We start from the raw sequence: 43,797 nt of genomic DNA on the forward strand, positions 1-43,797 counted from the left end.
AATTCGATAAATGTCTTTATGAGTAGGGTTTTCCATGCTCACTTCTTTTTGTGCAGCTAGAAAGATTTTTTGATCGTTCATCATTGCTTTTTCTAATGCACTAATAGATTTTTCTCGACCTACATCTAAATGCATGACCATAGAAGGAAAAACAATTATTCCACGTAACGCTAGGAGGGGAAACTGATTCGCGTCTTTGTTCATCGTAAGTACCTCCGTCTAAAAAATTACATATAGCTATGAATTTTAGTTAAACTGCACTGTCTATGTTTACAATTAGCATTCATTATTATAGCCAGATGCAACGATACTAACCGGTAATTAAATGCCTTATATAAACCGGTTTCAAATAAATTGCAATGAGTTTATGCATTTAATTATGCCAAATAGTTTCTTCGTTTAAAAAAGACTGACTCAAAGGATTACTCCTTCCTTACTTATAATAAGGAGCAAGTAAACCAGGTCAGTCTTCACATTCCGTTAAAACAACTAATTATGCACTTTCTTTTGGAACCTTTTTTATTCCATTAGTTACCGTTCCGTCTACGAAAACTAATTTAGGGCTACCATTCTCTTTTGTAACTGTTTCTTCTGTAATTATACACTTTTCAATATCTTCACGTGAAGGTATTTCGAACATAATCTCAAGCATAATGCTCTCAATTATAGAGCGTAGACCTCGAGCCCCTGTCTTTCTCTTAATGGCATCTTTTGCAATTGCAACTAATGCGTCCTCTTCAAATTCCAATTGAACATCATCAATTTGAAATAACTTTTCGTATTGTTTGACTAATGCGTTCTTTGGCTTCGTTAATATTTCTATTAGCGCTTTTTCATCTAGCGGCTCTAAGCTGCCGATAACAGGCAATCTTCCAATAAATTCAGGGATTAAGCCATAGCTTAGTAAATCTTCAGGTAACACTTTTGATAATAACTGACCAAGACCTAAATCTTCTTGTTGGTTATTATCTCCAAATCCAATTACCTTTTTGCCTAGTCGACGTTTAATTATTTGATCAATACCGTCAAATGCACCGCCGACAATAAATAAAACATTCGTTGTATCAATTTGGATAAATTCTTGATGCGGATGCTTTCTACCACCTTGAGGCGGTACACTTGCAACCGTTCCTTCTAAGATTTTCAAAAGTGCTTGCTGGACACCTTCACCAGACACATCCCGTGTGATGGATGGGTTTTCTGATTTACGAGCTACTTTATCAATTTCATCAATGTAAATAATTCCTTTTTCTGCCTTTTCAATATCGTAATCTGCAGCTTGAATGAGCTTTAATAAAATATTTTCAACATCTTCCCCAACATAACCCGCCTCTGTAAGGGATGTAGCATCTGCAATAGCAAATGGGACATTTATAATTCGTGCCAATGTTTGTGCGAGTAACGTCTTTCCACTTCCTGTCGGTCCGAGCATTGCAATGTTACTTTTCGCCAACTCGACATCGTCCACGTTTTTAGGAGAATTAATCCGTTTATAATGATTATAAACTGCTACGGATAGATTCTTTTTCGCCTTTTCTTGACCGATTACATACTGATCTAAAATATCACAAATTTCTTTCGGCTTGGGTATTTCTTTAAATTCCGTCTCTTCTTCTGTTCCAAGTTCTTCTTCTACAATTTCAGTACATAAATCAATACACTCGTCACATATATAAACGCCAGGACCTGCAACTAACTTCCTTACTTGTTCTTGGCCCTTTCCGCAAAACGAACATTTCAGTTGTCCTTTTTCTTCATTAAATTTAAACATTATTTTTTTCACCCCTAAACGAATAGCTCTTTATTCATTCGATTCACATATTTGTTTCATAGTCATCATATCAAACCAACATTAGAAAACAAAACAAAACACTCTTAGTTAAATAATAGTACGCTTATCTGAAGTAATTTTCAAATAAAACCTTCTCAATTGTAAGAAATGAATAAATATATTTACTTTTTCTACGTTAATATGCCTACTTTTCAGGTTCATACTTGAATCGTTTTCGTAAATAATTTGTGAATCTGGAATATTTTTTGATATTTGTTCTCCGATCACAAACGGCTCTGTTTTAAAAAAATTATATTCGGATTGGCGTTTTAAAATAATGCTCTAACGTTCCCTCTGTCTATTATACTTATTCCAATACTATTTATGTGTCCATTAAGCGGAAACAAGGTGCAATAATTTGCACCTTGTCTCAACGTTAGCTATATTTCATCAATGAAATGGGCTTTTTTAAATTGCTTTGCTTTCTTCTAAAAGAAAGTCAATTGCCTTCTTCATTTTCAAGTCTTCTTTAATGGCAGACGTATTTCCACCGAGCATCTCTTTGATGCGATCGATTTCCATGCTGTACATCTCCGCCATGTTTGCTAGCTCTTTATCAACATCTTCTTCAGTAGCTTCAAGCTCTTCCTTCTCTACAATCGCTTCAAGAGTTAAATTTGTTTTGACGCGTTTTTTCGCGTCGTCTCTCATTTGTTCTTTAAACGCACTTTCATCTTGACCTGAGAATTGAGCGTACATTTCCATCGTCATTCCTTGCATTTGTAGACGTTGTTCAAATTCTTTTACCATTTGATCTAATTCTGTTTCAACCATGGCGTCTGGAATATCTACTTCTGCATTTTCTGTAGCTTGCTCAATTAAAGATTCACGCTTGTTGTTTTCCGCTTGTTGTGCTTTTTGTTTTTCCAATTCTTCTTTTTTCTTTTTCTTTAATTCATCAAGCGATTCAACTTCTTCATCAACATCTTTAGCAAACTCATCATCAAGCTCAGGCAATTCCTTTACTTTAATTTCATGAATTTTTACTTTAAAAATCGCTTTCTTACCTGCTAAATCTTCTGCATGATAGTCTTCAGGAAACTCTACTTCTACTTCTGTATCCGTACCAGCTTCTTTACCTACCAGCTGTTCTTCGAAGCCTGGGATAAACTGACCTGATCCAATTTCTAATGAATGATTTTCACCTTTCCCACCTTCAAAAGCTTCCCCATCTAGAAATCCTTCAAAGTCAATAACGACCGTATCGCCTTCTGCTACTTTACCATCTTCTTTTAAAACAAGCTCTGCTTGCTTTTCACGTAAAGCTTCAAGTTCCTTCTCTACGTCTTCTTCTGTTACTTCAACAGATTCTTCTGTTACTTCTAATCCTTTATATTCTCCTAAAGTAACCTCTGGTTTAACGATCACTTTTGCAGTAAAAGTTAGCTGCTTGCCTTTTTCAATTTCTTCTATATCTATCTCAGGCTGGTCAACAGGATGAATGCCTGTTTCTTCTACAGCTTTCATATATGCGTTTGGCAGTACAATGTCTACAGCATCCTGGTATAATGATTCAACACCGAATCTGTTTTCAAACAACTTACGAGGAATTTTACCTTTACGGAATCCTGGTATTTGCACTGTTTTTACAACCTTTTTAAACGCTTGATCCAACGCTGATTCAAACTCATCTGCTGGAACATTTACGGTAAGTATTCCTTCATTACCTTCTAACTTTTCCCAATTTGCTGACATAACTTTCCCTCCAAAATCTATTTACTTCCAAATTCATTCTTAATTAACAATATTTTTCTTATTATAATCAAATTTACAACCATTTAATTATAACATAATTACTACTCGTTTCAAGCAGATTCTACTCTTCGATAACGGATAAATAAAGTGCATTGTATAATTTTATCTCTTCTACATATGTACTTGTTTCCTCTGTAAGCATCTTACTATTTTTTGTCGGTATATTCAAATATGTTTCAGCTAAATACATCAGTGCTGTTGCCATTTGCTCTATTTTCGGCTTTTCATAGCAAAAAGGGTGCTTTACGAAGAAGTAACGATACAAAAGCTGTTCAATCATCGTATACATAGTAGGATTTTTTTCCTCTAGACTATTTACGCACTCCAATGTTTCTATATGTATCGGATGTTCCTTTATAGGTATTAACGTATTCGGCTGTACGATCATCGTACGATCAAATTTATGTATTTCTATTTTTTCATTATACTTCACTTCTTTTAGCCAATGCAAAATTGCCGTTTTTATTACGGGATGAACCGCTGTATCGACCAACATGTGTACTATGTCTGCAGAAGGTGGATAATGAAGCTTTCTCAGCTGCCGAATGAATTGTACTTGTTTTTTTTCGTCCTGCTCACGAATTGCTTGCTTTAGCTCCTGAGCATAAACGTTCGATTTATTAACAATACTATCGTTATTCATATGCTCGCTCAACTCATAAAATTGATTAAATTGTTCGAGTACCTTATTAGGTACATTCGTATGAAGCCGTTCTAGTTCTATTTGCTCCAACACCGCTTCATACTGGTCTGTTTGAAATAATAAAGTTAAATAGATTTGAACATATTCGTAATAGTGTTCATCGGCAGCCTGCATCCGCTCTTCGCATAGTTGCTGTGCCTCATCCATTTCTCCTAATTCCATTAAGCAAATTAGCTTTCCTAACATAATTTCATGATGCTTTACTTGGAATTGAAGCAATTGATTGAACATCTCCAATGCTTCTTTGTAGTTCTTTCGTTCCATTGCTTGCATTCCGGATTGCTCTAAATTCGTTTTCCATTTTGGGAAAATAATCACTTTTTCTTTATTCGGCTGCACGACTTCACCTCTTGCTCCAATCATTTTTACACTTAGAAGTAGTTTCCCTTAAAATAAGAAAAAGAAACCTACATTGCTATATAGGTTTCTTTAAACGTACGTCCCAGGAAGGATTCGAACCCTCGGCCCACAGCTTAGAAGGCTGTTGCTCTATCCTACTGAGCTACTGGGACATTTGGAGCGGGTGATGGGGATCGAACCCACGATACCAGCTTGGAAGGCTGGAGTTTTACCACTAAACTACACCCGCTTATACCATTTAGTTTTACTTACAAATCAATCGCACTAAAATGGCGACAAAGATTATTATATGCACTAAACATGCGAATGTCAACAGTTAATCAATAATTTTTATTAAATTTTTTAAAGATTTCATAGTGTAGTTACATACGTTTTTGCTTCTATCTTTTTTCCGCCTAACGTATAAAAAGAAACATGTATCTCTTGATATGTATTCCACTCCATCAGAGCGTACGTTTTTTCTGTGCGACCACGCGGTTGTCGAATACTTCCCGGATTAATAAACAGCTGGTTGTCTTCTTGCACAGCTCCAGCAATATGCGAGTGACCAAAGCAGACAACTTGTGCATTACACTCCTTTGCCCGATACGATAAACGCATTAAATCCGATTTCACTCCATATAAATGGCCATGTGTCACAAAGAATTTTATTCCACCAATTTTAAGCTCTTGTTCGAGCTTAAAATCATCATCTATATCACAGTTTCCTTTCACGATAAAAACATCGCTAAGTTCTGGAGCATTCCACGGTAATTCAGAATCTCCACAATGAATTGTATATATCCAATTATGTCTTTCTCTAATCATTATTAATTCATCTGTCAACCCATGACTATCACTAACAATAAGTACTTTGTTATTCATGTAATCCACCTTCTAACGTTGATTGCTTATCCACTTTTCGAGCTTATTTAAAGCGTTCGTCCGATGACTAATCTTGTTTTTTTCTTCGCTTGTTAGCTCTGCCATCGTTCGCTCAAAGTCTTGAGGTATAAATATTGGATCATATCCAAACCCATTTGCTCCAGACTGCTTAAATGCAATCCGACCTTCGCATACACCTGTCCGAAAAAAAGTGTCTTTTCCAGGTACAGCAACAGCAATTACACAAATAAATCGAGCGGATCTTTCATTTTCGGGAATATGGATCATTTCATTCATTACTTTATCAATATTTGCTTGATCGGTTGAATTTTCACCCGCATATCGAGCAGAGAATACACCTGGACTTCCATTTAGAGCATCTATAATTAGCCCAGAATCATCTGCTAATACTGTCGTTTGCAGTAAGTTTGATATTGTTTCAGCTTTAATTTTTGCGTTTTCTTCAAACGTCTCCCCTGTTTCCTCTATATCAGGAATATTACCGTCTATATCTAACAAGGATTTTGACTTCCTACCATATTTTTGGAAAAGCTGTTGAAACTCGATCGCTTTCCCCTTGTTTTTTGTAGCAACTAATACGTGTTCCATACCCTTCACCTAATTAAAAATATTATTGTCCTACTTGTTTCGATAAATCACCTAATACTTCTTTTTGTACATTAAATATTTGTTCTATACCTGCAGTTGCATAATCAAGCATCGTTAATAATTGCGCGTGTGAGAAGGTGGATTCTTCACCTGTACCTTGAATCTCTACAAATTCTTGCGATCCTGTCATAACAATGTTCATATCGACTTCAGCTTGAGCGTCTTCCACATAATTCAAATCCAGTACGACTGATTTATTCGATAAAACTCCTACAGAAACAGCTCCTAAAAACTGAGTAACAGGCATTTTTTCAATTGTACCTGCATCTATCATTTTCCCGAAGGCAAGTACCATTGCTACAAATGCTCCGGTAATCGAAGCTGTTCTTGTACCGCCATCCGCTTGAATAACGTCGCAATCGATCCAAACTGTACGTTCTCCTATTTTATTTAAATCAACGACAGAACGCAATGCTCTCCCGATAAGTCGTTGGATTTCCATCGTTCTTCCGCCAATTTTTCCACGGGATGCTTCTCTTATATTTCTTTGCTCTGTTGCTCTTGGAAGCATTGCATACTCAGCAGTGATCCACCCTTTATTTTGTCCGCGCATGAAAGGTGGTACTTTATTTTCAATACTAGCATTACAGATAACTTTTGTGTCACCCATTTCAATTAATACAGACCCTTCTGGATGCTTAATGTAATCGGCCGTTATTTTTATTGGTCTCAATTGTTTATTTTGTCGCTCATCAATTCTCATATGTAATTCCTCCTAATCCAACAAATAGTTTACCATACTTTACGAAAAAGAAACATTTTCAACGAATTATAGATTGAGTCAAGTATTTGTGGGTGTTAGTTTAAGAAGTTAAAAAAACTCTCTTTGTATTCGTTAATTTTAGTATTGATTCCTACCGACCGCAGTAGATATACACTACGCTTTCCGAGGAGGCTGAAGCCGTGCCCGCGGAAAGCATCCACCTGCAGTGAAAATCAACGGTGTTATTCATGTGTATACCGTTCGAAGTAAAATTAATCACATATTATCTAGTTAGATTCGTGCATGTGTTCCCCCACAAACCTTTTACTCATACCGAATTATAAATTTAGCTACGTATTGGTTCACTTAATTTCACCCAATTGAGTCGATCGTTTACCTTAAATAAAGACATAAAAAAGAGGCTTGGAATAAATCGCCTCTTTTATAATTTTTTTGTAGTGGGGAATGTTTTATTTGTCACAGGTTCATTATATACTTCTCCGTTTTCATTTACGAGCGCATCTATATTTTCTACTTTTATATCAATAGCTTCAACTTCTTGTTGCTCAGTCAAGGTGCGAACAAGCGTCTCCACGACTTCATCTGCAATCACTCTTTTTTCTTTATCTTTAAGAATTCCTTCGTTGAAAATGAGCTCTAATGTACCGTTTTTTAATGTCGGCTCATGAATCAGTGACGTCTTCGAATTGAATACGTGCAGGACATTCGTATCATACATCGATCCCTTCAGCAACCGGTTTACTATAGAATTAAGTTTTTCTTCGTTTTTACCTTCTACATATTGTGTAACAGGGACAAAATAGCGATTATTATTGTATTCAGCAGGATAATACATTGTTACTGCTTCGCTATTAAGTAAGTCTACTGTATCGGAATGAATGATGTTAATTCCGTTAGCTCGAGAGTACCCTTCTGAAATAGGTGTCCCGTTTACAGGCATTTCAGTTTGATCCTCACCATTTATCCGTAATTTTAATCGTTCTACATTATCAAACTGAGTTAATGTAAATGTCATTGCTTGTAAAACTTTTAATTCATCTTCTGCTTTATAGTTCGCAAATTCTTTTGATAGATCAACAATTAATGTGCCATCTTCTTTTAAATTTAAGCCAAGCACTTCTGTTCCTGCTGGAAGTACTGCCTCAAATCCATTTGGAAGTATAGATGATACAGGGCCATCCTTAACTAAGTATGAAAGCACTTGTGTAGCAACTTCTTTCGATTCAAGCTGAGGCAATTCAAGAGTTTGGGCGGCAACCATTCCATTTGCATCTAGTAAATAAAGCTGTCTTGGAGCCGTTTCTGTTACTTGTTCTTCATTCAGCTCTTGTCCTGCATCGATTGCATCGTCATTTATCGGCTCACTTTCCTTTTTATTTACTGTCCCTGTAGCCTTTGGCACATCTATTTCCTCCATCGATTGTTCCCCTTTAAAGCACCCGGATAATAGGATTATTAAGGCCGTAAATAAACATAATAGTACACGTATCCTTCTCTTCATGTCATACCCCTCCTATGATGGTTTGTACTATTATGTATACGAGCTTCTTTGAAATTTAGACCAACTATAATGGATGCGAAATGGAACTTTTTTCACAGTATATGCTGCAAACTATAAACTAATTTAAAACGATTTGCCTCATCAATGCAGGTTGCACTTCATTGATTTCACTATTAAAAATCTTACTATACACGTTTTTAAATTGAGAGAGATCCCCTGTTGTGAAGAATTGATGGGTTGGAAGTTTGCTTCCAGTATATCGCATGCGACTATAGTCTAGGATAGCACTCGCCTCTCTCGCCGTCTCTTCGCCTGATGATATGATGGAGACACGTTCGTCCATTACTTTTTTAATAACGTGCTGAATGATCGGGTAATGTGTGCACCCTAATATTAACGTATCAATTAAGTTATTTTTGCGCAGTTCCGCTAATGATTTAATAACAATATATTCTGCTTCTTGTCCATTCAAAATCCCTTGTTCTACCATTGGGACTAACAGTGGACAAGCAAGAGAATAAACTTGTAATTCAGGATTAATGTTTTTTAGTACATGTGGATACGCATTGCTCGTTATCGTTCCTTCTGTAGCAATAATTGCAACATGATTATTTTTCGTTACATTAATTGCGGCACGTGCTCCTGGTTGAATAACACCAAGCACTGGAATAGATACGGCCTTTTGAATTTGTTCTAATGTAAATGCAGTAGCTGTATTGCAAGCAATTATAAGCATTTTTATATTTTTGTTTAATAAAAAATGAACCATTTCCCACGTGAATTGTTGTACTTCTTGTTGGGAACGCGGACCATACGGACAACGTAGTGTATCCCCTAAATATACGATGTTTTCCTTTGGCAACTGTCGAATAAGCTCATAAGCTACCGTAAGACCTCCAACCCCTGAATCAATAACTCCTATTGGCTCTTTCAAACACTCACCTTATTTCTTTGTTGTAATTTTCCATTTCGTTGTATAGCTCGTAAAGCAATGCGTTAAGTTGTTGCGTTTTTTCATTGGGAAATGTATGAAGTATTTCTTTTAAGTATTGCTGTCTTTTTTCAATAACTTCACGAATAATTAGATCGCCTTTACTTAAAACCCGAATACGAACAACACGTCTATCAACGGTATCTCTCATCCGTTCAACTAATCCATTCTTTTCCATGCGATCCACTAAATCTGTTGTCGTACTAAATGCTAATCCGATTTTATGACACAATTCGCCGATCGTCATACCGTGGTTTTCAGTTAACACTTGTAGAGCGACAAACTGAGGTGACGTAATTGGATAGTTTTTCAATATTTTTCTTCCGCTCAATTTTATCGTCCGGGAAATGTTGCGTAATTTCTTCTCTAAGTCAATAATTATCTCGTTTTGCAGTTCATCTTTCACCCGAGCTTCTCCTTGTATAGTATATTTAGGCATTAATCGTAGCCTATTTATTCTGATTCATTTTTGAGTTATACCGACTTTATAACTCCGTTATCTTACGCTGCAGGTGGACGCTTTCCGCGGGCACGGCTTGAGCCCCTCGCTCGCAAAAGAGCGCTCACTCTGGTGTCTCAAGACTCATGCTGCTTTCGCTGGAGTCGCCGCCTGCAAGGAAAAACAACTCAGTTTGTGCTCTGATTTGTAAATGAATGACCTCATATTTCAATCACTTGGACGCTCTGTGATGTTCCTAGATAATTGTCTCAGGATCATTTGGGACAATTCTTATTCTCCTTGCGGTCATAACCGCAGTTTCCCAGTGTACGTTTTGACCTTCAAACACGTAGGCTGTACACCTTGATATTCGACCCTAGATGTTAGTGGCTCCATAGCGACTTCGATTCAAAGATTGTACGCATAAACGTGGCTGCTAATCAGCGTTCACATTTCTTCCAAGATATCTTACTATTTAATTATCTTTCTTTGGACATATCAAAGCAGGTCTTACAATATGATGTTTTAGCGAAGGTTAGCGTACGATAATCGAATGATAGTAAACAATACGTATTTTATTTTAACATATTACGACACGTTTTTTTATTTTATATCGTTTATGAATCAATGAATGTATGACGTTTTCTTTACATAATATAATTGATTTTTAATAATAGATTAGTTCATATAGTACGATATGGAAAAAGCTTAAATACGTGTAACATCGTTTACAAAATTTTTAATGGCGTTGAAGAAGGTGGCCGTTACGTTATAGGTGATATCATCAAGGCTTTTAATTTTCGGACGTATAATTAGTCAGAAATGGACTTTCAAATTCTTCATGAAATTTGACGCACTGTTTGTGATTTACTTTCATAAGCTATAATGACTAAATAATTACCCTTCAAACTGCATCTCTATGACAGCAAGGAGGGGTTAACATTTGAAGGACACCGACGAATATAAGCCTAAGAAACTTTTAACGAAACGTGAAAAAGAAGTATTCGAAATCCTCGTACAAGACAAAACAACAAAGGAAATTGCCCAAGAATTGTTCATATCTGAAAAAACTGTCCGTAACCATATTTCAAATGCTATGCAAAAATTGGGTGTCAAGGGGCGTTCTCAAGCTGTAGTTGAGCTAATTCGCATGGGCGAATTAAAGCTCTAAATAAAACCGACTTTCTTTTTGTGAAAGTCGGTTTTTATTCTCTAATATATATTTGTTATCAATTAACAAGTGCTTTAATTCTGTTAATGTGCATTATCACTGCCGAAGAAGTTTTTAAATGATTGGACTGTCGTAGCACGGTTCATCGCTGCAATTGACGTTGTTAATGGAATCCCTTTAGGACATACTTGCACACAGTTTTGTGCATTACCACATCCTGCAAGTCCACCTTCTTCCATTAATCCATCCAATCGTTCACTTTTATTCATTTCACCAGTTGGGTGTGCATTAAATAGACGAGCTTGTGATAGTGCTGCTGGTCCAATAAAGTTGGATTTATCATTTACATTCGGACAAGCTTCTAAACATACACCGCAAGTCATACACTTTGAAAGCTCATATGCCCACTGACGCTTTTTCTCTGGCATTCGTGGCCCAGGGCCAAGATCGTACGTACCATCAATCGGTATCCACGCTTTAATTTGTTTTAATGCATCAAACATGCGTTCACGATCTACGATTAAATCACGAATGACAGGAAATGTCGACATAGGTGCTAGTCGAATAGGCTGTTCAAGCTGATCAACTAATGCAGCACAAGACTGTCGAGCAGTTCCATTAATTACCATAGAGCATGCTCCACATACTTCCTCCAAACAGTTCATATCCCAATGAACAGGAGTTGTACTTTCCCCTTTAGCGTTTACAGGGTTTTTTTGAATTTCCATTAACCCTGAAATAACGTTCATGTTTTTTCGATATGGGACATGAAATGTTTCTTCATAAGGAGCAGAATCCGGGCCGTCTTGACGAGTTATAATAAAAGTAACCGTTTTTGCTTCAGCCATTATGATTTACTCCCTTCGCTTTTTTTCGAATAATCCCTAGCACGCGGCGGGATTAATGAAGTATCTACATCTTCATACGTAAGGACGGGTGCTTGCTTTTCGCTATCAAAAGTTGCAATTGTTGTTTTAAGAAATTCATCATCGTTTCTCTCTGGGAACTCTGGCTTGTAATGTGCACCACGGCTTTCGTTACGATTATATGCACCTAATGTAATAACTCGAGCCAGATGAATCATGTTTTTCAATTGTCTTGTAAACATAACTCCTTGGTTGCTCCAGCGCGATGTATCATTAATGCTAATATTTTCCCAACGTTCAAGCAACTCTTGAAGCTTTTCATCTGTTTTTAATAAACGCTCGTTTTCACGTACAACCGTAACGTTATCGGTCATCCACTCACCAAGCTCTTTATGAAGCTGATAGGCATTCTCGCCCCCGTCCATCTTTAACATTGCTTCAAATTTTTCTTCTTCTTCTTTTACTCGACTTTCAAATAAGTCAGCAGAAATATCTTCAACATGCTTTTCCAAGCCGTCAATATATTTAATGGCGTTTGGACCTGCTACCATACCTCCGTATATCGCGGATAGCAAAGAGTTAGCTCCTAAACGGTTTGCGCCGTGCTGAGAATAGTCACATTCTCCCGCAGCAAAAATCCCTGGAATATTTGTCATTTGTTCGTAATCTACCCACATGCCGCCCATTGAGTAGTGAACAGCAGGGAATATTTTCATTGGAACTTTCCGTGGGTCTTCTCCAACAAACTTTTCATAAATTTCAATAATCCCGCCAAGCTTAATGTCAAGTTCTTTTGGATCCTTATGAGAAAGATCTAAATAAACCATGTTTTCTCCATTAATACCTAGCTTTTGATTCACACAGACATCAAATATTTCACGTGTTGCTATATCACGTGGAACAAGGTTGCCATATGCTGGGTATTTTTCCTCTAAGAAATACCATGGCTCCCCATCTTTGTACGTCCAAACACGTCCACCTTCTCCACGTGCAGACTCACTCATAAGACGTAATTTATCATCGCCTGGGATTGCGGTTGGATGAATTTGAATGAACTCGCCATTTGCATACTTAACTCCTTGCTGATATAAAATGCTAGCTGCTGAGCCAGTATTAATAACGGAGTTTGTTGATTTACCAAAAATAATTCCTGGGCCACCAGTAGCCATTATAGTTGCATCTGAAGGAAATGATTTAATTTCATGTGACTTAATATTTTGCGCCACAATCCCTCTGCCTACTCCTTCATCGTCAATAACAGCTCCGAGAAACTCCCAGCTTTCATATTTCGTTACTAATCCTTCAACCTCGTACCTTCTTACTTGTTCATCAAGCGCATATAATAATTGCTGACCTGTAGTTGCACCTGCATATGCTGTACGATGATGCTGTGTTCCCCCAAAACGTCTGAAATCCAATAAACCTTCAGGGGTACGGTTAAACATTACACCCATACGATCTAACATATGAATAATACTTGGTGCCGCTTCACACATTGCCTTTACTGGGGGTTGGTTCGCAAGGAAGTCCCCACCGTATACGGTATCATCAAAGTGAATTGCTGGTGAATCCCCTTCACCTTTTGTATTTACTGCACCATTAATCCCACCTTGGGCACATACAGAGTGAGAGCGTTTTACAGGAACAATTGAGAATAAGTCTACACTGACTCCTGCTTCAGCAGCTTTTATCGTTGCCATTAAGCCAGCAAGTCCGCCACCTACTACAACGACTTTTCGTTTACTCATAGTGATACTCCCTCCTCTAAATAAAAAACTAACATCAAATACCTAAACCAAATTGAATAATTGTTCTTACACCGATATAACTAACAACTAAAAACACAATAACAGTCGCGTATGTAACAATTTGCTGCGATTTTGGAGATTGGGCAATACCCCATGTTACAGAAAAGCTCCATAAGCCGTTAGCTAAGTGAAATACAGTTGAAATAATGCCGACAATATAAAACCAAAACATTACAGGGTTCGACAGAATATTTTCCATCAAGCTATAATTTAACTCGGCATTTCCCATACCAATTTGTATACGGGTTTCCCAAACGTGCCATGCAATAAAAATAAGCGTAATAATTCCTGTAACTCGTTGCAATAAAAACATCCAGTTACGAAAATACCCATAACTTTTTGGATTATTCCGAGTTACAAACACAATATAAACTCCTAAAATTGCATGAAACAAAATTGGCAAGTAAATTACAAACGTTTCCAAAGCGAGTACAAATGGTAAATTTGCCATAAAATTAGCTGCTTTATTAAAGCTCTCTTCCCCATATACGGCAAAGTGGTTCACCACTAGATGCTGAACGACAAAAATTCCAATCGGTATAACACCTAACAGTGAATGTAATCTTCTGTAAAAAAACTCACGATGTTCCATGTGCGTAACTCCCTCCTTATTTATATAGTATGTTTTGTGTGCCAATGCACAGCCACTAAAAAGATAGTACGCTTTCCAGGAAAAAGAACTTCCTGTTTCATTTATAAAATGTACAAATTGTAACACATTTATTGTACTTCTATCTGTATAAAGCGTCAAGAAAAGGACTAGCTTTATTGTATGAAAAATAAATGATTTTTATTTATTAAGTATGCATAGATTGTATGTAGGGGTAAAAAGTTTGTAGGGAGAACATATGAACCATTTATTTGTCATTCACTTTATATAGTAAAAAAAGGCTTACTTACCCATACATGGATGACACTCGCTTTACATGGACAATGCCTCAACGAGAGGCTTGTATATGTCATCATCAAGATCCGAACCATAGTTAAAAAATAGTTTCACCTTTATAAAAATAGTATTTTTTAAGATTGTATATTCACGCACAAATACATTTACTCAATAAGCTTGTACAGTATGAGTAAAATGTTTGTGGGGGAACAGATGCACGAATCTAACTAGATAATATGTGATTAATTTTACTTCGAACGATATACACATGAATAACACCGTTGATTTTCACTGCAGGTGGATGCTTTCCGCGGGTACGGAAAGCGTAGTGTATATCTACTGCGGTCGGTAGGAATCAATACTAAAATTAACGAATACAAAGAGAGTTTTTTTAACTTCTTAAACTAACACCCACAAATACTTGACTCAATCGTTTGTACAATCCGTACATAATTAAATAAGGAACTGTGATATAATGGTGTAACATTACTATACAAATCCGTTAGAAAGGATGACATTCATGCCGATAAAAGAAAATCCTCTTTCTATCTCTTTACTTGACTCATTTCATACACAGGGTGCAGGGTATGATGTCTTGCGCTACGTAAGCTTACCTGATCTATTAGGAACGGAAGCACACACGCTTTTATATTTTATGGGGAGAAATTTAGCAAGGAAAATGAACGTGCAAACATTGGATGATATTTTTAATATATATAATAAATTAGGCTGGGGTCGGCTCGAGCTTATAAAAGAAAAGAAAAAACATTTAACATTTCAACTCATGTCTGATGCAATCGTTCAACGGATAAAAGCGCCGATCGATACAGAATTCCGTTTAGAAGCAGGGTTTTTAGCCGAAGCTATTGAAATTATTTCCGAAAGAGGCTGTGAGTGCCAAGAAGACATTAATCAAAATCTTTTTCTCGTTCAATTTCAAGTAATATATACGTAATGTTATAAAAAATTATACTTCAGAAGAATCAAAGGTCGCTTATGATTCTTCTGTTTTTTTCTTAGTTACATGTTCACGAATATTTTCTGCAATGTTCTTTGGTATACCTAGCTTTGTAAAGTCTTCAATTGAAGCATTTTTAATATTCTCTATCGTCTGAAAGTGGCTTAGTAATAAATTTCTTCTTTTTTCACCCACTCCCTCAATATGATCCAACTCGGATTGAATAAGTCCTTTACTTCTTAATTGTCGGTGAAACGAAATCGCAAATCGATGTACTTCATCTTGAATACGTTGAACGAGATAAAACACGTGTGATCTTCGTTCTAAAGTAACTGGAAAAGGCGGCTCTCCATATAACAACTCCCCTGTTTTATGCTTTTCATCCTTTACTAAGCCACAGAGCGGTATATCGAGTCCAAGTTCATTTTCCAACACATCTTTTGCTACACTCATCTGTCCTTTCCCGCCATCTACAATAATTAAGTTCGGCAAAGGTAGCTTTTCTTTTACTACACGTGTATATCTGCGGCGGATTACAGATCGCATCGTATCATAATCATTAGGCCCTTCAACATCTTTTATTTTATATTTACGATACTCATTTTTGTGTGCTCTTCCGTCAATAAATACAACCATCGCAGAGACAGGGTCTGTCCCTTGTATATTTGAGTTGTCAAATGCTTCAATACGAAGGGGTGTCTCGATATTTAGCAATTCTCCTAATTGTTCTACAGCTTGAATCGTCCGTTCTTCGTCACGTTCAATTAACGTAAATTTTTCTTGAAGAGCGATTCCTGCATTTTTCATTGCTAGCTCAACCAATTCCTTTTTTTGTCCACGAAATGGCGTATGAACTTCCGTTTGAAGTAACTCTTTTAATAAATCGGCATTGGAACCGATTGGCAATAAAATCTGCTTTGGCTTCAAATGATTTTGGTGCAAATAAAATTGACCGATATAGCTAATAAACGCTTCGCTAGCCTCCCCGTAAAAAGGGATTATGGCTCCATCACGTTCGATTAATTTACCTTGTCGGATAAAAAACACCTGTACACACATCCACCCTTTATTAAAGTTGAATCCAAAAATATCTATATCAACTTGTTCGTTTAGGGTAACTTTTTGTTTCTCCATCACCGCATCAATGTGTGTCAATTGATCCCTTAATTCTTTCGCACGTTCAAATTGAAGTTGATCACTTGCTTCCATCATTTTCGACTTTATTTCTGCTTTTATTTCCCTATATCCACCATGTAAAAATGAACTAATATCCTGTACTATCCTTGCATATTCTTCCTTTGATGCGGTATTCTCACTACAAGCTAGACACTGACCCATATGATAATACAAGCAATACCTTCCAGGTGGATTATTGCATTTTCTTAGCGGATATAATCGATCAAGTAATTTCTTTGTTTCCCTTGCGGCGATTACGTTCGGATAAGGACCAAAATATTTCCCGTTGTCTTTTTTTATTTTACGTGTAATTAAAAGGCGCGGATGTCTTTCCGAAGTAATCTTTAAGTATGGATACGATTTATCATCCTTCAGCATGACATTGTATTTTGGGTCGTACTTTTTTATTAAGTTCATCTCTAAAATAAGAGCATCGATCTCTGTATTTGTTACAATATATTCGAAGTCAGTTATCTCGAGTACAAGTCGCTGCGTTTTTTTATCGTGTGCGCCTGTGAAATAAGATCTTAATCGATTCCTTAAAGTTTTAGACTTTCCAACATAAATAATTGTACCTTGCGTATTTTTCATTAAATAACAACCTGGTTTCATCGGAACGATCGCTAACTTTTCTTTAATGAGTGCATTCATCCTATTATACTTCCTCTGAAAAAAGTTAAAGATAATCCCTTGCCACCAAAGTAACAAGGGATTTATCTCTACGATATTGTCTATTAGCTATATTAGCTATCTATTACGCATGTTTATTAATTAATTCAACAAGCGCTTCTTTCGGCTGAAAACCAACAACTTGATCCACTACGTTGCCGTCCTTCATTAGTAATAATGTAGGAATACTCATAACACCGTATTGACCAGCTGTTTCTTGGTTATCATCCACGTTTAATTTAACAATTTTCACTTGATCGCTCATGTCTCCATCGATCTCTTCTAAAACAGGAGCAATCATTTTACAAGGGCCACACCAAGGTGCCCAAAAGTCCGCTAAAACGAGACCTTCAGAAGTTTCCTTTGCAAAGTCTTGATCAGTTACATCTACTATTGCCATTATTAATTCCTCCAATCTATCATTCAATCTGTACTGATTATATCATCGTTAGTATTCCCTTGCTAATACTTTGCTTATACAAATCAACAATGTATTTTAGCGATTCTACTGTTTGATGTTCTGCAATTTTTCAATAAGTAATGGAATAACTTCAAATAAATCTCCAACGATCCCATAGTCAGCGATTTTAAAAATATTTGCCTCTGGGTCTTTATTAATTGCGACAATTACTTTTGAATTTGACATCCCAGCTAAATGTTGAATCGCACCGGAAATTCCACACGCAATATATAAATCGGGTGTAATTACTTTTCCAGTTTGACCAATTTGTAACGAGTAATCACAATACCCAGCGTCACAAGCACCTCTAGAAGCTCCTACAGCGCCGCCTAATACGTTGGCCAGTTCATAAAGCGGTTCAAAGCCCTCTTTACTTTTCACGCCACGCCCACCTGCGACTACAACATTCGCTTCGGACATATCCACCCCGTCGCTCGACTTACGAATAACTTCTTTAATTACAGTTCGCAAATCAGCTATTTCTACTTCCTTTTGAAGTATAGACCCTTCTCTATTTTCTTCTCGCGGCAACATAGCAATGTTATTAGGACGGATTGTAAAAAAGAGAATGCCATCCGTTAAAATTTTCTTTTCAAATGCCTTACCCGAATAAATAGGTCTTGTAAAACTGAGTCCTTCATCTTCCATGTTGATTTCTGTCACGTCCGAGATTAAACCACTGTTTAATTTACTCGCAATCTTAGGGGTTAAGTCTTTTCCAATTGCCGTATGTCCCATAATAATTCCAGTTGGCTCTTCTTCTTTAATAATTTTCATTACTGCTTCCGTATATCCATCCGGTGTATAATTAGCAAGTCGCTCGTGCTTTAACGTTATGACCCGATTTGCGCCATAATAAATCATCTCTTGTGCTTCGTCTTTTTCGTCACCTTCTCCAAAGAGGATTCCGATAATTTCGCTAGATGGTTTTACTTTCTTGGCAGCTGCAATCGCTTCAAATGTAACATTGCGTACTTGACCTTCTTTTGTTTCCCCAATAACAATCATTTTATCACTCATTGTAAGACCCCTTTCTATAAACCTGAACTACAATACTTTTGCTTCGTTTTTTAATAAAGATACTAACTGCTGTACTTGTTCATTTGCTTCACCTTCAAGTATTTTTCCAGCTTCTTTTTCAGGCGGGAGAAAAATGTGAACGGTCTTCGTTTTTGCTTGTACGTCATCCTCATCTAAATCTAAATCATCCAACTCAAGCTCTTCTAAAGGCTTCTTTTTTGCTTTCATAATCCCTGGCAACGAAGGATATCTTGGTTCATTTAATCCTTGCTGACAAGTTACGAGCAATGGTAAAGATGTTTCAATTTTCTCAATATCACCTTCAACATCCTTATCGATAGACACTACATTACCATCAATTTTTAAATCAACAATCGTTGTTACACAGGAAATGCCAAGCTGTTCAGCCAACCGCGGTCCTACTTGACCACTTGCTTCATCTATCGCAACATTTCCTGCTAAAATCAAATCGGCTTCTTTATCTTCAAAAAACGCTTTCAAAATTTGGGTAGTAGTGAAAGCATCCCCATAATCTAAGTCCTCTTCTGTATTAATTAGAACTGCTTTATCTGCGCCCATAGCTAAAGCAGTACGCAATTGTTTTTCTGAATCTTCTCCACCTACCGTCACGACGGTAACTTCTCCACCATGTGCATCTCTTTGTGTTATCGCTTCTTCAATCGCATATTCATCATAAGGATTAATAATAAATTCTGCGTCATCTTCTTCAATTTGACCATCGTGTACAACGATCTTATCTTCTGTATCAAACGTTTGCTTCAATAATACATAAATATCCAAATTAAACGACCTCCACTATCCATTAGGTTTTTAGTTGTTTTTGAAGTTTGGTTTACGTTTTTCAAGAAATGCCTGTACACCTTCCTTAGCGTCGTCTGAAGCAAAAATAGTACCAAATGCGTTAGCTTCTGCTTGAACGCCAGCGTCGAAGGATTCTGACTTCGAATATGAAATCAGCTCCATAATCCGTTGTATAGAAGGCAGACTTTTCGCAGCAATTTTCTCTGCAAGCTTCATCGTCGTCTCCATAAGTTCACTGTCAGGTACAGCTTGGTTAACTAGCCCTAAAGATGAGGCTTCACGTCCGGTTATTGATTCGCCACTAAGAATCATTTCGTACGCCTTCGCTGTCCCAACATATGCTGGCAAACGTTGGGTACCAGCAAATCCTGGAATTATGCCTAGTGTTAATTCTGGTAGTCCTAGCTTTGCTGTTTCCGTCACAAATCGAATATGACAGGCCATCGCCAATTCCAATCCTCCCCCAAGAGCAGCACCGTGAATCGCAGCAATGATTGGGATATGAAACTGTTCCATTCGATTAAACAATCGTTGTGTTTTTTCAGCCATAGACTGAAATGCTGCTGAATTTTGCAAGGCAGTAAATTCTTTAATATCAGCACCAGCAGAAAAGAACCGGTCGTCACCTCGAATAATAACAACTTTCAAATTAGAGTGTTGTTCAACTTTGTCTAATGCTGCAGAAAGATGATTAAATACGTGTGTCGACAGTGCGTTTGCCGGTGGATGTTGAATCGTCAAAATGGCAATATTGTCTTTAACTTCAAATCCAATAGTACTCATCTTCTAGCCTCCTCATATTTCCATAGTAACAGAATTTATGTATAGGTGGCACTATTTGTTATTTGTTTACGAGGCCACCCATAATTAATTGATGAACACCTGTTGCCTGATCCACTAAATCATATTTTCGTTCTTTCATCACCCATGTCGTTACTGTTTCATCTAACGTACCAAAAATCATCTGCCGAATAATAGTTCGGTTTATATCTTTTCGAAAACTCCCCTCATTAATTCCTTCAACAATAATCGAATCAATAACTTTCAAATAAGGCTTTAATACGTTATTAATTTGCATGCGTAATTCAAGATTGGATTGTCTGAGCTCCAATTGGGTAACTGTTGCAAGATGATGATTTTCTGCAAGCTGGCTAAAATGCATTTCAATTAGCGTGAACAGTTTTTGGCTCGCACTTTGCTCGAGGTTAATGCTATGCTGAATTTTTTCTATAAATTGCCCCATATATTCTTTAAAGAGGGAAACGAGAATATCTTCCTTATTATCGAAATATAAATATATTGTGCCATCCGCTACATTCGCTTTTTGTGCTATTTTTGATACTTGTGAAGCGTAATAACCGTTCTCAGCAATTACTTCAATTGCAGCATCGATAATTTGCTTGTATTTTGGTTTGTTTTTTTTCATCTTGAACTCCTTATTTCTTTATGGACAATGAATGAATAATCATTCATTACTATTGTAGCTACGGACAATAATTGTGTCAATATTTCTATTTATTAGACTTTATTGGCCTGTGATTCGTTTTCTTTTTTATACACTTTAATAAGCTCTCTTTTTAGCACTTTTCCAACTGCTGTTTTGGGTAGTTCTTCTTTAAACGAATATATTCTAGGAATTTTATAAGCAGCTAAATTTTCTCGACAGTATATATCTAATTCCTCTTCGGTTAATTTATACCCAGGCTTTAATACGATAAATGCCATAACCGTCTCACCGCGGTAATCATCTGGTACACCGACTACCGATGCTTCTTGAATCCCTTCGTGTTCATATAACACTTCTTCAACCTCACGGGGATAAATATTGTAGCCACCAGCGATAATCATATCTGACTTACGGTCAACAATATAAAAATACCCATTCTCATCCATATATCCCATATCACCTGTTAGAAGCCAACCAGCTTTTAACACGGCAGCTGTTTCTTCTTCATTTTTCCAATAGCCCTTCATTACTTGTGGTCCGCTAATCGCTACTTCACCGATTTCACCAACCTCTAATTCTTCTATAGTACCTGGCTTTACAATTTTTGAATCGGTATCGGGCCACGGTACTCCAATACTGCCATTAACTCGGTTCGTCCATAGGAAATTTGCGTGTGTAACTGGAGATGTTTCAGTTAACCCATACCCTTCTACTAATCTTCCGCCTGTTATACGTTCAAATTGCTCTTGAATTTCTGAAGGTAGAGGGGCTGATCCACTAATACATGCTTCAACGGAGGATAAATCATAATCTTTTATTTCTGGATGGTTTAGTAAACTGATGTAGATCGTTGGGGCACCAGGGAATAAAGTGACGTTTTGTTTATGAATTACTTTTAATACTTGCTCAGGTTCAAATTTAGGGAGTAAGACCATTTTCCCTCCGAGCATAATGGACAAGTTCATTACAGTAGTCATTCCATATACGTGAAAAAAAGGCAAAACACCTAAAATAACTTCCTTTCCTTCTTCTATTTTATAAAGCCATGCTTGGCACATTTGCACATTAGCAACTAAATTGTAGTGGGTTAACATTGCTCCCTTTGGTAGTCCGGTTGTACCACCTGTATATTGTAGTAATGCTATATCTTCTTTAGGATTGACATCTATGATGCGATGCGTGCTACTCGCCTTTTTCATTATTGACATCCAAGCATGGGTATTTTCATTTTCTACTACTTTTACAACCATATTGTATTGTCGCTTCTGAATAAATGGATATATTATGTTTTTAGGAAAAGGCAAATATTCCTTTATTCCTGTGACAATAACATGCTTAATGTCCGTACCGTTTTTCACTTTATTTGTTCGTGGAAGTAAAATATCAAGACAAATGATGATCGTTGCACCTGAATCTTTTAATTGATATTCAAGTTCTCTTTCTGTATAGAGCGGATTTGTTTGCACTACAATACCGCCTGCCATTAAAGCCCCGTAATAACTGATTACTGCTTGCGGACAATTTGGCAGCATTATCGCAACCCGATCATTTTTATTCAAGCCTAATGATTGTAAGTAGCTTGCAAGTTTTTTTGCTTCGCTTAAAACATCTGTAAACGATAATGTCTTGCCCATAAAATGTAATGCTGGCTTATCTTTGTAACGTTTTTCACTTTCTTCAAGAAACTGTTGTAACGGTTTCTCGTCATAAGACAGTTGTGCAGGAATTTCTTTTGGATAATACTTTTGCCATCTCTGAACGTTATCCATGAATTTTCCTCCTCAAATTTAAGCTTACTTCCATTATACCGATTATTTTATATTATTTGAATCTTTTTAATAATTATTTAATGTTGTCCTCACTAAAATACGTGCATAATAAAAAATGGGCTGTCACTATGCCGATAAGCACTATTTGTGACAACCCGTATAAATATAGTTACATCGATCTTCTCGAAGGTACGATGTGAATTAAAAATCAAATCATAAATATCCAATAAAACAGGCCAATAATAACAAATAGAATGGCGACACCAATCAATATTTTGGCTAGTCGATCAAGCATGTACTCACCTCATTTTATTTCTGCGATCGTAACTCCACTCCCACCTTCATTCATTGAACCAACTCGGTAGCTTGAGATATGTGGATGGTTTTCAATATTTTTCAAAACACCTTTACGCAAAGCTCCTGTGCCTTTCCCATGGATAATCGTAACCTGATTGAAGCCCGATAATAATGCATTATCCAAATACTTTTCTAGTTCATGCATTGCTTCCTCATAGCGTAGCCCTCTGACATCCAGCTGTGGTTTTATTAAGCTTTGACTTTTAATTGGTGTTGTTTGCTTCTCTACATAAGTAGTTTCTTTCTTCAAAGGCTTTAGGTGCTGTCTTTGTATTTTCAACTTCATCATTCCAACTTGAACAAAATATTCGTTTGAGCTAATTTTCTCAAGAATAGTTCCTTGCTGATTAAACGTTTTAACGAGCACCTCATCATTTTTTTGCAATTCCTTTAGTATCTCATCTTTGTGTTCCACATTGTTATCTGCTTGTCTATTCGATAGACGTGGCATCGATGTGTCTAGTAATCTTTTGGCTTCTATCCATTCATGTTCTTTCATTGTACTGTTTGATTGCTTTAAACGCATTTCTTTAACGATTGTTTCTGCTTGTTCTCTCGCATTCGTTAATGCTTTTTCAGCCTTTTCCTCTGTCTTTTTATACAATGCTTCTCGCTGTTCATCAAATTGTTTCCATTTTTGTTCCAAGTCTGCTTTTAGCTTTTCGCTTTCTAACAACAAGTTGTGTGCATCTTCATATTCTTTTATTGCTTGTCGTTTTGATTGTTCTAATGCAGAAATCATACTCTCTACGCTTTTAGAATCTATACCTATATGATTTTTTGCTCGCTCGATTATCGACTGCTTCAGCCCAAGTCTTGTCGATATTTCAAATGCGTTGCTACGACCAGGGACACCAATTAATAATCGATACGTCGGCTGTAACGACTCTACGTCAAACTCTACCGATGCATTAATAACTTTATCTCTATTGTACCCATAAGCCTTAAGCTCTGGATAATGGGTTGTTGCAATCACTCGAGCTCCCTTCTCCATTGCTTCATCTAAGATTGACATAGCTAGCGCTGCACCTTCTTGAGGGTCCGTGCCAGCTCCCAACTCATCAAATAAAACGAGCGATTGATCATTTACTTGATCCATAATCGAAACAATATTTGTCATATGGGATGAAAATGTACTTAAGTTTTGCTCAATGGATTGCTCATCTCCAATATCAGCAAAAACATGATCGAAGACAGATAGCTCACATCCATCAAGCGCCGGGATTTGCAAGCCTGACTGAGCCATTAACGTACATAAACCGACCATTTTTAATGTTACTGTTTTACCACCTGTATTCGGTCCAGTAATTACAATCGTATGAAACTCATTTCCTATTTCAATATCATTAGCGACGACTTCACTATGTGGAATAAGTGGATGACGGGCTTGTTTCATTTTTATTATTCCGGCATCATTAATTTTTGGCATTGCTGCTTTCATCTTCTGTGCCAATCTTGCTCGTGCAAAAATAAAATCCGCTTCTCCTAATACTTTTACATTTTCATAAAGTGTATCCTGTTGCTCTGCAATTTGTTCTGTTAATTTATATAATATAGCCTGGATTTCCTGTTCTTCCTGAACGGAGACTGCTTGTAATTCGTTATTTAATTCGACGAGTGCATTTGGTTCCATAAATAAAGTTTGACCAGAAGAAGACTGATCGTGAACAATCCCACCAAATGAGCTACGATGTTCGTGTTTTACAGGCAAAACATACCGTTCATTACGAATTGTAATAATTGCGTCAGATAGTAATTTACTTTTCGTTCGGATGTAGCTGTTCAATTTCTCTCGGATGCGGGCTTCATACGTACGAATAGAACTCCGTATGCTTTGTAATTTCGGGGACGCTTGATCCAATACATTTGCTTGATCATCGATACATTTTTTAATTTGCTGTTCCAATTGTTGTAATGGATCAATCTGTTGGATGAGCTCCTTCAGTAAGGAAATATCCGCTTCTATTTTTTCAATAAATTGTTTTGTTTTACGTCCTCCATATATCGTGTTTGCAATTTCAAGACACTCATTTGGATTCAAAACCCCTCCTATGACACTGCGCTTTAAGCTCGGTCGAATATCCGTAATTCCTCCGAAAGGAACGCTTAAATTTAAACGCAAAACCGTAACAGCTTCATCTGTTTCGTCTTGTAATTTTTGAACAGCTTTTAAGCTTCGGTTCGGCGTTAAGCGAAGCGAGAGCTCTTTACCAACTGATGTAGCAGCTTCATTGGATAATTGCTCGGTTATTTTGTTAAATTCCAGAACACGGAGCATGCGTTCATTCATTCCTGTATATCTCCTTTATATCGCTTATTTATGTCGATTTAAAAATTGTTGTAATTTATCTTTTTCCCACGTATTAATAACGGTTTCTTGCTTTACCCAGCCGCGCACCGCAGTTCGAATACCATACTCCATATGCGAGAACATATTATAACTATGTGCATCCGTATTTATTGCTAGAAGAGCGCCCATTTCTTGTGCAACCTTTGCCCAATGTGCAGATAAATCCAATCTGTTCGGATTCGCATTTATTTCTAGGACGGTTTCTGTTTCGATTGCCTTTTCAATAAGTAATTCCATATTTACTGCATAGTTATTCCGTCTCCCGATCAATCGCCCTGTTGGATGAGCAATCAAGTGTACATACGGGTTTTCTAACGCAGTAAATAAACGATGCATAATTTGCTTTTCCGTTTGATTGAAGCTTGAATGTATCGCACCAATTACAAAATCCATTTCCTTTAAAAAGTCTGAAGTAAAATCTAATGAGCCGTCCGCTAAAATATCCATTTCAACACCTGCAAATATATGAATATCTGAATATTTTTCATTTAAGCGACTGATTTCTTCTCGTTGCTTGCGTAATCTCGTTTCATTTAAGCCGTTAGCTACTTTTAACGCTTTTGAATGGTCTGTTATCGCAATATACTCATATCCAATAGAACGTGCATAATTCACCATCTCTTGCACCGATTGTGCCCCATCACTCCACGTCGTATGCATATGTAGATCCCCACGTATATCTCTTTTATCAATATAATGAACAGGTGATTTAAATTGCTCTAACTCTCCTCTATTTTCTCGCAACTCAGGTGGGACATATTGCAAGCCAAAATGCTTAAAAAATGCACGTTCGGATTGAAATGTTAGTACTTCATTTGTACTTTCTTTCACAATTCCGTATTCATTGATTTTCTCTCCGCGTATTTTGGCTAATTGACGCATGCCGATATTATGTTCTTTGGAACCTGTAAAATGATGCAATGTCGTTGCAAACTCTTCAATAGTAACGATCCTAAAATCAACAGAAATAGTATAAACATCTTCGATAACGACGGATACTTTTGTAGGCCCGTTTGCTATAATTTCCTTATTATTTTTAAATTCAAGTAATCTTTTCCGCACAGTATCCGGAGATTTCGTTGCAATAATAAAATCGATATCTTTAACCGTTTCTCGCATGCGTCTTAAGCTGCCTGCCAAAGAAAACGTATCTATTTCACTCACTGTTTTTAAATAAGCTTCTACTTTCTCTGCTGCTTGAAGCATAATTCCAATTGGCAAACGTTCTGGTCGTTTATTATGCTCAGACAATGCTCGCAATATATTTTCGCTCGTTTTTTTACCGAATCCGTCCAATTTTTCCACTTGGCCATTTTCACAAGCAGATTTCAAGCTTTCTCCATCAACAACGCCTAGCTCTTGATACAGCTTTGCTATTTTTTTGCCGCCGAGTCCCGGCAACTGAAGTAACGCTATTAATCCAGCTGGAATCTCCTTCTCCAAATTGCGCAATGTTTCTGACTCGTGATTTTGCAAATAATCTATAATAACCGTATTTGTTCCTTTTCCAACACCTTTGATCTTAGTGAAATCATCAATATCGGATAGAGAACGTTCATCGCGCTCCAAAGCTGCAGCAGCTTTTCGATATGCAGATATTTTAAACGGATTTTCTCCTTTTAATTCGAGATAAACGGCTATCGTCTCAAGCAGCTTTATAACGTCTTTTTTATTTTTTTCCAATTGACCATCACCCGCTTTTATTCATACTTTCTTAAACGTAATACCCGTTTCATGAAAAGAACTGATTCAATTATACGACATTGCATAAAGCAAACAAATGTGTATTCTTTCTTGAATCAGTCCTTAATTTATATATTTTCTATTTCATTTCCTATTTATAAGGGAAATGTTAATTTCCTTGGATAAAAATTCATCCTGTTAAAATGGTAATAGTCCAAGTAAATCAGTAAACCATAACGATTTCATTTTTTCAGATAAAAAAGGTGTGTGCTTGATCATAAATAAAGCGATCGATGAATCTTGTATCTTGTCTTGAATTACCAATACAGGGGTTAAAGCAAATATATATAGTAAAATAAACAAATATAAATACATTTCTAAAAATCCGAAGACGGCCCCGCCAATTTTATTTAACGAGCTTATTATTGGAATGTACGATACAAAATCAAGCATTGAAGCAACAATCTGTAAAACTATTTTTGCAGCAAAAAATAGGATAATAAAGGAAACGGCATTATAAAAAGCGGTTTCCAGCGGTAAAGAATCCAAAAATAATGCCCACGTCCCGTCACCGGTCAAGTCTGGATATGGGATCCACAAAGCAATTTTCGGTGCAAGCTTTTTATAATAAATAACAGCCACAATAAAAGAACCAATAAAACCGAATAAATGAAAAACCTGTAGAACAAAGCCTCTTTTTAAGCCAATAAGAAAACCTAATAGTAATAAAACGAGTAATATGAAATTCACCATGTTCCGTTTATCCTCTTTCCTCTTCTATTAAACTTAATAATGTTTCATACTCTTCTTTTAATTTTATGTAATCATTCATTGTATTGACAGCAGTAAGTACAGCCAATCGTGTTGTATCTAAATATACATTAGACTTCTGGATCTCATGCATCTTTTCATCAACAAGACGGGCAATTTGTTGTACATGGTTCGGTGACTCTGTCCCAACGATCGTATACATTTTTTTATGTATTTCTACGGTAATGCGGGTTTTTTCTTGATCAGTCACACCATTTCCTCCTATAAAAAAATAGTACACTTTATCTTAACATGAAAGCTAGCTTTTAGGAAACCGTTGTAAAACGGGGCGATTGAGTCACGTATTTGTAGGTGGATAGTTCAATTTTTGAAAAACACCCTTTTTGTATCAATTATTCTGTTTTTTCCTACACTGTTGCTACCGTCTTGACTTATACTTCGCTTTCCATGGGCAACACCTCAATTTAATAAGCTTCGAGAACTTCTTAAATTTGCTGTTCCATTCGTAAACAGGAGCAATAAAACGCGAAAGAAAGTAAATTACAAAAAATAGTTAAGAAAAGCTCATATCGTCTTATCACAACCATTTTTCGCAATTAGTATAGAGTGAATGAGCGAACAAACATTGCTCAAATATATTATGACATATTAACCGCTTATTTTATAGGTTCAAGTGAATCATATATGTATGAGTAAAATGTTTGAGGGGGAACAGATGCACGAATCTAACTAGATAATATGTGATCAATTTTATTTCGAACGAAATACACATGAATAACACCGTTGATTTTCACTGCAGGTGGATGCTTTCCGCGGGCACGGCTCCAGCCTCCTCGGAAGAAAACCACTTCCTGCGGGGACTTCAGACGCGTGCTATTCCCACTCTACTGCGGTCGGTAGGAATCAATACTAAAATTAACGAATACAAAGAGAGGTTTTTTAACTTCTTAAAATAACACCCACAAATACGTGACTCAATCATCGTATATCAAGCTGTTTATTTTTATTCTTTCTTTTGCTATAGTTTACAATAAGAAAGAAATGAGGAGAAAATACATGCCGCAAAACGTATATCATTGCTCTAATGAAACAATTAAAAAGATGGAACAAGCGTACAATCACACGCTCGTATCATCACCCCCTGGAGCGGTATTTCGAGCGAAAACGGACGATGCTGTTATTACTGCTTATAAATCAGGGAAAGTTATGTTCCAAGGCCATGCTGCACAAAAAGAAGCAGCAAAATGGAACGGTATAGCACAAATTGGGGAGACAAAGTCAGCTAACCAGCCGAACGAAGACGAGCAGACATCCAACCTTGCTGAAAAAAATCATATCGGTTCAGATGAATCAGGTACAGGCGACTATTTTGGACCAATAACAGTTGCGGCAGTATATATAGAGCAAAAACAAATACAGCAATTAAAACAGATGGGCATTCAAGACTCTAAAAAAATAACAGATAGGAATGTGCTAGAGCTCGCTAAAGCAATTGCAACTAAGGGTATCCCGTATTCGCTTTTAATTATGCACAACAAAAAGTATAATTCATTACAAAAGGCTGGTTGGTCACAAGGGAAAATGAAGGCTATGTTACACCATCACGCAATTCAACTCTTACTCAAAAAGATTGAAAGTGCACCGTATGAAGGGATTGTTATCGATCAATTCTGTACGCCGATTGTGTATAAAAATTATTTGGCTTCTGAAAACGAAAAGCTGTTAAACCATACACTTTTCAAAACGAAGGCGGAAAGTTATTCGATCGCTGTAGCTGCTGCATCCGTTATAGCACGAGCAAGCTTTTTAAAAGAAATGGACAAGCTATCTAATCAATTAGGCTTCCCTTTGTTAAAAGGTGCTGGGAACAAAGTTGATCAATTAGCTGCAAAAATAATTCGCTTAAAAGGCGAAGAAGTTTTATACGAATATGCAAAGGTTCATTTTGCAAACACGAATAAAGCGATGCAATATAGTAATAATTGGTAAAACAGCCAACTTCTTAAAATATCATCAATAAAAAACCATCCCACATACGAAAGTGGAATGGTTTTTTATTCTCCTCATTTACATACGTAGTTTCGCATTAAATGATTCACAAACTTGTTGAACAACCTCTGTAAATGAAGCTTCAACTTCCTTATCTTTTAACGTTTTATCCGGATGCTGATAATGGAGGCTGTATGCAATTGATTTTTTATCTTCCGCAACATTCTCTCCAGTATAAACATCAAATATATCAACTTTTTTAACTAAAGGCGCACCAACTTCTTCTATTTTCTTTTGCACGTCTGAAGCAACGATATCTTTATCGACAATAAAGGCCGCATCACGCATAACAGATGGATATCTAGGAATGGCAGAATACTTCGGAGTATCATCTGTTAGATTCATAATGCTTTCTAAGTTTAAGTCAAAAACATATGTTTCTTTTAAATCAAGACTTTTTGCTAATGCCGGATGAATTTGACCTACAAAACCGATTCTCCTATCATTCGCATCTGTAAGAACTGCACACCTACCTGGATGCATATCTTGTACCTTATCTTGTTTCCACTGGATTGGAATGTTTAAAAATCGCATTAAACCTTCAATAATCCCTTTAACGACAAAAAAGTCAACCTGCTTATGCTCTTGTTGCCATTTATGTGCGACCCAATTACCTGTCAAAGCTCCTGCCAGTCGCTTCACTTCATTTGGTTGTTTCGTCAATTGCTCTTCATTTGTAATAAAAACAGACCCAATTTCATAGTACGCGATATCCTGCTGCGCGCGCGCTTGGTTGTATGCCACAGTTTGTAATAGTTCTGGCAAAATGCTTAACCGTAAGTATTGGTGATCTTCCGTCATCGGCATTGCTAATCCAATCGGTACTGGAGATAATTGTTTAATTTCCGGACTTATTAACTTTTGAACGGACGATTCATTCGTTAAAGAATACGTAATCGTTTCGATCAATCCAGCGCTCTGTAAATAACCTTTTATTTTGCGTTTTAACTTTTGTGGCTTACTCAACCCACCTGGCTGTGAAGAATTAGCTGGCAACGTAAAAGGCAATCGATCATACCCATAAATTCTGGCTACCTCTTCCAGCATGTCTTCAAATATCGTAATGTCCCCGCGTCGTGTTGGTATTGATAAAGTAAACGTGTCCCCATCTCGATCAAATGAAAAACGAAGCTTCGTTAAAATTTCTTCAACTTCCTCGTTACTAATATTTGTTCCTAGCCGTTTGTTTACAGTCGTCCGATCCATAACGATCGTCTTTTCGTTTCGATCTAAAGCATCGAATTCTGCTGTACCAGCCAACACAGTCCCATTTGCATACTTTTGCAGCAGTTGACATGCTCGAATACCGGCTTGCTTTACTCGATTCGGATCTACACCTTTTTCAAATCGAGTACTTGCTTCACTTCGTAAACCAGTATGCTGAACAGTTTTGCGTACTGAAGCAGAGTCAAAATAAGCTGCCTCTAATAATATCGTACGTGTATCTTCATGCACTTCTGTATCTGCCCCACCCATAACACCAGCTAGAGCTACTGGTGTTTCACCGTCAGTTATAACTAAATGCTCATTGGAAAGCGTACGTACTTGATTGTCTAAAGTTGTAATGTTTTCACCAGAACGGGCACGACGTACGTGTATTTGCTTTGAGTTAAGTCGATCATAATCAAATGCATGCAAAGGCTGACCATACTCCAAAAGTACATAGTTCGTAATATCTACGACGTTGTTTATCGGACGAATTCCTGCAGCTATTAAATAGTTGCGCATCCACAAAGGTGCTTGTTTAATTTCTATATCCTTAATAATAAAGGCACCATAATACGGAGTTAGCTCCTTATCCTCTACTGAAACTGTTACATAGTTTGTACTTGCTTCATCGGCTGTTTCAACTGTTTCATCTGGTAGGTGAATGGATGTACCTAAAATAGCCGATACATCATAAGCTACCCCAAGCATACTAAGCGCATCCGCTCGGTTCGGTGTTAAGTCAAACTCAAGCACTGTATCATCTAAGTTTAATATAGACGTCGCGTCTTCACCTATCGAAACATCATTTGATAAAACAATAATTCCTTCCGCCATATCTGTCGGTATATATCTTTCTTCTACACCTAGTTCTTTTAATGAACAGATCATGCCGTTCGATTCGATACCACGAAGCTTAACTTTTTTTATTTTGAAATTCCTAGGCAGTATCGCACCTGGCTTTGCTACTACAACCTTTTGTCCTTGTGCGACGTTCGGTGCTCCACATATAATTTGTAGTTTTTCTGTTCCGACATCAACGTGGCAAACATTTAAACGATCCGCATTCGGATGTTGCTCACACGATTCAACATACCCAATTACAACATTTTCACTCGGTGGTGCAATCGGATGGATACCGTCTACCTCTATCCCAGACTTCGTAATTAACTCAGCAAGTTTTTCCGGGCTTAAATCATTAAAGTCAACATAATTTTTCAACCAATTCAGTGATACTAACACGGTCTTTGACCTCCTCTATGCATTATGAAACTGTTTTAAAAAGCGGATATCATTTTTATAAAAATGACGAATATCATCAATCCCGTATTTAAGCATTGCAATACGGTCTGGTCCCATGCCAAAGGCAAATCCTGTATATACATCTGGATCATAGCCTGCCATCGTCAAGACCTTAGGGTGAACCATTCCGGCACCTAGAATTTCAATCCAGCCTGTTTTTTTACATACCGAGCAGCCCTGTCCACTACATACCTTACAAGAAATGTCCATCTCTACAGATGGCTCGGTAAACGGAAAGAAGCTCGGTCGAAGGCGAATTTCACGTTCCTCACCGAATATTTTTTTTGCAAACGTATTTAACGTACCTTTGAGATCGCTCATGCGGACATTTTTATCTACGTATAGCCCTTCGATCTGAGTGAACTGATGCGAATGTGTGGCATCATCGTTGTCTCGACGGTACACTTTTCCTGGGCATATCATACGAACTGGGCGATTCCCTTCCAGTGCTTGCATCGTCCGTGCTTGTACGGGAGAAGTATGTGTGCGCATCAGCAATTCATTAGTAATATAAAATGTATCTTGCATATCTCGTGCCGGATGCCCTTTCGGAAGATTTAACGCTTCAAAGTTAAAATAGTCTGTTTCTACTTCGGGACCTTCTCTCACTTCATATCCTAAGCCGATAAAAATATCTTCAATTTCTTCAATAATAGAAGTTAAAATATGCGCCCCACCTATATTTACTGGTCGTCCAGGCAACGTTATATCAATTGTTTCCTTTTCTAACTGCTTTTCCAATTCAATTTGTTCAAGAGTAGCCTGTTTTACTTCCATAGCTTTTTCAATAGCTGCTCTTACTTGGTTCGCTAATTGACCAATAACTGGACGTTCTTCCTTTGACAATTGTCCCATACCTCGCAACACATTTGTGAGGGAACCTTTTCGGCCTAAATACGTAACATTTAATTGTTGTAGTTCTTTTACAGAATGTGTATCTTCAATCTCACTTAACGCTTTTTGCTGTAATAAATCCAATTGTTCTTTCACAAATAAACGCCTCCTTTAATTATTAAAAATAGAGATCATTTCCGCCGTACAACAGAAATTTACGAAACATAAAAAAAGCCCTATCCCAATAAAGGGACGAGGCTGTGATTTCGCGGTACCACCCTTGTTGACATGTAACATGTCCAACTCATTTCTGATAATGGAAAACTATCCAGAACGCCTTTACTTATACGTACAAGGTCTCGGCGCCAGCTCCAGGATGAATCATAACAATCTAAGCGATAGGATGCTTCCAGTCATAGGCAATCCCTTCCTGTACCGCTCGTCAATCGTTACTTGGTCCGTTCATAGCTTTATACATATTCATTTGTACCTGTCATTATTATATGTAAATTTGACAAAGCATGCAAGTTAACTGCGAAAATAATACATTAGTATACTCGCTGCAACACTTACATTTAACGATTCTGCTTGTCCGTAAATTGGAATTTTAACGGTTTTATCTACTAATGCTAAAATATTTTTTTGAATACCAGCGCCCTCATTTCCGACAACAATTGCTACCTTGTTATCTTTCTCTGCTTCTGAATAATTTACTGCACCAGTTAGTGCTGCTCCCCATATTGTAAACCCTTCTTGTTTCAAACATTTTATTTGTTCATCAAGGCGTGCATGAAAAACAGGCAGGTGAAACAATGAACCTTGTGTTGCTCGAACAACCTTATCGTTATACATGTCAACCGTACCATGACCCGCTATTACGGCAGAAAAACCCGCAGCATCCGCCGTGCGTATCATCGTTCCAAAATTTCCCGGATCCTGCACTTCGTCTAATAACAAAACATAATTACCACGAATACGGTTCGCTTGCTTTATTTTTACAACAGCTGCAATTCCTTGAGGTGCTTCCGTTAATGATAAATGATGGAAAACCTCTTTGGTACATACTGTTACCGGATAGTCTTCACACCAAGAAGGATATGACACACCATCCTGAACAATGATATGTGTAATTTTCCAAGTGCTACGTTTTGCTTCTTCAATAAGATGAAAGCCTTCAATTAAAAAAGATTGTGTTTTTATTCTTTCTTTTTTTGAGCGGAGCTTCCGCCACTTTTTTATATGTTCGTTTTGTAATGAACTAATCATTTTTTTCAATCCTATACATTATTTTCTTTTATCATACATACTTGCGAAGCGAATGGTCAAACTATGTGATAAATCATTTATAAAGGAGCGAAAATTTATGGACTTAAATTTACGAAAAGCTATTATTGAAAATATAAAAGCAAATGATCCACAGCAGTTAGAAGCTACGATCGTTGAGGCAATTAAAGAAGGGGAAGAAAAAATGCTACCAGGACTTGGTGTTTTGTTTGAATTAATATGGCAGCAATCAAGTGACGAAGACCGTAATGAAATGATTCATTCGCTGGAGCAAGGTGTGAAGCAAGCAGCATCCGACATTTAGTGTATTTAAACGTACTCAATTTATAGCAAAAGGCGGCGACTCCAGCGTGAAAAGCATAAGACTTGAGTTTCCGCAGCGAGCGCAAGAGGCTCAAGCCATGCCCGCGGAAGCGTCCGCCGTCCGTTACAAGTAATGGCCCAACAGATTTAATAAACAAAATATTAAGCGAAAAAAATATTTCCTAAACACACTGTACGAGAAGCAATGCATATGAAAGGAATATATCCTTCTAGAAAATTGTAGCAAAATTTCTGTCTATCGTTATTATGTAAACGGCGGTAACAGTACTTTATTAAATTAGATTAATCTATACGGAAAGGATATTTTTCAAGGTTGTAACTATATACAGACATACGTGACTCAATCCGAATTTAATCGTCCCTTGCCATTTTTTTATATAAGACGTATGATATTAGTAATCATAGTTGCATAAGGAGTTACATATGAATATCCAACACTTTCAACAAATGATTCAGCATAAGGCAATGTCCATCATCGCGTCAAATGAGCAGGATTCGTTTAATATCCATTCACCTATTGCGGATCTTCCTTTCAAGCAATTACTTCAAGCTAAAATTAATCATGCAACACTGTTAAATGAGCCCGCTTTTCCGATAGAAAAATACCCATCCGTAAAGTCTTCTAAACAAGCAGCCCCTGCGACCTATTCAGACATCGTCCATGCTGCTGCTAATAGGTATCAAGTTGACGAAAAATTAGTACACGCTATTATAAAAACGGAATCCAATTACAATACATATGCAAAGAGTAAAGCTGGCGCAAAAGGGCTTATGCAATTAATGCCAATTACCGCCAAGGGATTAGGTGTTAGAAATGTCTTTGATCCGCAACAAAATATAGAAGCTGGAACAAAATACATTAGCCAAATGCTCCAAAAGTATAACGGAAAAATTGAATTAGCCTTAGCAGCGTACAATGCCGGTCCAGGAAATGTCGATAAATATCAAGGCATCCCTCCTTTTAGTGAAACAAAAAATTATATTAAAAAAGTGATGCAACTGTATAAAAGCTAAAAAACACTCCGTACTTCCTTTATGTACAGAGTGTTTTTCTTATTAAAAAGATGATTTTAACTTTCTCACAAGACGAATCATCTCCACATTAGGACAAAATTATTTCCTTTACAGTATCACGGTCAAGCTTTTTAATCGCTTCTACGATGAGCTTAACTGCATTTTCAAAATCGTCACGATGCAAAATAGCCGCATGGGAATGAATATAACGCGTAGCAATCGTAATCGATAATGAAGGTACGCCATTTGCTGTAAGGTGAATGGCACCAGAATCCGTCCCTCCACCAGACATTGAGGAATATTGAAAAGGAATTTGCTGCTCCTCTGCGATATCAATAATAAAATCTCTAAGCCCTTTATGCGAGATCATTGAGGCATCGTATAAAATAATTTGCGGTCCTTTTCCGAGTTTACTATCCGCATCTTTATCCGAAATCCCTGGCGTATCTCCAGCAATTCCGACATCTACACCAAACCCAATATCTGGATTAATAGCATGTGCTGAGGTACGAGCTCCTCGCAAGCCTACTTCTTCTTGAATTGTTCCAACTCCGTATACGATATTCGGATGCTCCACATCTTTCAATTGCTTTAAAACTTCAATTGCTATTGCACAACCAATTCGGTTATCCCAAGCTTTAGCCATTAACATTTTTTCGTTTTTTAACGGGGTGAATTCGAAATAAGGAACGATTGAATCTCCAGGTCGAATACCGAATTCCATCGCTTCTTCTTTATCAGAAGCTCCTACATCAATAAACATATCTTTAATTGCAACTGGTTTTTTACGAGCTTCAGGCGATAATATATGTGGTGGTTTTGATCCAATAACCCCGGTCACATCCCCTTTTGCTGTCATGATTGTTACACGCTGGGCGAGCATAACTTGATTCCACCAACCGCCTACGGTTTGAAAATAGATAAATCCATTTTTATCGATCCGAGTTACCATAAAACCTACTTCATCCAAATGACCTGCAACCATAATTTTTGGACCGTTATCATTCCCAGTTTTTTTTGCAATTAAGCTTCCTAGGTTGTCCGTAAATAATTCATCTGCAAATGGCTTTATATACTTCTCCATTACCTGTCGCGCTTCTTTTTCATGCCCGGAAATCCCTCTTGCATCTGTTAACGCTTTGAGCATTGTTGTCGTTTCGTCCATTTTCTTCATTTGTAATCGTTACCTCCTATTAATAGCCGGCTTGCTGTCTTTCATAGTTTATTTCATTTTTATCTTTGTATGCCTTTTGAATATCTTTTTCATTAAAGCCAAGGGTCTTTCCTAATTGTAAATACCGTTTAAATAAATTCTTATAATTCTCTACCGATGGATGCTCGTAAAATAAAGTACATGCGGCAAATACATTGTTAAATTGAGCTGTTTCGGAATCGCTTTCTACTTCAAATTGAATCGTTTCAAGTATGTATCCTTTTTCTATTCCGAGCGATAGAATAAAATGAATATTGTCCACGTACTCCTCTAAAATTACCGATGATTCGTTACGAGATTTTGTACTCCAAAACTTGAAACATCTCGTTTCATTCGCAAGTTCACCAAGCTCTACTAACAAAGCTAAATATTTCTTTTCAAATAAATTCTTGTCCGAAAGCGCATGCTTATCGACAATATATTGATCGAGTGCCGCCTGCATCGTAAATAACTCTTTCCAATTCACTGTTTTTTCTCCTCTTCTATATCTAAGCATAGACTTTCCTCGATTGTATCATTTTTTATGCGAAAGGTTTAGTTAAACCCTATCTTTATACCGTCATTTGGAAAAAGTCATTCCATTTAATGTGTATTTCTTTTCTACGAAGCCAATAAATGAATGGTATTCCAACGAGACTAACTGCAAGGATATAAATAGGAGCTAATCCTACAATACCTTGACCAATAGATGTATAAATAAATGCGAAAGGGATATTAGTAATTAATGAGGACTTTATATAGTCTTTGAATGACGAAGAGATTTCGATAAGACATAGAGATAATAAATGAAAATGAATAAAAGGAATAAGCCGTAATAAAGCGATTTGTTTTTTCGTTAACAACGATCGTTTGCCCATCCATTTTTCTTTTAAATAAAAGATGCGTCGAAACGTTTTAGGCATGTTATGCATTAATCCATAAAACAAAATGCTTGATAACGTTATTCCAATTACAGAATAAAGAGTACCGCCAATCGTTCCAAATAGCATGCCTCCTGAAATACATATAAAAATAACTGGAAGAAAAAATAATGGCCTTATTAAATGAAAGCTAATAAATAAAAGAGGAGCTAACAATCCACCTGACTCGATAAAAGAAACAATATGCTGTCCAACGTGCTCCATTTGAATCCCCCTTTTTTAGCTCGTGTTACATTTATATGACAATAGACGAGCCTTTATGACAAAAAGAGGAAATAGAAAAGAAAGCATATCTGGAGTACAAGTAAGACCGGCATCCCAATATAAAAAGAAGGATGCTTTGTTTTATGCCGAAACAATTGCATTGCAGTCATCGTCCCAATTGTCCCTCCTAATAAACTTAGCAACCAAAACGTACGCTCTGGAATTCGGTATTGTTGCTTTATAGCTTTCTGTTTATCTATACGCATTAATAAAAAAGCGACTATATTTACCCCTATAACATAATATACAAAACTTGATATCCCCATTATTTTGCGCTCCCATCCTGTAAATAAGGTCGGTATTAAATACGAGTAACAACTAGCGGTTTAATTCTTCTTATCACTTTTCATCTAGATAAAAAAGAATGCTCGTAACTATACCTATACTTGCATCGCCACTTGCCAGTCTATAAACAGACTAAAGCTACTATGTTAAGTCCATTATTGGTTGTTATGTAAGTAAAAAACCCGAACAATGATTCCATCATGCACGTGAATCAGTTCGGATTTTTATAATTATATATTTATATTACTTTAGTGCTGTTTTTGCTTTTTCAACAAGCTGAGCAAATGCTTTTTCATCGTTAATTGCAAGCTCTGAAAGCATTTTACGATTAATTTCAATACCAGCTTCTTTTAGACCATGCATTAACTGGCTATATGAAATATCATTCATGCGAGCTGCAGCATTGATACGTGTAATCCATAGCTTACGAAAATCACGTTTCTTTCTTCTACGGTCACGATATGCATACTGACCTGACTTCATTACTTGTTGTTTTGCTGTTTTAAATAAACGGTGTTTCGAACCGTAATATCCTTTTGCTAATTTCAATACGCGTTTACGACGTCTACGCGTAACTGGTCCACCCTTAACTCGTGGCATAATAATGACCTCCTAATATCACTTTCAAATTTAATTTAGCTTATTTCGGTAACATTGTATTAATTCTTTTTAAGTCTCCTGCAGATACCATTGCAGATTTACGCAATTTACGCTTTTGTTTTTGTGATTTATTTGCAAACAAGTGACTTGTATATGCATGTGAACGTTTTAAGTTACCTGAACCGGTTCTTTTAAAACGCTTTTGCGAACCTTTGTGTGTTTTCATTTTAGGCATTCTTAATTCCTCCTAGAAAATAGTACTTATTTTTCACTAATAGGTGCAAGCATCATAAACATGTTGCGCCCTTCCATTTTTGCCTTTGATTCAACGGTTGAAATATCTTTTACTTCTTCCGCAAGACGATCAAGTACTTCCTGTCCTAATTCTTTGTGTGTAATCGCACGTCCACGAAAACGGACGGATGCTTTCACTTTATCGCCATTATCTAAAAACTTCCGAGCATTTCTTAGCTTCGTATTAAAATCATGATCGCCAATTCCCGGCGTGAAGCGCACTTCTTTTACATTTATTACTTTTTGCTTTTTACGTGCTTCTTTTTCTTTCTTCTGCTGTTCAAAACGGTACTTTCCATAGTCCATTATTCTACAAACAGGAGGCTTTGCTCCCGGGGCAACAAGGACCAAGTCTAAGTTTCGTTTTTGAGCAATTTCCAATGCCTCTTGACGTGACTTCACTCCAAGCTGGTCACCATTTGAATCGATTAAACGCACCTCTCGAGCACGAATCTTTTCATTTACATTCATATCTTTGCTAATATCCAGCCACCTCCGCATTATTTTTTGTTCTTGTGATCTATAACGGACAAGTAATAATAAGTAATTATTAAATCCCACCATTTTTACGGAAAAATAAAAAGTGTGGATGTATAGATACACCCACACGTCTCCCTTGTTTTTACATAAAGAAGTTGTTAAACCAGCCAACTGCAAAAGTGCGTTGATCAGGTGAGAAGCGGGTGCTCCTACTTGTCATTAGATCATTTTATTAACTACAATAGTATAGCATGTGTCATCATGCATGTCAAATTAGTTTTTTTTAGGGATTGAGTCACGTATTTGTGGGGGTTATTTTAAGAAGTTAAAAAACCTCTCTTTGTATTCGTTAATTTTAGTATTGATTCCTACTTACCGCAGTAGATATACACTACGCTTTCCGAGGAGGCTGAAGCCGTGCCCGCGGAAAGCATCCACCTGCAGGGAAAATCAACGGTGTTATTCATGTGTATATCGTTGGAAGTAAAATTGATCACATATTATCTAGTTAGATTCGTGCATCTGTTCCCCCACAAACATCTTACTCATACTTTTTTAGGAATAACGTCGTCTTTACAAACCCCATACTTAACAATAGATAACTTAATAATGGTAACGCCTACGATAAGCTAAAGTGATTTTTAGCTATCAGCTGGTCGTTTTTGAGCAATTTCATTTTTTAGTAGATCAAAAAACGCGCTGAACTCTAACGTAGTTGTTTCCTTTTTACCGTAACGACGAACGTTCACTGTGTTCGCTTCTTTTTCTTGATCTCCAACTACGATCGAAAAAGGTATTTTTTGCGTTTGAGCTTCCCTAATTTTATATCCAAGCTTTTCTTCTCGTTCGTCTACTTTAACCCGAATACCTGCTTGCTTTAATTGATCTGCGAGTTCTTTCGCATAGTCAAGGTGCGCCTGTAACGATACAGGTATAATTTTCACTTGCTCTGGAGCAATCCACGTTGGAAACGCACCTTTATACTCTTCGATTAAGAAGGCGACGAATCTTTCCATTGTTGAAACGACACCCCGGTGAATAACAACTGGACGGTGTTCTTTTCCATCTTCACCAATATACGTCAAATCAAATTTCTCGGGTAATTGATAATCAATTTGTACGGTTGATAATGTTTCGTCATGTCCTAGTGCAGTTTTCACTTGGACATCAAGCTTCGGTCCATAAAATGCAGCTTCACCAATCGCTTCAACATATTCAAGACCCATTTCATCCATCGTTTCTTTAAGCATTGCCTGTGCATGCTCCCACATACGGTCATTATCAATATACTTTTCTTTATCCGCTGGATCTCTGTACGATAACCGGAAATAATAATCGGTAATATCAAAATCATTATATACGTGCTGGATAAGTTCAACTACACGGATAAACTCTTCTTTTAACTGTTCAGGTCTAGCAAATATGTGTGCATCATTCAGTGTCATACCTCGAACACGCTGCAAGCCGGCAAGTGCACCTGACATTTCATACCGATGCATTTGTCCTAATTCTGCAATACGAACGGGTAGGTTACGATAACTGTATAAGTTATTTTTATACACCATCATATGATGTGGACAGTTCATTGGACGCAAAACTAAATCTTCATTATCCATTTCCATAATTGGAAACATGTCCTCGTTATAATGGTCTAAGTGGCCGCTCGTTTTATATAAATCAACACTGCCAAGAACTGGAGTATATACATGATCATAGCCAAGTCTTTCTTCCAAATCTACAATATACCTCTCAATTGTTCGACGTATTGTAGCCCCTTTCGGTAACCACACTGGTAACCCTTGACCTACCTTTTGACTAATCGTGAATAACTGTAGTTCTTTACCTAGTTTTCGGTGATCACGCTCTTTACGCTCCTGTAATATTTGAACGTATTCTTTTAGCTGGCTCTTTTTTTCAAAAGCAGTTCCATATATTCTCTGCAACTGTTTATTCTTACTATCTCCACGCCAATACGCACCAGAGATACTTAATAACTTAAATTGTTTAATTTTACTTGTAGAAGGAACATGAACTCCTCGACATAAATCAAAGAACTCTCCTTGTTTATAAATCGTTACTTGTTCATCTTCAGGAATCATATCAATAAGCTCCAGTTTTAAATGATCGCCTATTTCCTGGAACATCTTTTTAGCTTCTTCTCTTGTAACTTCTATTCGTTCAATTTCTAAGTTTTCATCAATTATCCGTTGCATTTCTTTCTCTATTTTAGGTAAAGCCTCAGGCGTTATCGACTCTTCCATATCAATATCGTAATAAAAGCCTTCTTCAATTACAGGTCCTACACCGAATTGGACGTTCTTATATAATCGTTTAATTGCTTGCGCTAACGTATGTGCTGTCGAGTGACGTACAATATCCAAACCTTCTTTATCCTTATATGTTACTATTTCTAGCTTGCCACCCTTTTTCAATGGTCTATTTAAATCAACCATTTTACCATCAAGCCTGATTGCTAATGCTTGCTTCTTTAATCCAGGCGAGATTGAAGCTGCAATCTCCGCACCTGTTGTTCCGACCGCATACTGTTTTTCTGCTCCGTCTGGAAAAATAATGTTAATATTGCTGGACAACTTTTCCACTCCTTTATATACATACATAATTACAATTAAATAAACATGCTGTTTTCTCGGTTGGATACAACTAAAAAACCCGTCTCTTTGCATGTTTGCAAAGGGACGAGTATTAATCGTGGTTCCACCCTAATTTCTGTAGTAAATAGTACACTACAGCTTAAATTATCTTTAACGCAGAATATACGCTACCGTGTACTATATTTTCCACAGCAGAGTTCAAAGGTGGTAATCATTTGTCAATATAGCAGAAGCTTCCAGCCACAGACTTCTTTCTCTTTCTATATCGTTACAAATAATCATGTCCTTATCGTTACTTTTACACTAATTTTATAATTATATATTATATCGGTAATATTGTCGTTAAGCAAGAAAAACACTATTCTTTTCCTGCAATTCGAAAAAACGGAAATTGACGAACGGAATGAAAGCGAACACGTTCTTGAAACACATTAATAATAGTTAACGTTTTTGGCTCTGAAGAATTATTTCCGTAAATATGAATTCTTTCTGGGGCGATTGTAATTAGTGGTGCAAGATTTCGTTCATTCCTATCTAATCCAACAATATATAGCGGCTCTCTCTCCATTAATGAATGTAAATCATTTTGTGTTAGTTGTCTTCCATTTGCCTGATAAAACGTAAAGTGATTCCCTTGTAGTACATGAATTTCTTTAAAAATCGTCTTTTTCTTTTGTACATATTCACGTAGCATTTGAATAAACGCCTGGTGGTCTTCTTCTCTTTTAAACTCATCAATTGCTAATCCGACATCATAAACAAGTCGTTCTTTAAAAGAATTTAACTGAAATTGTATAATCGAATCAAAATGAATGACTTTAGAGCTTTTAATATTTGTCATAAAGAGGGAATACAAACTGCTTTTCGGCTCCATTTCTTTATGTCTATCAATCAGCTTAAACGCTTCTTTATCTTCGCCTGATAAAGCACCGTAAGCAATCTCACATATCCGCTCAATCTCATAAATATTTGTATAAAAATAATATTTTTGAATGACTTGTTTAATCATTCGCGATAATCGAAACACAAAAAAGACATGCACCATTGAGTCTGCTATTTCTTGTAA

Annotated in this window: 41 protein-coding genes, 2 tRNA genes and 2 other annotated features; of the genes, 5 read left to right on the forward strand and 38 right to left on the reverse strand. The window is 36.8% G+C overall.

Annotated features, from left to right (window positions below):
* The 12 genes from ACLIBH_RS10995 to ACLIBH_RS11050 form a co-directional block, all read right to left on the reverse strand.
* On the reverse strand, positions 1-204 hold a 204-nt coding region (locus ACLIBH_RS10995; protein ID WP_439316750.1), incomplete at its 3' end, for an LON peptidase substrate-binding domain-containing protein.
* A gap of 289 nt (positions 205-493) precedes the next feature.
* On the reverse strand, positions 494-1,771 hold the full coding sequence (gene clpX, locus ACLIBH_RS11000) for an ATP-dependent protease ATP-binding subunit ClpX (protein ID WP_439316751.1): 1,278 nt from the start codon (positions 1,769-1,771) through the stop codon (positions 494-496).
* Between the two features lie 468 nt (positions 1,772-2,239).
* Positions 2,240-3,526 (reverse strand): trigger factor, encoded by a 1,287-nt coding sequence (gene tig, locus ACLIBH_RS11005; protein WP_439316752.1) that lies wholly within the window; start codon positions 3,524-3,526, stop codon positions 2,240-2,242.
* A 121-nt stretch (positions 3,527-3,647) separates the two neighbouring features.
* Positions 3,648-4,628, reverse strand: a complete 981-nt coding sequence (locus ACLIBH_RS11010) for a tetratricopeptide repeat protein (RefSeq protein WP_439316753.1) — start codon at positions 4,626-4,628, stop codon at positions 3,648-3,650.
* A gap of 99 nt (positions 4,629-4,727) precedes the next feature.
* Positions 4,728-4,801: transfer RNA gene (locus ACLIBH_RS11015), tRNA-Arg, on the reverse strand.
* A 3-nt stretch (positions 4,802-4,804) separates the two neighbouring features.
* Positions 4,805-4,878, reverse strand: a tRNA-Gly gene (locus tag ACLIBH_RS11020).
* 122 nt (positions 4,879-5,000) lie between these two features.
* The gene (locus ACLIBH_RS11025; RefSeq protein ID WP_439316754.1) at positions 5,001-5,513 is read right to left on the reverse strand and encodes a metallophosphoesterase family protein; all 513 of its coding nucleotides are present in this window, start codon (positions 5,511-5,513) and stop codon (positions 5,001-5,003) included.
* Between the two features lie 12 nt (positions 5,514-5,525).
* The gene (locus ACLIBH_RS11030) at positions 5,526-6,122 is read right to left on the reverse strand and encodes an XTP/dITP diphosphatase (protein WP_439316755.1); all 597 of its coding nucleotides are present in this window, start codon (positions 6,120-6,122) and stop codon (positions 5,526-5,528) included.
* A gap of 22 nt (positions 6,123-6,144) precedes the next feature.
* On the reverse strand, positions 6,145-6,885 hold the full coding sequence (gene rph, locus ACLIBH_RS11035; protein ID WP_439316756.1) for a ribonuclease PH: 741 nt from the start codon (positions 6,883-6,885) through the stop codon (positions 6,145-6,147).
* Between the two features lie 442 nt (positions 6,886-7,327).
* Positions 7,328-8,407, reverse strand: a complete 1,080-nt coding sequence (locus tag ACLIBH_RS11040) for a GerMN domain-containing protein (RefSeq protein ID WP_439316757.1) — start codon at positions 8,405-8,407, stop codon at positions 7,328-7,330.
* Positions 8,408-8,525: 118 nt separating this feature from the next.
* On the reverse strand, positions 8,526-9,341 hold the full coding sequence (gene racE, locus ACLIBH_RS11045; RefSeq protein ID WP_439316758.1) for a glutamate racemase: 816 nt from the start codon (positions 9,339-9,341) through the stop codon (positions 8,526-8,528).
* Positions 9,342-9,345: 4 nt separating this feature from the next.
* On the reverse strand, positions 9,346-9,804 hold the full coding sequence (locus ACLIBH_RS11050; RefSeq protein WP_439316759.1) for a MarR family winged helix-turn-helix transcriptional regulator: 459 nt from the start codon (positions 9,802-9,804) through the stop codon (positions 9,346-9,348).
* Between the two features lie 976 nt (positions 9,805-10,780).
* Here ACLIBH_RS11050 and ACLIBH_RS11055 point away from each other — a divergent pair.
* Positions 10,781-11,008 carry a helix-turn-helix domain-containing protein gene (locus ACLIBH_RS11055; protein ID WP_439316760.1) on the forward strand — a complete coding sequence of 76 codons (228 nt, stop codon included), beginning with the start codon at positions 10,781-10,783 and terminating at the stop codon, positions 11,006-11,008.
* 83 nt (positions 11,009-11,091) lie between these two features.
* Here the strand turns inward: ACLIBH_RS11055 and sdhB are convergent, their stop codons facing one another.
* Genes sdhB through ACLIBH_RS11070 form a run of 3 tightly spaced genes read right to left on the reverse strand, consistent with a single transcriptional unit; the run spans position 11,092 to position 14,274 of the window.
* Positions 11,092-11,856: a succinate dehydrogenase iron-sulfur subunit gene (sdhB, locus tag ACLIBH_RS11060; protein WP_439316761.1), complete on the reverse strand. Its 765-nt coding sequence runs from the start codon at positions 11,854-11,856 to the stop codon at positions 11,092-11,094.
* The gene (sdhA, locus tag ACLIBH_RS11065) at positions 11,856-13,622 is read right to left on the reverse strand and encodes a succinate dehydrogenase flavoprotein subunit (protein WP_439316762.1); all 1,767 of its coding nucleotides are present in this window, start codon (positions 13,620-13,622) and stop codon (positions 11,856-11,858) included. The genes sdhB and sdhA overlap by 1 nt, the downstream gene beginning before the upstream one ends.
* Before the next feature lie 34 nt (positions 13,623-13,656).
* On the reverse strand, positions 13,657-14,274 hold the full coding sequence (locus tag ACLIBH_RS11070; RefSeq protein ID WP_439316763.1) for a succinate dehydrogenase cytochrome b558 subunit: 618 nt from the start codon (positions 14,272-14,274) through the stop codon (positions 13,657-13,659).
* Positions 14,275-15,088: 814 nt separating this feature from the next.
* Between ACLIBH_RS11070 and ACLIBH_RS11075 the strand changes: the two genes are divergently transcribed.
* Positions 15,089-15,523 carry a DUF2507 domain-containing protein gene (locus ACLIBH_RS11075; protein ID WP_439316764.1) on the forward strand — a complete coding sequence of 145 codons (435 nt, stop codon included), beginning with the start codon at positions 15,089-15,091 and terminating at the stop codon, positions 15,521-15,523.
* A 39-nt stretch (positions 15,524-15,562) separates the two neighbouring features.
* On the opposite strand, the gene uvrC is transcribed toward ACLIBH_RS11075, so the two are convergent.
* From uvrC to zapA, 11 genes are all read right to left on the reverse strand, one after another.
* Complete coding sequence (gene uvrC / locus ACLIBH_RS11080; protein WP_439316765.1) at positions 15,563-17,353, reverse strand: excinuclease ABC subunit UvrC; 1,791 nt, start codon at positions 17,351-17,353, stop codon at positions 15,563-15,565.
* A gap of 103 nt (positions 17,354-17,456) precedes the next feature.
* Positions 17,457-17,798, reverse strand: coding sequence for a thioredoxin (trxA, locus tag ACLIBH_RS11085; protein WP_439316766.1), 342 nt, complete (start codon positions 17,796-17,798; stop codon positions 17,457-17,459).
* Between the two features lie 78 nt (positions 17,799-17,876).
* A complete protein-coding gene (locus tag ACLIBH_RS11090) occupies positions 17,877-18,851 on the reverse strand; it encodes an electron transfer flavoprotein subunit alpha/FixB family protein (protein ID WP_439316767.1) in 975 nt (324 codons plus the stop codon).
* Positions 18,852-18,878: 27 nt separating this feature from the next.
* Positions 18,879-19,652 (reverse strand): electron transfer flavoprotein subunit beta/FixA family protein, encoded by a 774-nt coding sequence (locus ACLIBH_RS11095; RefSeq protein ID WP_439316768.1) that lies wholly within the window; start codon positions 19,650-19,652, stop codon positions 18,879-18,881.
* Between the two features lie 30 nt (positions 19,653-19,682).
* Complete coding sequence (locus ACLIBH_RS11100) at positions 19,683-20,456, reverse strand: enoyl-CoA hydratase (RefSeq protein WP_439316769.1); 774 nt, start codon at positions 20,454-20,456, stop codon at positions 19,683-19,685.
* A 58-nt stretch (positions 20,457-20,514) separates the two neighbouring features.
* Positions 20,515-21,099, reverse strand: coding sequence for a TetR/AcrR family transcriptional regulator (locus ACLIBH_RS11105; protein ID WP_439316770.1), 585 nt, complete (start codon positions 21,097-21,099; stop codon positions 20,515-20,517).
* A 92-nt stretch (positions 21,100-21,191) separates the two neighbouring features.
* Entirely contained in the window at positions 21,192-22,889 is a 1,698-nt protein-coding gene (locus tag ACLIBH_RS11110) for a long-chain-fatty-acid--CoA ligase (RefSeq protein WP_439316771.1), read from the reverse strand.
* A gap of 304 nt (positions 22,890-23,193) precedes the next feature.
* On the reverse strand, positions 23,194-25,536 hold the full coding sequence (locus ACLIBH_RS11115) for an endonuclease MutS2 (protein ID WP_439316772.1): 2,343 nt from the start codon (positions 25,534-25,536) through the stop codon (positions 23,194-23,196).
* 24 nt (positions 25,537-25,560) lie between these two features.
* Positions 25,561-27,279 (reverse strand): DNA polymerase/3'-5' exonuclease PolX, encoded by a 1,719-nt coding sequence (gene polX, locus ACLIBH_RS11120; protein ID WP_439316773.1) that lies wholly within the window; start codon positions 27,277-27,279, stop codon positions 25,561-25,563.
* A 198-nt stretch (positions 27,280-27,477) separates the two neighbouring features.
* Positions 27,478-28,032 carry a CvpA family protein gene (locus ACLIBH_RS11125; protein WP_439316774.1) on the reverse strand — a complete coding sequence of 185 codons (555 nt, stop codon included), beginning with the start codon at positions 28,030-28,032 and terminating at the stop codon, positions 27,478-27,480.
* Positions 28,033-28,039: 7 nt separating this feature from the next.
* Positions 28,040-28,300 carry a cell division protein ZapA gene (gene zapA, locus ACLIBH_RS11130; protein ID WP_439316775.1) on the reverse strand — a complete coding sequence of 87 codons (261 nt, stop codon included), beginning with the start codon at positions 28,298-28,300 and terminating at the stop codon, positions 28,040-28,042.
* A gap of 806 nt (positions 28,301-29,106) precedes the next feature.
* On the opposite strand from zapA, the gene rnhC reads away from it, so the two are divergent.
* Positions 29,107-30,039 carry a ribonuclease HIII gene (gene rnhC, locus ACLIBH_RS11135; protein WP_439316776.1) on the forward strand — a complete coding sequence of 311 codons (933 nt, stop codon included), beginning with the start codon at positions 29,107-29,109 and terminating at the stop codon, positions 30,037-30,039.
* A 78-nt stretch (positions 30,040-30,117) separates the two neighbouring features.
* Here rnhC and pheT read toward each other — a convergent pair whose 3' ends face one another.
* The 3 genes from pheT to ACLIBH_RS11150 all read right to left on the reverse strand — a co-directional run bounded on the left by pheT (position 30,118) and on the right by ACLIBH_RS11150 (position 34,707).
* On the reverse strand, positions 30,118-32,547 hold the full coding sequence (gene pheT / locus ACLIBH_RS11140) for a phenylalanine--tRNA ligase subunit beta (protein ID WP_439316777.1): 2,430 nt from the start codon (positions 32,545-32,547) through the stop codon (positions 30,118-30,120).
* Positions 32,548-32,562: 15 nt separating this feature from the next.
* Positions 32,563-33,597 (reverse strand): phenylalanine--tRNA ligase subunit alpha, encoded by a 1,035-nt coding sequence (pheS, locus tag ACLIBH_RS11145; protein ID WP_439316778.1) that lies wholly within the window; start codon positions 33,595-33,597, stop codon positions 32,563-32,565.
* Between the two features lie 372 nt (positions 33,598-33,969).
* Positions 33,970-34,707 carry a TrmH family RNA methyltransferase gene (locus tag ACLIBH_RS11150; RefSeq protein ID WP_439316779.1) on the reverse strand — a complete coding sequence of 246 codons (738 nt, stop codon included), beginning with the start codon at positions 34,705-34,707 and terminating at the stop codon, positions 33,970-33,972.
* A 97-nt stretch (positions 34,708-34,804) separates the two neighbouring features.
* Between ACLIBH_RS11150 and sspI the strand changes: the two genes are divergently transcribed.
* On the forward strand, positions 34,805-35,029 hold the full coding sequence (gene sspI / locus ACLIBH_RS11155; RefSeq protein ID WP_439316780.1) for a small acid-soluble spore protein SspI: 225 nt from the start codon (positions 34,805-34,807) through the stop codon (positions 35,027-35,029).
* A 443-nt stretch (positions 35,030-35,472) separates the two neighbouring features.
* Positions 35,473-36,063, forward strand: a complete 591-nt coding sequence (locus tag ACLIBH_RS11160) for a lytic transglycosylase domain-containing protein (protein ID WP_439316781.1) — start codon at positions 35,473-35,475, stop codon at positions 36,061-36,063.
* An 88-nt stretch (positions 36,064-36,151) separates the two neighbouring features.
* On the opposite strand, the gene ACLIBH_RS11165 is transcribed toward ACLIBH_RS11160, so the two are convergent.
* The 9 genes from ACLIBH_RS11165 to ytxC all read right to left on the reverse strand — a co-directional run.
* Positions 36,152-37,237, reverse strand: coding sequence for a M42 family metallopeptidase (locus ACLIBH_RS11165; protein WP_439316782.1), 1,086 nt, complete (start codon positions 37,235-37,237; stop codon positions 36,152-36,154).
* A gap of 19 nt (positions 37,238-37,256) precedes the next feature.
* Complete coding sequence (locus ACLIBH_RS11170; protein WP_439316783.1) at positions 37,257-37,742, reverse strand: dUTP diphosphatase; 486 nt, start codon at positions 37,740-37,742, stop codon at positions 37,257-37,259.
* An 85-nt stretch (positions 37,743-37,827) separates the two neighbouring features.
* Positions 37,828-38,400 (reverse strand): TVP38/TMEM64 family protein, encoded by a 573-nt coding sequence (locus tag ACLIBH_RS11175; protein ID WP_439316784.1) that lies wholly within the window; start codon positions 38,398-38,400, stop codon positions 37,828-37,830.
* Positions 38,401-38,453: 53 nt separating this feature from the next.
* Positions 38,454-38,726 (reverse strand): DUF1294 domain-containing protein, encoded by a 273-nt coding sequence (locus ACLIBH_RS11180; protein ID WP_439316785.1) that lies wholly within the window; start codon positions 38,724-38,726, stop codon positions 38,454-38,456.
* A 262-nt stretch (positions 38,727-38,988) separates the two neighbouring features.
* The gene (rplT, locus tag ACLIBH_RS11185; protein WP_439316786.1) at positions 38,989-39,345 is read right to left on the reverse strand and encodes a 50S ribosomal protein L20; all 357 of its coding nucleotides are present in this window, start codon (positions 39,343-39,345) and stop codon (positions 38,989-38,991) included.
* Positions 39,346-39,385: 40 nt separating this feature from the next.
* Positions 39,386-39,580 (reverse strand): 50S ribosomal protein L35, encoded by a 195-nt coding sequence (rpmI, locus tag ACLIBH_RS11190; protein WP_439316787.1) that lies wholly within the window; start codon positions 39,578-39,580, stop codon positions 39,386-39,388.
* Positions 39,581-39,606: 26 nt separating this feature from the next.
* Positions 39,607-40,110 carry a translation initiation factor IF-3 gene (gene infC, locus ACLIBH_RS11195; protein WP_439316790.1) on the reverse strand — a complete coding sequence of 168 codons (504 nt, stop codon included), beginning with the start codon at positions 40,108-40,110 and terminating at the stop codon, positions 39,607-39,609.
* Positions 40,111-40,210: 100 nt separating this feature from the next.
* Positions 40,211-40,340 (reverse strand) — a sequence feature (ribosomal protein L20 leader region).
* Positions 40,341-40,760: 420 nt separating this feature from the next.
* Positions 40,761-42,710 (reverse strand): threonine--tRNA ligase, encoded by a 1,950-nt coding sequence (gene thrS / locus ACLIBH_RS11200; protein WP_439316788.1) that lies wholly within the window; start codon positions 42,708-42,710, stop codon positions 40,761-40,763.
* A gap of 98 nt (positions 42,711-42,808) precedes the next feature.
* Positions 42,809-43,033 (reverse strand) — a binding site (T-box leader).
* A 56-nt stretch (positions 43,034-43,089) separates the two neighbouring features.
* On the reverse strand, positions 43,090-43,797 hold a 708-nt coding region (gene ytxC, locus ACLIBH_RS11205; RefSeq protein ID WP_439316789.1), incomplete at its 5' end, for a sporulation protein YtxC.

Source organism: Virgibacillus sp. W0430 (genome assembly GCF_051846935.1).
Taxonomy (GTDB): domain Bacteria; phylum Bacillota; class Bacilli; order Bacillales; family Amphibacillaceae; genus JBPYCR01.

Excerpts from the sequence above, each read along its gene's own strand:
- rnhC (WP_439316776.1), top strand. The coding sequence starts at position 29,107 with ATGCCGCAAAACGTATATCATTGCTCTAATGAAACAATTAAAAAGATG.
- infC (WP_439316790.1), bottom strand. The coding sequence starts at position 40,110 with ATGAATGTAAATGAAAAGATTCGTGCTCGAGAGGTGCGTTTAATCGAT.
- ACLIBH_RS11180 (WP_439316785.1), bottom strand. The coding sequence starts at position 38,726 with ATGGGGATATCAAGTTTTGTATATTATGTTATAGGGGTAAATATAGTC.
- sdhB (WP_439316761.1), bottom strand. The coding sequence starts at position 11,856 with ATGGCTGAAGCAAAAACGGTTACTTTTATTATAACTCGTCAAGACGGC.
- ACLIBH_RS11165 (WP_439316782.1), bottom strand. The coding sequence starts at position 37,237 with ATGAAGAAAATGGACGAAACGACAACAATGCTCAAAGCGTTAACAGAT.
- ACLIBH_RS11105 (WP_439316770.1), bottom strand. The coding sequence starts at position 21,099 with ATGAAAAAAAACAAACCAAAATACAAGCAAATTATCGATGCTGCAATT.
- rplT (WP_439316786.1), bottom strand. The coding sequence starts at position 39,345 with ATGCCACGAGTTAAGGGTGGACCAGTTACGCGTAGACGTCGTAAACGC.
- tig (WP_439316752.1), bottom strand. The coding sequence starts at position 3,526 with ATGTCAGCAAATTGGGAAAAGTTAGAAGGTAATGAAGGAATACTTACC.
- ACLIBH_RS11160 (WP_439316781.1), top strand. The coding sequence starts at position 35,473 with ATGAATATCCAACACTTTCAACAAATGATTCAGCATAAGGCAATGTCC.
- sdhA (WP_439316762.1), bottom strand. The coding sequence starts at position 13,622 with ATGAGTAAACGAAAAGTCGTTGTAGTAGGTGGCGGACTTGCTGGCTTA.
- ACLIBH_RS11025 (WP_439316754.1), bottom strand. The coding sequence starts at position 5,513 with ATGAATAACAAAGTACTTATTGTTAGTGATAGTCATGGGTTGACAGAT.
- ACLIBH_RS11070 (WP_439316763.1), bottom strand. The coding sequence starts at position 14,274 with ATGGAACATCGTGAGTTTTTTTACAGAAGATTACATTCACTGTTAGGT.
- ACLIBH_RS11075 (WP_439316764.1), top strand. The coding sequence starts at position 15,089 with ATGCCGATAAAAGAAAATCCTCTTTCTATCTCTTTACTTGACTCATTT.
- ACLIBH_RS11090 (WP_439316767.1), bottom strand. The coding sequence starts at position 18,851 with ATGAGTGATAAAATGATTGTTATTGGGGAAACAAAAGAAGGTCAAGTA.
- rpmI (WP_439316787.1), bottom strand. The coding sequence starts at position 39,580 with ATGCCTAAAATGAAAACACACAAAGGTTCGCAAAAGCGTTTTAAAAGA.
- ACLIBH_RS11040 (WP_439316757.1), bottom strand. The coding sequence starts at position 8,407 with ATGAAGAGAAGGATACGTGTACTATTATGTTTATTTACGGCCTTAATA.
- ACLIBH_RS11030 (WP_439316755.1), bottom strand. The coding sequence starts at position 6,122 with ATGGAACACGTATTAGTTGCTACAAAAAACAAGGGGAAAGCGATCGAG.
- ACLIBH_RS11150 (WP_439316779.1), bottom strand. The coding sequence starts at position 34,707 with ATGATTAGTTCATTACAAAACGAACATATAAAAAAGTGGCGGAAGCTC.
- ACLIBH_RS11115 (WP_439316772.1), bottom strand. The coding sequence starts at position 25,536 with ATGAATGAACGCATGCTCCGTGTTCTGGAATTTAACAAAATAACCGAG.
- ACLIBH_RS11110 (WP_439316771.1), bottom strand. The coding sequence starts at position 22,889 with ATGGATAACGTTCAGAGATGGCAAAAGTATTATCCAAAAGAAATTCCT.
- rph (WP_439316756.1), bottom strand. The coding sequence starts at position 6,885 with ATGAGAATTGATGAGCGACAAAATAAACAATTGAGACCAATAAAAATA.
- uvrC (WP_439316765.1), bottom strand. The coding sequence starts at position 17,353 with ATGAATGCACTCATTAAAGAAAAGTTAGCGATCGTTCCGATGAAACCA.
- ACLIBH_RS11100 (WP_439316769.1), bottom strand. The coding sequence starts at position 20,456 with ATGAGTACTATTGGATTTGAAGTTAAAGACAATATTGCCATTTTGACG.
- ACLIBH_RS11175 (WP_439316784.1), bottom strand. The coding sequence starts at position 38,400 with ATGGAGCACGTTGGACAGCATATTGTTTCTTTTATCGAGTCAGGTGGA.
- ACLIBH_RS11125 (WP_439316774.1), bottom strand. The coding sequence starts at position 28,032 with ATGGTGAATTTCATATTACTCGTTTTATTACTATTAGGTTTTCTTATT.
- clpX (WP_439316751.1), bottom strand. The coding sequence starts at position 1,771 with ATGTTTAAATTTAATGAAGAAAAAGGACAACTGAAATGTTCGTTTTGC.
- sspI (WP_439316780.1), top strand. The coding sequence starts at position 34,805 with ATGGACTTAAATTTACGAAAAGCTATTATTGAAAATATAAAAGCAAAT.